The organism is Streptomyces sp. NPDC007264, from assembly GCF_042869095.1.
GTDB lineage: Bacteria > Actinomycetota > Actinomycetes > Streptomycetales > Streptomycetaceae > Streptomyces.
This window is the reverse complement of sequence record NZ_JBIAFD010000028.1, coordinates 1-56,296: the sequence shown is the minus strand read 5'-3', so window position 1 is coordinate 56,296 and position 56,296 is coordinate 1. Positions and strand designations below refer to the sequence as shown.

Genomic DNA, 56,296 nt, shown 5'->3' with positions numbered 1-56,296 from the left:
GGGGTGAGCGGGACCTCGCTGGCCAGGACGGCGACGCTGTCGGCCACCGCGTGGAATCGGCTCGACCCGAGCGCCTGCAGGGCCGCGGAGTGGGCGCGCGTACGGGCCAGGGTCAGCTGGCGCTCCAGGAGCGCGCCGGCCTTGGCCGCTCCGACGGTCAGGCTGCCGCGGTCCGGGGCGGTGAGCTGGGCGCGCGGGCCCCCGCCGGCGGACTCCGCCGCGCCCGTCGACTGCGCGGGCAGGGCCGGGGCGCCCGACAGCCGGTGCAGCGCGAGGAGCAGCCGGTCGAGCCGGGCGGCGTAGGCGTGCTCGCCGGCCAGCGTGCCCGACAGCCAGGCGAGTTCCGGACGCATCCGCTCCGACCAGTCGGCGTCGAGCAGGGGGCGGAACGTGTGGAGCGTGCCGCTGATGCGGCGGGCCGAGCGGCGCAGCGCGCCCGCCGCGTCGCCGGGCTCCTCCGTGCCGCCGTCCCCCGGCCTCGTCCTCGCCCGTGCGGCGCCGGCCCCCTCGGCACCGTTCTCCCCGTGCTGTCGCAGCGACCGGAGGAATTCCGTGGCCTGGGCCCGCAGGTAGTCCGCGAGGGCGTCGGCGCTCACGGGGCCGGACGCGGGCCCGGTCGGGGGGTCAAGGTGTTGCTGTGCCACGCCGGCGCCTCCGGGCGTCTATGAGCATCTCCTGGATGTTCCGCAGGGGCTGGCCGTCGGCGTCGGTCGCGTGCCGGGTCCACTCGCCGTCCGCGCCCAGGTGCCAGGAGGCCGTCGCGTCGGACATGCCGGTCTCCAGGAGCCGGTTGAGGGCCGCCCGGTGGGCCGGGTCGGTGACCCTGACGAGTGCCTCGATACGGCGGTCGAGGTTGCGGTGCATCATGTCGGCGCTGCCGATCCACACCTCCGGCTCGCCGCCGTTGCCGAAGGCGAAGACGCGGGAGTGCTCGAGGAACCGCCCGAGCACGGACCGCACGCGCACGTGCTCGGACAGGCCGGGGACGCCCGGGCGCACCGCGCAGATGCCGCGCACCCACACGTCGACCGGGACGCCGGCCTGCGAGGCCCGGTAGAGGGCGTCGACGATCGCCTCGTCCACCATCGAGTTGGCCTTGATGCGCACGTAGGCGGGGCGGCCGGCGCGGTGGTGCTGGATCTCCTTGGTGATCCGCGAGACCAGACCGTCGCGCAGGGACTTGGGGGCGACGAGCAGCCGGCGGTAGGTCTCGCGGCGCGAGTAGCCGGACAGCCTGTTGAAGAGGTCGGACAGGTCCGCGCCGACCTGCGGATCGGCGGTCAGCAGCCCGAGATCCTCGTACAGGCGTGCGGTCTTCGGGTGGTAGTTGCCCGTGCCGACGTGGCTGTAGCGGCGGAGCATGTCCCCCTCCTGCCGTACCACCAGCGACAGCTTGCAGTGCGTCTTCAGCCCGACGAGCCCGTACACGACGTGGCAGCCCGCCTCCTCCAGCTTGCGGGCCCACTTGATGTTCGCCTGCTCGTCGAAGCGGGCCTTGATCTCGACCAGCACCAGGACCTGCTTGCCGGACTCGGCCGCGTCGATGAGCGCGTCGATGATCGGCGACGTCTCCGACGTCCGGTACAGCGTCTGCTTGATGGCGAGCACGTCCGGGTCGGCGGCCGCCTGCTCCAGGAACGCCTGCACGGAGGTCGAGAAGGAGTCGTACGGGTGGTGCAGCAGCACGTCCCGCTCCCGCAGCGCGGCGAATATGTCGGGCGCGGACGCGGACTCGACCTCCGCGAGGTCGCGGTGGGTGCCGGCGACGAACGCCGGGTACTTCAGCTCGGACCGGTCCAGTCCCGCTATGCCGAAGAGGCCGGTGAGGTCCAGGGGGCCCGGCAGCGGGTAGACCTCGGCCTCGGAGATCTTCAGCTCGCGGACGAGCAGGTCCAGGACGTACCGGTCGATGGACTCCTCGACCTCCAGGCGCACCGGCGGCCCGAAGCGGCGCCGCATCAGCTCCTTCTCCAGGGCCTGCAGCAGGTTCTCGGCGTCGTCCTCCTCGACCTCGAGGTCCTCGTTGCGGGTGATCCGGAAGGTGTGGTGCTCCAGGACCTCCATGCCCGGGAACAGCTCCTCCAGGTGCGCGGCGATGACGTCCTCGATGGGGACGTACCGCTGCGGGGACGCCTCCAGGAAGCGGGAGAGCAGCGGTGGCACCTTGACGCGCGCGAAGTGGCGGTGGCCGGAGACCGGGTTGCGCACCACGACCGCGAGATTGAGCGAGAGCCCCGAGATGTACGGGAAGGGGTGCGCGGGGTCGACGGCGAGCGGGGTGAGGACCGGGAAGATCTGGTGGCGGAAGAGCGTGAACAGCCGGGCCTGCTCCTTCTCCGTCAGCTCGTTCCAGCGGACCAGGTGGATGCCCTCTTCGGCGAGCGCGGGGGCGACGTCCTCGTGGAAGCAGGCCGCGTGCCGGGCCATGAGCTCGCGGGAGCGGGCCCAGATCATCTCCAGCACCTCGCGGGGCTGGAGGCCGGACGCGGACCGGGTGGCGACACCGGTGGCGATGCGGCGCTTGAGGCCGGCCACCCGGACCATGAAGAACTCGTCCAGGTTGCCGGCGAAGATCGCCAGGAACTTCGCCCGCTCCAGGAGGGGCGTGTCCGGGTCCTCGGCCAGTTCGAGCACGCGCTCGTTGAACTGGAGCCAGCTGCGCTCGCGGTCCAGGAACCGGCCCTGCGGGAGCCGGCCGCCCTCGGTCTCCTCGTACCCGTCGAGGTCCGCGTCGAGGTCGGGGTCCAGGTCGGAGACCGCCGGGCCCCTGGTGTGCGGGCGGTGCGCGGCGATGGACCCCACGGACGGCTGCTGGCTCTGCAGAGGCGCGTGACCCGTGGGCTCTGCGTCACGCGACGTGGCGGGGGACGGGTGGGCCTGTGCCTGGGCGTTCTGCTGGCTCATAAACCCATTCTTCCGCGCCGACCGGGTGACGGGCGCGTCGGAGTGAGCGGGCGGCAGCGCGTCGGAGAAACGCCCGCGCTGCGCGCCGGGCCCCTGGTCCGGGGGCGGCGAGGGCTCTGGCACGGCGGCATTCATTGACCGAGCGTCGCAAGCCCGTCTGAATCAATGGTTACGGTGACATGACGTGCGGGCCACCGGGAAGGGTCCCGCGGAGGTCGGCCCGGCGCCGCGGCCCCGGCGGGCCCGGAGGGGGAGTGTATGCGCCGCCCCGGGCCGCCCGGTGCCCGGGTCCCCGGTCCACGGCCCCGGTGACCCGGCCCACGGCCCCCGGGTCCCCAGTCCACGGCCCACGGTGCCCCGGCCCCGTGCAGGCTTCCGCTCGAGACTGCGCTCAGGTCTCCGTCCGGTACATCAGATCGGTCTCGTAGGTGGTGAAGCCCAGCCGCTCGTACACGCTGAGCGCCGCCTTGTTGTCCGCGTCGACGTACAGCATCGCGGTCGCCAGGCCCTGGGCGGCCAGGTGCCGCAGACCGATCGCGGTGAGCGCACGGCCCAGACCGCCGCCCTGGGCGCCGGGACGGACACCGAGGACGTAGACCTCGCCGAGCCCCTCCTCCGCGTGGACCTTGGTCCAGTGGAAGCCGATCAGCTCGGGGCCGTGCTCGCCCCGGCGCTCGGCGAGGAAGAAGCCGCGCGGGTCGAACCAGGGCTCGGCCATGCGGTCGTCGAGGTCGCGCTGGGTGAGGGAGCCCTGCTCGGGATGGTGGGCGAACGCCTCGGCGTTGACGGCGAGCCAGGCGGCGTCGTCCCGGCCGGGCTCGAAGGTGCGGACGGTGACCCCCTCGGGCAGGGTGGGCCCGGGCAGGTCGATGCCGGTCAACGGGCAGCGCATCTGGCGCAGTTCGCGGAACAGGGTGAGACCCAGGACCTGGGCGAGGTGCCGGGCCGCGGGGTGACCGCCGTGCGCCCACACCCGCAGCCGCTTGCCGGAGAGGGCCAGCAGCGCGGAGCCCAGGGCGCGGCCGTGCCCGTGGCCGCGGTGCGAGGGGTGCACGACCAGCTCGGCGGCGGGGGCCTCGACCGGGTCGGTGTCCTCCAGTTGCGCGTATCCGAGGAGGGTGTCGTCGACCGTCAGCAGCAGATGGGACACGCCCTCCCGCTCACCGCCGCGCAACTGCAGCCGCCCCTGCTCGGACACGGCCTGCTGCCCGTCCACCCGGGCGGCCTCCGCGAGCAGCGCGAGGACGTCCTCGGCCCGGCCGGGGGAGAGCGCGCCGACGGTCGTGATGGAGCGGGGCGATGCCGGGCGGGCGGTGTCGTCGCTGGTCATGGGTACGAGGGTACGGGGCGGACCCCGGAAACGGGAGGCAACGGCAACCTGCTCGTAACCCCTAACCCCCTGTTGCGCTACGCGCGTTGACCCTAGGCTGCGCGAACGACCGTCTCGGCACGCTCTTTACACGACACAGGGGGGCACATGCCGCCGACCTTCCGGCTCAGACCTCTTCACCGCATCCTCGGGGCCGCCGCGGCCCTCGCCACCGCGGGCGCCCTGATGACGGCGCTGCCGGCCGACGCCCACGGGGGCGGGCCGGGCCACGGGCACGGGTACCCGGGGCGCTACCAGGATGTGCAGCTGCTGTCCTTCAACGACCTGCACGGCAATCTGGAGCCGCCGGCCGGCTCCTCGGGACGGGTCACCGAGCACGAGGAGGACGGCACCACCAGGACCATCGACGCGGGCGGCGTCGAATACCTGGCCACGCATCTTCGGCAGGCGCGAGCCGGTCACCCGTACTCCATCACGGCCGGGGCCGGCGACATGGTCGGCGCCTCGCCGCTGATCTCCGGGCTGTTCCACGACGAGCCCACCATCGACGCGCTCAACAAGCTGGACCTGGACGTCACCAGCGTCGGCAACCACGAGTTCGACGAGGGCGCCGTGGAGCTGGCCCGGCTGCAGAACGGCGGCTGTCACCCGAAGGACGGCTGCTACGACGACGGCGAGACGTTCCAGGGGGCGAACTTCCCCTACCTCGCCGCGAACGTCACGGACGAGAAGACGGGCCGGCCCCTCCTCAGGCCCTACTGGGTGTGGAAGAAGCACGGGGTCAAGGTCGGTTTCATCGGCGTGACGCTGGAGGGCACCCCGAACATCGTCTCCGCCGAGGGCGTCAAGGGCCTGAAGTTCGGCGACGAGGTCGAGACCATCAACAAGTACGCCAAGGTGCTCCAGCGGCAGGGCGTGCAGTCGATCGTCGCGCTGATCCACGAGGGCGGGGCGCCCGCGTCGAGCGCCTACAACTACGACTGCGACAGCCCCGGCGCGGGCGACGGCATCTCCGGTCCGATCGTGGACATCGCCAAGCACGTCACCCCGGCGGTGGACGCGCTGGTCACCGGCCACACCCACCAGGCGTACGTGTGCACGATCGACGACCCGGCGGGCCGCCCCCGCATGGTGACCTCGGCGTCCTCGTTCGGCCGGCTGTACACGGACACGACGCTGACGTACGACCGCTGGACCGGCGACATCGCCCGCACGGCCGTCAGCTCCGCCAACCACGTGGTCACCCGGGACGTCGCCAAGGCCGCCGACATGACGGACCTGGTCACGAAGTGGAAGACGCGCGCCGCGCCCGTCGCCTCCCGGCCCATCGGCTACATCGCGGGAGAGATCGGCAACACCGGCACCGAGTCCCCGCTAGGCGACCTGATCGCGGACGCGCAGCTGGCGTACGCACAGTCGGTGGACCCCGGCGCGGACCTCGCGCTGATGAACCCGGGCGGCATCCGCGCACCGCTCACCTACCCGGCGACCGGCGGTGAGGGCGACGGCGTGGTGACCTACGGCGAGGCGTACACGGTCCAGCCGTTCTCCAACACCGTGAACCTGGTCGACCTCACCGGCACCCAGCTGATCACGGCGCTGCAGCAGCAGGTCAGCGGCGCCAACGAGGCGTCGCCGAAGATCCTTCAGGTGTCCGGGGGGCTGACCTACGGCCTGGATCTGACGAAGTCGGGCGCCGCGCGGGTGGTCGTGGACTCCGTGCGGCTGAACGGCTCGCCGATCGACCCGGCCGCCACCTACCGCGTCGCCCTCAACTCGTTCCTCGCGGGCGGCGGCGACGGCTTCGCGGAACTGGGCAAGGGCACGAACGTCCTGGTCGGCGGCGACGACCTCGCGGCCTTCGAGACCTATCTGACGGCCCACTCGTCGGCCGCGGCACCGTACCCGGTGCCGACCGCGGACCGGATCACGGTGGTGCGGTGACCGCCCACGGCGACCGGAGCGCGGCGACCGCCGCGCGATGAACCGGACGGCCCGCCCCGGTCCTCGGACCGGGGCGGGCCGTCCGCTCACGGAAGGGGCTCCGGCGTCCCCTCCGGCGGCGGTGTCGGCGCCCCCGGCAGGCGGACCGTCGCCACCGTGCCGCCGCCCTCCGCCGGCGTCAGGGACACCTCGCCGCCCGCCCGTTGGACGGTGCGCGCGACGATGGACAGGCCGAGGCCGGAGCCCGGCAGCGCACGGGCCGACGGGGAACGCCAGAAGCGGTCGAAGACGTGCGGGAGTTCCTCGGCCGCGATGCCGGGGCCGTGGTCGCGGACCGTCAGGACACCGTCCGCCAGCGCGACGTCGATGGCGCCGCCGTCGGGGCTGAACTTGACGGCGTTGTCCAGGATGTTCACGACCGCCCGCTCCAGCGCGGACGGCTCGGCCCGCACGTACCAGGGCCGCAGGTCCGCCGTGATCGTCAGCTCCGGGCCGCGCAGCCGGGCGCGGCGCAGGGCGGATTCCACGATGCCCTGCCACGCCAGCACCTGCACCCTGCCGGTGTGCTGGCCGTTCTCCGGACGCGACAGCTCCTGCAAGTCGCCGATCAGCGACGCCAGTTCCGTCATCTGGGCCGTCACGGAGGCGAGCAGCGCCTTGCGGTCCTCGGCGGGCAGGGGGCGGCCCGTCTCCTCGCTGCGGGTGAGGAGTTCGATGTTGGTGCGCAGCGAGGTGAGCGGGGTGCGCAGTTCGTGGCCGGCGTCCGCGATCAGCTGCTGCTGAAGGTCGCGGGAGCTCGCCAGGGCGGAGGTCATCGAGTTGAAGGAGCGGGAGAGCCGGGCGATCTCGTCCTCGCTGTCCTCGTCCACGGGGATGCGCGTCGTGAGGTCCTCGGTGCGGGCGATGTGCTCGACGGCCTCCGTGAGCTTGTCGACGGGGCGCAGGCCGGCACGGGCCACGGCCAGGCCGGCGGCCCCCGCGCCCACGACCCCCACCCCGGAGACGACGAGCAGCAGCAGGGCCAGGTCGTCGAGGGTCCGGTCGGTGTCCCTGAGCGGATACGCCACCAGCAGGGCGTAGTCGGAGTACAGCTGCAGGCCCTCCGGACCCTGGCTGGTCAGGGGCGACGTCAGCACCCGCACCGGGTTGCCCCCGCTGTCGGTGCCGTTGTGGAAGGTCTGCACGTCCCGGTCGGGGTTCCTGGCGATGTCGGTGTCGTCGTCGGTGACCCGGACGAGGCCCGCCGAGTTCGGGAAGACGCAGGCCTTGCCCTGGGTGCCGACCACCTGGATGTAGTAGGTGGTGGGCTGTGGGCCCCGGTCGTCCGGCGGTGCGGGATGGGTCGTGCAGTTGCTCAGGACGCTGATGAGGCCCACCTGACGGACCGGGCCGCTGGCGTTCTTCAGATCCCTGTCCACCTGCTCGTACAGCTTCCCCTGCACGATGAACCAGCAGCTCAGCGAGACCGCCGCCACACCGAACGCCACCGCCGCCGCCACCAGCAGGGCCAGCCGGGAGCGCAGCGGGAGGGAGCGGAACCGCTTGATCACCCCGCGCCGCCCTCTCGCAGGACGTAGCCCACGCCGCGCACCGTGTGCACGAGCCGCGGCTCGCCGTCCGCCTCGGTCTTGCGGCGCAGGTACATGACGTACACGTCGAGGGAGTTGGACGACGGCTCGAAGTCGAAGCCCCAGACCGCCTTCAGGATCTGCTCGCGCGTCAGCACCTGCCGCGGATGTGCCATGAACATCTCCAGGAGCGTGAACTCGGTCCGGGTCAGCTCCACCGCCCGCCCGCCCCGCGTGACCTCGCGCGTCGCCAGGTCCATGCGCAGGTCGGCGAACGTCAGGGCCTCGTCCTCCTGCGCGCCGACCGCCGCGGCCGCGTAGGAGCTGCGGCGCAGGAGGGCCCGGATACGGGCGAACAGCTCGTCCAGTTCGAACGGCTTGACCAGGTAGTCGTCCGCCCCGGCATCGAGTCCGGTGACGCGGTCGCCGACCGTGTCGCGGGCCGTGAGCATGAGGATGGGGGTGGTGGTGCCCGCCCCGCGCATCCGGCGGGCGGCGGTGAGGCCGTCCATGCGCGGCATCTGGATGTCGAGGACGACCAGGTCGGGCTGGTACGCCGTGGCCTTCTCCAGCGCGTCCGCGCCGTCGACGGCGACCTCGGTGCCGTAGCCCTCGAAGGCGAGGCTGCGCTGGAGTGCTTCGCGCACCGCCGGTTCGTCGTCGACGATCAGGATGCGCTGGGGTTCACGGTCGCCTTCGGCGGGGCTCATGGGTGTGGAGTTCCTCGAGGTGCGGTGGGCGGGGCTGAACGTCTTCAGCCTCGCATGTTTCCCGGCGGGGGCGGACGGGGCGGGGCGGGGGCCGTCGCCGTGGATCCGCCCCGGACGGACCGACGTGTGGGCGTCGCCGGGAGGCCCCCGAGGGGCGGGCGGCTCAGCCCAGCGCCGCGGTGAGCCGGTGCAGCGGCACCTTGCGGCGGCGAGGGCGCGTGGCGGGGGTCCGCAGGCCCATCAGCTGAGGGACCGCGACCGGGGCCGCGACCGGGACCGCGACCTCCGGCGTGCGGGGGACGGGCGCGCGCAGTTCGTGCGGTTCCGGCGCGCGGAGGACCGGTGTGTGGAGTTCGTAGGTGACGGCGAGGGCCAGGGAGACCCCGGCGGGGCCGACGGGAGCGGTCGACTCGTGCAGCACCTGCTTGATCATGGCGTCCTCCTTTACCAGTGGCCCGACGGGCGCCCCTTCAGCTCTGGGAGCCGGAGCGCAGCTTCGCCAGGTCGGCCTTGACGGTGTTGATCGGGATGGCGAAGCCGAGGCCGACGCTGCCGGCGCTCGACGAGGTCGAGTCCGAGGCGGCCGAGTACATCGCCGAGTTGATGCCGATGATGTTGCCGTTCATGTCGATCAGGGCGCCGCCGGAGTTGCCCGGGTTCAGGGACGCGTCCGTCTGGATCGCCTTGTAGGTCGTCGTGGACGAGCCCGTGTCGCCGTTGAACTGCCGGCCGCGGAACTCGAAGGGCCACCGGCCGTCCGGGCCCTGCCCCTGGCTCTCGTCGGCCGAGACGGTGACGTCGCGGTCGAGGGCGGAGACGATGCCGCTGGTCACGGTGCCGGTCAGCCCCTCGGGGGAGCCGATGGCGACGACCTGGTCGCCGACCCGGATGCCGTCGGAGTTGCCGAGCGTGGCGGTCTTCAGGCCGGAGGCGTTCTCCAGCTTGATCAGCGCCAGGTCCTTCCTGCTGTCGGTGCCGACGACCTGTGCGGTGTAGGACCTGCCGTCGCTCGTCCTCACCTTGACCGAGGAGGCACCGGAGACGACGTGGTTGTTCGTGACGATCTCGCCGTCGCTCGTGATGATCACGCCGGAGCCGGTCGAGTCGCCGGCGCCGGAGGAGGCGCTGACCTCCACGATGCTCGGGGTGACCGCCGTGGCGACACCGGCCACGGTGCCTTTCAGGCCGGCGGGCACCACGGCGGTGCTGGTGGAGCTGGAGGCGACCGTGTCCTTGCCGGTCAGCTCCTGGATGCCGTAGGCGGTGCCGCCGCCTATGGCGGCGGCGACGATCGCCACGGCGGCCAGGAGGGCGAGCGGGCCCTTGGCGCGCTTCGCCGGGACGGGAGCCGTCGACCCGGCGGGCGCGGCCGGCGGAGCCGCGACGGCGCCGGCACCGTCGCCGTCCCCGCGGTCGCCCGGCTGGTGGGCCGGCGGGGCCGGCCACTCCGGGTTCACGGGGGAGGAGGCGTACGGCTGCCGGGGGTACGCCGGCCGCAGGGGGGAATCCGCCTGCTGTCCGTCACCCTGGGGGTTCTCGTACTCGCCGCTGCGGCGGAAGCTCTCGGTCATGCATAGAGAGTGTCCCGTGATCATGAGAGCTTCCTGAGTCGCCCCTGAGAAGCCCGACAGAACCGCGTATGCCCGACATAAGGTCGCCCCCGGGGCCGTACCGGCCGGGGGCGACGAGGACGACGGTCCGGGTCAGCCCGTGCAGCCGCAGGACTGGCGCACCACGAGCCGCGACGGGAGCAACTTCACCCGTTCGCGGCGTGATCCCGCCACCCGCAGGCCGTCGTCCAGGACGAGGTCGACGGCCGCGCGGGCCATGGCCGGGCGGTCGGAGGCGACCGTGGTGAGCGGCGGGTCGGTGAGCGCCGCCTCCTTGACGTCGTCGAAGCCGGCCACGGCCAGCTCGCCCGGCACGTCGAGGCGCAGCTCGCGGGCGGCGCGCAGCACGCCGATGGCCTGGTCGTCCGTGGAGCAGAAGATGGCCGGCGGGCGGTCCGGGCCGGACAGCAGGTCCAGGCCCACGCGGTAGGCGTCGTAGCGGTTGTACGGCGCCTCGAAGAGCCGGCCCTCCGTGGAGATCCCGGCCTCCCGCAGGGCGCGCCGCCAGCCCTCGACGTGGTCGGAGACGGGGTCGCCCACCGCCGGGGTCTGGGCGGTGCCGCCCATGCAGGCGACGTACGGGTAGCCGTGCTCCAGGAGGTGGCGGACGGCGATCTCGGCGCCCCCGAGGTCGTCCGTGACGACCGCGACGTCGTCGATGGCCTCCGGCCGCTCGTGCAGCAGCACCACCCGGGCGTCCCACGCCTCGATCTCGGCGGCGGCGTGGTCGTTGAGCGCGTGACTGACCAGGATCAGCCCGGCGACGCGCATGCCGAGGAAGGCCCGCAGGTAGTGGACCTCGCGCTCGGCCACGTAGTCGGTGTTGCCGACGAGCACCATTTTCCCGCGCTCCGCGGCGGCCTGCTCGACCGCGTGCGTCATCTCCCCGAAGAAGGGCTGGCGCGCGTCCGGCACGATCATGCCTATGAGGTCCGTGCGCCGCGACGCCATGGCCTGGGCGACCCGGTCGGGCCGGTACCCCAGCTCCTTGATCGCGGCGAGGACGCGCTCGCGCGTGGCCGGGGCGACCGGCCGGGGTCCGTTGTTGATGACGTAGCTGACGACCGCGGTGGAAGTCCCCGCGAGTCGCGCCACATCGTCCCGAGTCACCTTGGCCACGCGGCGGAGTCTACGCGGATGGATCGCCTCTGGGCAGGGCGTACGGCGTTCTATGCCTCAGCCGTGACCTCGGACGCGGACACCGGTGCCGTCACCGGTGCCGTCGCACCCGCGTCCTCCGCCCTCGGCCGGGCCGCCTTGGCCTTGGCGTCGTCGGCCGCCCGCTCCACCTTCTCGGGGGTGACGAACCGGTAGCCGACGTTCCGCACAGTGCCGATCAACGACTCGTGCTCGGGCCCGAGTTTGGCGCGCAGCCGTCGTACGTGGACGTCGACCGTGCGGGTGCCGCCGAAGTAGTCGTAGCCCCAGACCTCCTGCAGCAGCTGGGCGCGGGTGAAGACGCGGCCCGGGTGCTGCGCGAGGTACTTCAGGAGCTCGAACTCCTTGAAGGTGAGATCGAGCACACGCCCCTTGAGCTTGGCGCTGTAGGTCGCCTCGTCGACCGACAGATCGCCGTTGCGGATCTCCATGGGGGAGTCGTCGTTCACGATCTGCTGGCGGCCCATGGCGAGGCGCAGACGGGCCTCCACCTCGGCCGGACCCGCGGTGTCCAGCAGGACGTCGTCGATGCCCCAGTCGGCGGTGACGGCCGCGAGACCGCCCTCGGTGACGACCAGGACGAGCGGGCAGCCGGGCCCGGTGGAGCGCAGCAGCTGGCACAGGCTGCGCACCTGGGGGAGATCCCGCCGTCCGTCGATGAGGATGACGTCGGCGCCGGGGGTGTCGACGAGGGCCGGGCCCTCCGCCGGAGCCACCCGCACGCTGTGCAGGAGCAGGCCGAGGGCGGGAAGCACCTCCGTCGACGGCTGAAGGGCGTTGGTCAGGAGCAGCAGAGAGCTCATCGCGCTCCACCTGCCTTGGTCGTCTTACGTCCGTGCACGGTTCGCTCGCCCATAACGTCTGGTTCCTCCTCGGTCCCTGCGAGGACGTTTGCGGCACTGCTTCGTACGGTGCGAATCCCGCCCCCAGCGGACCCGCCGCGCGCTCGAATGCCCGTACACCTGCGGTTTCCCGCTTCGTATACAACGCCTCCGAAAGCACAAAAGGACCCGGGGGCTACGCTGCCCGAGTCCTCATACACAGGAGAATAGCCCACATGAGCACTGGTCCGGCAGGTCGTGTGGCACGATCCACGCTTCGTCCGCACTGCGAGACGGCCGGTCGGGAGCCCGCGCGGACCTTTCTGCGCACCGCCGACGGCGTCCGCATCGACGCTGCATACGATCCGGGGTCCGCCGTATACGACACCTCCTGTGCACCGTCCGGCCGTCCGAAGGATCTTGCGATCGTCGTCGCGCACGGCTTCACGGGCGATCTGGAGCGGCCCCATGTCCGCCGGGTGGCGGGCGTCCTCGCGCGCCACGGGGCGGTGGTCACGTTCTCCTTCCGCGGGCACGGGGCGTCGGGGGGACGGTCGACGGTCGGCGACCGGGAGGTGTACGACCTGGCGGCCGCCGTGCGCTGGGCGCGTGAGCTGGGGCACGCCCGCGTGGCCACGGTCGGCTTCTCCATGGGCGGCTCCGTGGTCCTGCGGCACGCCGCGCTGTACGGGGCGTCCGCCCGGCCGCCCGTGTTCGGCGCGCCGGCGCACGTGGAGCGCTCGGGGGCGGGTACGGACGCCGTCGTGTCGGTGAGCGCGCCGGCCCGCTGGTTCTACCGCGGCACGGCCCCCATGCGACGGCTGCACTGGCTGGTGACCCGGCCCGAGGGCCGCCTGGTGGGCCGCTACGGGCTGCGCACCCGGATCCACCACCGCGACTGGGATCCCGTACCGGTGTCCCCCGTGGAGTCGGTTCCCCTGATCGCCCCCGTCCCGCTGCTGATCGTGCACGGCGACCGGGACGGCTACTTCCCCCTGGACCACCCCCGGATGCTGGCGGACGCCGCCCCCGGCCACGCCGAGCTCTGGCTGGAGCCGGGCATGGGCCACGCCGAGCACGCCAGCGACGGTGATCTGGTGGCACGGATCGGACGGTGGCTGGCCGCGGCAGTGGTGGGCCGGGCCCCCGGGGACGATCGCCGTGACCCGCCGTGACCGTGCCTCCCCGCCGCGCCCGGGAGGCTAGCCTGGCGGTGTTCACGACGACGGAGTTGAGGAAGCAGATGGCAAAGGGCACGGTGCGCTACTGGGCCGCCGCCAAGGCGGCCGCCGGGATCGCCGAGGAGCCGTACGACGCGAGCACGCTGGCCGAGGCGCTCGCGACGGCCCGCGAGCGGCACCCCGGCGAGCTCGTCCGCGTCCTGCGGCGCTGCTCCTTCCTCGTCGACGGGGACCCCGTCGGGACCCGCGAGCACGAGACGGTACGGCTGGCCGACGGTGGCACGGTCGAGGTGCTCCCGCCGTTCGCAGGAGGATGAGCGATGAGCGACCAGCCGTACGAGGGCTACGACGCGGCCCCCGGCCCCTACCAGCAGCAGCCGCAGCAACAGCAGGGGTGGTACGACCCGAACGCCGCGTACCCGCGGCAGGACGCGTACCCGTATCCGTACCAGCAGCCGTACCAGCACCGGCATCAGCAGTACGACCAGCCGCAGCAGCACCAGCAGCCGTATCCCCAGCAGCAGTGGGACGGACAGGCGCCGCCGGCCGGGTACGGGCAGCCGCCGCCCCCGGAGGTCTCCGGCTACGAACCCCACGGCCACGCGGCCCCCGGCGTCGCCCAGGGCGGCACCGGCACGCGGACCGCGGTCCCGCCCGCGGCCCCCGCCGTCGACGTCTCCCGGCTCCCCGCCAACCAGCGGGCCCGGCTGGAGGGCCGTTCACCCGTCATCGAGCCGGGGCTGCAGCCGGCCGCGCTCACCGCGGTGCTCGGGGCGCTGCTCGCCGGGGCCGCGGCCGTCGGGTCGTACGCCCTGGTGGTACCGCTCGTGGTGCTGCAGGCGGTGACGGCCGCCGGATGGTTCCGGCTGAACGGCATGTGGCCCGCCCGCCAGGGCATCGCGCTGGCCTTCCTGGGCGCGCTCACCGCGGACGTCGCGCTGCTCGCGGCGGGCCGGGAGCACGCGCCCGCGGCGATCCTGGGCACCCTGGGCGTGTGGGTGCTGCTGTCGCTCATGCTGCAACTGCGCTCGCACGCCGATCCGGACGAGCGGATGTACGGCCTGATGGCGACCGTGGCCTCGGCCGCGCTGTCGATCCTGGCGGCCGGGCACCTCGCGGCCGCGCCCCACGCGGTCACGGTGGGCGCCGCCGCGGCCGCCGCGGCGGTCCTGGCGCGGGCGCTGCCCCTGCCGACCGCGGTCTCCGTGGTCGTGGCGCTGCTGGCGGCGGCGGGCGCGGGCATCGCGCTGGGCAACAGCACGGGCATGGGCGCCTCCGGGGCCTTCCTCGGCCTGGGCGCGGGCGCCTGCGCCCTGATCGGCCACCGGGTCGCCTCGTACGACTATCCGTCCCGTTTCGTCCACTTCACCGCCGGCGTGGCCCTGCCGCTGGCGGCGGCCGCGCCCGCGGTCTATCTGCTGGGGCGTGCCCTCGGCGCGTGACCGCGGCGTGTCACAGGTGATCGACAATCCGGTCGGCGCTCCGCCGTGCGGGGTTACAGTCGCGCTCGACGGCCACCCGGTCGTCGCCGATGACGCCGAGGTGGGGGAACACCGAGCATGCGCGCGCTGCGAATACTTCTGATCGTCGCCGTCGTCCTGGGCGTCCTCTTCGTGGTCGTGGACCGGGTCGCCGTCCACTTCGCGGAGAACGAGGCGGCCGACAAGCTGAAGGCGACCGAGAACCTGGCCGCCACCCCGGACGTGTCCATCAAGGGCTTCCCCTTCCTCACCCAGGTCGCCGGCGGTGAGCTGGACGACGTCGAGGTGGGCATCAAGAACTACGAGGCGGCCACCGGCAACGGCGCCGAGAAGGTCAGGATCGACGACCTGAACGCGCAGATGAAGGGCGTCAGTTTCTCCGGGGACTACAGCTCCGCCACCGCGTCCACCGCCACCGGCACCGCGCTCATCGCGTACGACGAGCTGCTCAAGACGGCCAGGTCCGAGCCCGCCCGGGTCGCGCCCGGTGTCACCGCCCGGGTGATCGGCCTCTCCGACGGCGGCAACGGCAAGATCAAGGTCACGGTCGAGGCGAAGGTCTTCGGCGCGACGCTGCCGAACCCCGTCCATGTGCTCAGCTCGGTCACGGTCCAGGGCGACACCGTCCGGGTGCACGCGGACGCCCTGCCCACGTTCGACGGGGTCGCGGTCGCCGAGTCGAGGATCCGGGCGATCACCGACTTCCAGCAGAAGATCGACGAACTGCCCGGCGGGATCCGGCTCGACAAGGTCGAGGCGGCGAAGGACGGGGTGGAGATCACCGTGAAGGGTTCGCACGTCCGGCTGGCGGGGTAGGGCCACCGCGGCGGACGACGGGGGCGTCCACGAAGCGAGACGCCCATGTCCGCACCGCAGATGCGACGACCGGCCCGGGGGGCCGCGAGCCGTGCGGGGAGGGCGGCCATCGGCTCGCTGTCTCGTATCCCGGACAATACTGTCTCGGCATGCGACATGCCGGTGGCATGACGGGCCGTCCGTCCCTACGATCGACGCCATGCAGTGCCAGGCGAGCGTCCTCCGGTCGAGAGGACAGGCGGATCTCACGAAGCGGCGGGCAGTAGACCTGTGCCGCGTCGCCGCCATGCTCTGTCGCACTTTCTGAGCGGGAGAACGCACTCCCGTATCGACGGCCCCTTTCCGTTCTGACACAGGGCCACCCGTGTGCCGTACGCCGCCCGTTCGCGTACGCGCACCCTTCTGACTCGCACGCCCCGCCGCACCTGCCCCGGAGGAGAGACAACATGAGCCGCAGCGACGTCCTGGTAGACGCCGACTGGCTGCAGGAGCACCTGGACGACCCGACCATCGCGGTCGTCGAGGTCGACGAGGACACCTCGGCCTACGAGAAGAACCACATCCGGAACGCGATCCGGATCGACTGGACGAAGGACCTCCAGGACCCGGTCCGCCGCGACTTCATCGACCAGGAGGGCTTCGAGAAGCTCCTGTCGGCCAAGGGAATCGCCAACGACACCCTGGTGGTCCTCTACGGCGGCAACAACAACTGGTTCGCGTCGTACGCCTACTGGTACTTCAAGCTCTACGGCCACGAGAACGTCAAGCTGCTCGACGGCGGCCGCAAGAAGTGGGAGCTGGACGCCCGCGAGCTGGTCGAGGAGGTGCCCGAGCGCCCCGCGACCGACTACAAGGCCCAGCCGCAGGACGCGTCCATCCGCGCCTTCCGTGACGACGTGGTCGCCGCGATCGGTGCGCAGAACCTGGTGGACGTGCGCTCGCCCGACGAGTTCTCCGGCAAGCTGCTCGCCCCCGCGCACCTGCCGCAGGAGCAGTCGCAGCGTCCGGGCCACGTCCCGACCGCCCGCAACATCCCGTGGTCGAAGAACGCCAACGACGACGGAACCTTCAAGTCGGACGAGGAGCTCAAGGAGCTCTACGCCGCCGAGGACGTCGACCTCGCCAAGGACACCATCGCGTACTGCCGCATCGGTGAGCGCTCCGCGCTGACCTGGTTCGTGCTGCACGAGCTGCTCGGCGTCCAGAACGTCAAGAACTACGACGGCTCCTGGACCGAGTACGGCTCCCTCGTCGGCGTCCCGATCGAGCTCGGCGCCGCCAAGTAATCCCGGATCCCCGGACCTACCCCGAAGGAAGAACCATGTGTGGAGCGAAGGCCGGCGGCCCCGACGCCTCGACGATCAAGCCCGGTGAGACCACGATCCAGGGCCAGGTGACCCGCGACGGCGAGCCCGTCACCGGGTACGTGCGCCTGCTGGACTCGACCGGCGAGTTCACCGCCGAGGTCCCGACCTCGGCGACCGGACAGTTCCGCTTCTACGCGGCCGAGGGCACCTGGACCGTGCGCGCCCTGGTGCCGGGCGGCACCGCGGACCGTACGGTCGTCGCCCAGAAGGGCGGTCTCGCGGAGGTCGCGATCGCCGTCTGACGGCGCACTCCATGACGGTCCGAGGACCGTACGCGCGGCCGGGGGCCGCACCCGCCGGAGGGTTGGACGCTTGCCGGCGAGGTGCGGCCCTTCGGCATGTCCCGGCATAGCCTGGAGACATGTACGCGCGACGGCGCCATCTGTACTTCGCCATGATGGGCACCTGCATCGGGCTGTTCGTCCTGGCGTGGGGGGTCGTACGCATCTGGTCGGTCCCCGCGGCCGTGGCGATGTGCCTGGTCGCGATGGTGATCCCGCCGCTGGCCGCGATGGTGGCGAACCGGCGCGGCCCCGAGGACCGCTGGTGGGACGACCCGTCGGGGGACCCGAAGTCCGACGAGTGGTGGGACGAGCTGGACGGCAAGAGGCGCCGGTGACCGGCATCGGCCGACCGCCGCGGCCCGTCCGGCGTCCGTGGGCGTCCACGGGGCCGTCCGTCGTCTAGGGGCCGTCCGTCGTCTAGTAGACGAGCGCCTGCGTGTCGTCCGCCACCGCTTCCTGGACGAACACCTGTGCGCCCGCGATCCGTACGCCCTCGATGACGTCCTTCTCCGTGATGTCGCGCCGGGCCGCGCACTGGGTGCACAGGGTGATGCGGCCGGCCGCCAGGATCGACTCGATCAGGTCGGGCAGCGGCGCCGCGTGCGGGAGCTCGAACTCGGCGGCCCGGCCCGGCAGCGCGAACCAGGAGGACTCCCCGGTCAGCCAGAGCGACACGTCCACCCCGCTGGCCACGGCCACGGCCGCCACGGTGAACGCCTGCGAGCAGCGCTCCGCGGCGTCCGCCCCGGCCGTCACCTTGATCACGAGCTTCTTCGCCATGGCTCGCATGGTAGTCCGTACCGCGGACAACTCCCTGGGCAACCCTGTGCGCCTCCCGTCAGTCATGGGTGGAGCACGGATAGGGAATCCGTGCTTCATGTCTTGTGGGGGACGTCTTGGAAGTCTCGGAAGCCGCGGACGCAGGCGGACCGGCATCTGATCCGGTTCCGTCCGAACCGTCCGGCGCATCCGCCGCGGCTGCGCCCGCCGCGGCTGCGCCCGCCGTGCGCCGGAGGGGGCGTACGGCACTGCTGATCACGGCGGCCGCCGTGCTCGGCGTGGTCGCCGGCACCTGCGTGGGCTATGTCGTCCAGGCCGACCGCGCGCCGACCGCCCTGCCGCCGCTCTCCCAGCCGGAACTCGCCCAGCGCGGGGGCAGCGCCCCCGAACCGCTGGCGGCGGCGCAGGACCGCCGGGTGCGGACCGACGGCGATCTGCGCAGGCTGCTGCTGGAGCGGCCGAGCGGAGCCCGGGACGCCCTGGCTCCGGTGGGCCACGACGGCTGGCTGAGCCTCGCGGAGTACGCGGAGGACTTCACCAAGCCGGACGGCGCGTTCAGCGACGCGATCGCCGACGAGTTCCGCCGGGCAGCGGTCGCCGGCTGGCGGGTGGGCAGCACGTACAGCGTCGAGATCCGCCTCGTGCAGTACCGGCAGGAGGAAGGGCTCGCCGCCGCCGACCACGCCGCCGACGAGCAGTACTGGGCCGAACGCGGAGGCGGCACCCGCAGCTGGGCCGTCCCCGGCACGGGGGACGGCAGGGCGTACGTCCACACCGAGCCGGAAACCACCTTCGGCGTGCCGGTGTACAGCGCCGAGGCCCATGCCTGGCGTGGCGACCTCGTCATGGAGATCTGGGTGTACGACACGAAGCCCATCCCCAAGGAGAAGATCATGGATCTGGCGAAGCGGCAGATGGGGCGGCTGTGAGCGACACCGGCGGAAACAGAGAGAACTCCGAGAGTTCCGAGAGTTCCGAGAGCTCCCAGAGTTCCGAGAACGTCGAGAGTGGTGTCGGTCCCGTAGAGCCCGTGGGGGCGACCGTCGCCCTTTCCGACCGGACGCAGGCCGTCAGGCCCGTGCGCTGCGGCCGGGCGGCCGCCGTCGCCGGCGGCGTCCTGCTGGCCGCGGCCCTGGTCGCCGGTGTCGGCTTCACCGTGGTGACCGTCCAGGGGGCCGACCGGGACGCGGGGGCGCCCACCTGGAAGTTCCCGGCCGCCAAGAAGGAAGCCGAGGTGAGGAAGCCGTCCGCGGCCGGGCTCGCCGGGATGCTCGTGCCGTACGGCACCGACGGCTTCACCCGGGGCCCCGACATCGGCCGGTACGGCGCCGACGCCGACCTGAGCGGCCGGGAGGCCGCCGCCCTGCGCAAGGAGGCCCTGCGCGACCTGCCGCGTTCCAAGCGGCTGAGCCTGGAGCGGCAGATCGACAAGGAACACATCAAGGGAATGGCGCTGCGGAGCTACCTCAGCACGTCCGAGGCGGGCAACTCGACGGCCTACGCGGACAGGGCGTTCACCATGGAGGTCGCACTGACGCGGCTGGAGAGCCGTGCGGCCGTGCGGGACATCGCGACCTTCCAGAGCGCCTTCCTGGACGCCGTGGGCGTCTTCCGCAAAGGCCCCTCGATCCAGGGCCACAAGAACGCGCGCTGCTTCCTGACGCCGAGGGCGGCGGGGGAGAAGCTCGACATCATGGTCTGCTCCGCCTACGAGGGCGACGTGCTCGTCACGGCGACCGCGTCCGCCGCCAGACCGCTCGACACCAAGGGCGCCGCGCTGTTGCTGCGTACCCAGCTCGACCGCATCACGGACCCGGGGGAGGCGGTATGACCGAGCAGCCGGAGCAGCCGGAGCAGCCGGAGCAGCCGGAGCAGCCGGAGCAGCCGGAGCAGCCGGAGCAGCCGGAGCAGCCGGAGCAGGCCGGGCAGGAGCACCCCGGGACGCCGTCGGCGCCCGTGGCGCCGCCCCCGGCCCCCGCGGCGCCGCCCCTGCCGCCACCTCCCGTGGCGAAGGACCGCCGCGTCCTGCGCGCCCTCCTCCGCTGGACCGCCGCCGTCGCCGTCTTCGCGGCGGCCGGGGGCGCGGTCGCCTACGGGATCACGCGGATGGAGCGCACCGACGTCCCGGGGCTCGCCACCGCCTCGGACGGGCGCTGGGAGTACCCGGAGCTGACCACGCCACCGCTGCCGTCGGGCAGCCCGGGTCCGTTCGCCGAGGGGAACAAGGCCGGGGCGCACTACGCCGACCTGCGGGCCCTGGTCCTGCCCGCGCCCCGGGGCGCCGAGGCGGACGCCGCGCTGCGCGGCAAGGACGGCTGGCTGCCCTTGGGGACGTTCCTGGCGGAGTTCGCGGACAAGGGCGACCACGACGCGGTCGGCCGGCTGCTGACCGACCGCGGCCTGCGGCACGTCGCCGCCCGCGGCTGGTCCACGCAGGACGGCACGCGCACACGGATCTACCTGCTTCAGTTCGACACCGCGGCCGTCGTCGACGACCTGGTGTCCGAGGAGCTGACGTACTACGAGTCCCCGCGGTACCCCGTGCGCGGTGCCGCGGAGGTGGCGCGGGACCAGGAGTTCCCGGACGCCGCCGAGGTCGAGCACGTCACCCGGAACGTGTACGCGGAGGCCAGGCCCTACGGCGGCGAGCAGGTCCGCGAGGCGTATCTGTCCGCGGGCGACACCCTCGCGGTGATCGTGCAGTCGCGCAGGGGCGACGCGCGGGCCGTGCCGTTCCAGCAGACGGTCGTGCTGCAGAGCCAGCTGCTCGGCTGAGCCGGGCTCCGCCGAGGACGGCGACCTCTGAGCGAGGGCCGGGACCCCGCCGCGTAAGCTGGGGCCCGGCCCTTGTACCGCAACAACCTGCTCAACCCGAGGAGCACCCCGTGGAGATCTTCTTCGAAGCCCTGCTGATCCTGGTCTGCGTCGGTGTCCTCGCGTTCGCCGGACTGACCGTGAAGAAGCTCTACCAGGGCCAGCGCTGACCTTCGTACGTACCTCCGACGTCCCCGACGAGAAACCACTCATGATCGAGATCCCGTCCGACCTCCACAAGGACCTCGTCCCGCTCGCCTTCCTGCTCGGCACCTGGGCGGGCGTCGGCGTGCACGACTTCCCCGGTTCGGAGAAGTGCAACTTCGGGCAGGAGGTCTCCTTCACCCACGACGGGCGGGACTTCCTGGAGTACCACTCCCACACCTGGGCGCTGGACGGCGAGGGCAACAAGGTCAGCCCCCTGGAGTCCGAGTCCGGCTACTGGCGGATCGACGCGGACCGCAAGGTCGAGGTCACCATGGTCCGCAGCGACGGGGTCGTCGAGGTCTGGTACGGCGAGCTGGCCGACAAGAAGCCGCAGATCGACCTGGCGACGGACGCCGTGGCCCGGACAGGGGCCTCCGGCCCGTACAGCGGCGGCAAGCGGCTGTACGGCTACGTCAACAGCGACCTGATGTGGGTGGGCGAGAAGCAGACCCCCGAGGTCCCGCTGCGCCCCTACATGTCGGCCCATCTGAAGAAGGTCGTCACCCCGGAGGACGTCGAGCGCTGGGCCAGGGCGCTCCCCGACGACCTGCCCGACGACGGGATCGCCTTCTTCAAGTAGTTCTAGACTCTCCAGTGTGGTGAGCACCGACTGGAAGAGCGATCTGCGGCAGCGCGGCTACCGGCTGACCCCGCAGCGGCAACTCGTGCTCGAAGCCGTGGACGCCCTGGAGCATGCGACCCCCGACGACATCCTCGTGGAAGTGAGGAAGACGGCGTCGGGGGTCAACATTTCCACCGTCTACCGGACCCTGGAGCTCCTGGAGGAGCTCGGGCTGGTCAGCCACGCCCACCTGGGGCACGGTGCCCCGACCTACCACCTCGCGGACCGGCACCAGCACATCCACCTGGTGTGCCGCGACTGCACCGACGTCATCGAGGCCGACCTCTCGGTGGCCACCGAGTTCACCGCCAAGCTCCGCGAGACCTTCGGCTTCGACACGGACATGAAGCACTTCGCGATCTTCGGCCGTTGCAGGGACTGTTCCCTCAAGGGTTCAAGTACCGGGTCGTAGGCTTGGACCATGAAGAGTCCCCTGCTGTCCCTGCCCGGCGCCGTTCCCGCCGAAGGCGTGGACGAAGGCGTCGCCGCCCACTACGGCGACTTGTTCCGTGAGCAGCGCGCCCTCGCCGACGGCTCCGGATTCGTGGATCTCTCGCACCGCGGCGTCGTCACCGTCAGCGGCGAGGACCGGCTGAGCTGGCTGCACCTGCTGCTCACCCAGCACGTCAGCGATCTGCCCCCGCACCAGGCCACCGAGGCACTCGTCCTCTCCGCGCACGGCCACATCGAGCACGCGCTGTACCTGGTCGACGACGGTGACACGGTCTGGGCGCACGTCGAGCCGGGCACCCAGGGCGCGCTGATCGCGTACCTGGAGTCCATGAAGTTCTTCTACCGCGTGGACGTCGCCGACCGCACCGACGAGTTCGCGGTCGTGCACCTGCCGGCCGGTTCGATCGCCGAGCCCCCCGAGGGCGTCCTGGTCCGCGAGACGCCGTACGGCCGTGATCTCTTCCTGCCGCGCGCCGACCTGGAGGCGTACGCGGAGCGGAACGGCCCCCCGGCCGGGATCCTCGCCCACGAGGCGCTGCGTGTCGAACAGCACCGCCCGCGGCTCGGCTTCGAGACCGACCACCGCACCATCCCCCACGAAGTGGGCTGGATCGGCACGGCCGTCCACCTCCAGAAGGGCTGCTACCGCGGGCAGGAGACGGTGGCCCGGGTGCAGAACCTGGGCAAGCCGCCGCGCCGCCTGGTCTTCCTCCACCTCGACGGCAGCGAGGTCCACCTGCCGCCGCACGGCACGGAGCTGCGCCTGGTGGACGAGGCCCCGGACGGCCGCAAGGTCGGCTTCGTGACGACCTCGGTGCGCCACCACGAACTGGGCCCCGTCGCCCTCGCCCTGATCAAGCGGAACGTCCCGGTGGACGCCCGGCTGATGGCGGACTCGACGGCGGCGGCACAGGAAACGGTCGTCGAGCCGTAGGCCCTGTCGTTCGGATCGTCCCGGCGTCGCGGGGCCCGGCCCGGCGGGGCGGCGCCGGACGATCCCACGTCAGATCTCCAGCAGCACGGTGAACGGACCGTCGTTCGTCAGGGACACGCGCATCCGTGCACCGAACCGGCCCGTGGCCACCGTCGCGCCCAGCACCCTCAGTTGGGCGACCACCTCGTCGACGAGGGGCTCGGCGACATCGCCCGGGGCCGCCGCGTTCCAGGTGGGGCGGCGGCCCTTGCGGGCGTCACCGTAGAGCGTGAACTGGCTGATGACCAGCAGCGGCGCGTCGATGTCCGAGCACGACCTCTCGTCGTGCAGCATGCGGATCGACCACAGCTTGCGGGCCAGTTGGGCCGCCTTCTCCTTGGTGTCCTCGTGCGTGACCCCGACGAGCACGCACAGTCCCTCGCCGCTGATCTCGCCGACCGTCTCGCCGTCCACGACGACGCTCGCGCCGTCCACTCTCTGCACCACCGCACGCATGGGGACCATCATGCCGCGCGTCGGCGGTGATCTCTTAAGAGGGGATTCTTATCAACCCTTAACCCCCCCATCCGGGGCCGATCGGGAGCACTCGGTCACACGGCGACCCCGCGCGGTGGCACGATGCGTCTGTCGCGGGGCATCCGTGGGGGCGCCGCGCCGGTCGAGGGGACGGTAGAAGGTACATGAACACATCGAGTGTCGGGCGGCCGCGCGGGGCCGTGGCGTCCGCCCGTACGGCAGGCATGGGGGAGTGCCGGCCGCCCTTGCAGCGCACGGACAGTCCCGTGCCAGCGGGCCCTCCTCCAGGCTCGTCGAGCCGGGGGTGCCCCCAGTCGCACGACCTGTCCGCGCTGCGGCTGCCCGAACTGCGCGCCCTGCGCCGGGACGCCCAGCGGGACGAGGCCGACCTCAGCTACGTACGGCGGCTGCTGCAGGGCCGCATCGACATTCTGCGGGCGGAACTGGCGCGGCGCGGGGGCCGGGCGCCCGAGGGGGTCGTGGAGCGGCTCGCCGAGATCCTGCGGGACGGCCCCGCCCGCCAGCGCTCCTCGGCGCGCCACGTGACGCTCGGTACACCGCACGGCGAGGAGTACCGGCGGCTGGCGGCCGAGATGCTCGCCGAGGTCGGGCTGTCGGACCTCCGGGCGCGCACGGACGAGGAACTGGGGGCCGGCATGCTCCGGCTCGTCCGGTACGAGGAGCGGGTCTCCCGGCGACGGCAGCGGTTGCAGCGCACCGCGGACGACTGCAGCGCCGAGATCGCCCGCAGGTACCGCGAGGGCGAGGCCCAGGTCGACGACCTGCTCGTCTGACGGCCCCGTCCCGGCGAACCGGCCCCGGCACACGCCCGTCACCCCGGCCCCGGCCCCGGCCCCGACGCGGCCCGGCGCCGACGCGGCCCGGCGCCCCGGCGGCCCGGAGTGCCCGGCGCACCGACGCCCGGGCGCACCGACGCCCGGGCGCACCGACGCCCGGGCGCGAGGACGCGCGGGCGCGGGGGCGCGGGGTGCGGAGACGCGGAGGGCGCGGAGGCGCGGGGTGCGGAGACGCGGGGGCGCTGGGGCGCGGGGAGGCGGGCGCGCCGGGGGCGCCCCGGCCCCGCTCCCGCCCCCGCCCGTTCCCGAGACCCAGGGCACCGAAATCCGCGCGACACCCCCGTCGCCGCACCCCTAGCGTGGTTCCATGAGCCGCCTCGACGACCTCGACGTACGCGCCATCACGGAATCGGAGATACCGGACTGGATCCGGGCCCTCAACGCCGGGTTCCTCCGCTCCCCGCACGTGTCCGACGACGAGGTCGCCGACCGCAGCACGTACATGGTCCCGTCCCGCACCCTGGCCGCCTTCGACAACGGCCGCTGCATCGCCACCTTCCGCTCCTTCCCCCAGGAGCTCACCGCCGTCGGCGGGCAGGCCGTCCCCGCCGACGCGATCACCAACGTCACGGTGACCGCCACCCACCGCCGTCGCGGCCTCCTCACCCGGATGATGGCGCTGGACCTCGCCGCCGCGAAGGAGCGCGGCGACGTCGTCGCCACACTCACCGCCGCCGAGTACCCCATCTACGGCCGCTACGGCTTCGGCCCCGCCACCCACACCGCGGAGTGGACCATCGACGTCCCCCGCACGGGTCTCGACCGGCGCCGCCCCGCCCCGGACCCCGGCGGGGGCCGCGTCGACCTCGTCGACGGTGCCGACGTCCGCAAGTTCGGCCCGGAACTGCACGAGCGCTTCCGCCGCACCCTGCCCGGTGCGGTGTCCCGCAGCGACCGCTGGTGGCAGGTCGCCACGGGCGCGGTGCGCCCCGCCCGCGAGCCCTGGACGGAACCCTTCTACGCCGTCCACCGCTCCGCGTCCGGCGAGATCGACGGCCTCGCCGTCTATGTGTGCGACGACCACTGGGGCGACGACAAGCGGCCCGGGAACACGGCGACCGTGAAGAGCCTGATCACCACGAGCCCGGCCGCCGAGCGGGCCCTGTGGCACTACCTCTGCTCGATCGACTGGATCACCACGGTGAAGACGGGCGACCGCGCCCCCGACGACCTGCTGCCGCACCTCCTGCCCGACCCGCGCGCGGCACACCTGACCACGTACGCGGACTTGCTGTGGGTGCGGATCCTGGACGTCGTACGGGCTCTGGAGGCGCGGACCTACGGGGCCTTCGGCGCGCTCGTCCTGGAGGTCGTGGACGAGACGGGACCGGCCGGCGGCCGCTACCGACTGGAGGCGGGCCCGGACGGCGCGGTGTGTGCGCGCACCGGTCTGGAGCCCCATCTGACCCTCACCGCAGGGGACTTGGCGACCCTGTGGCTGGGCGACGAGTCCGCCGTGCGGCTCACCGCGCTCGGACGCGTGCGAGAACAGCAAGAGGGCGCCGCCTCCGTCGCCGACGCCCTGCTGCGTACGTCCAGGCGACCGTGGTGCCCGGACAACTTCTGAGCCGTCGCCGGCTCCTGGTGGCGCTCCTTCCGTGCGGGTGGGCTGTGCGTGCTGTGCATCCGTAGCGATTCAGTTGTGGTTGTTCGTCCCGTGATGCGGTGGCGGTGGTGCGGGACGGTGCGGACCGACCGTGCTCCCGGCTCCCCTCCGGAGGGGAGCCCGGCCGGCCGAACTGCCAGGGTCCACCGTGTTTGGGTGAAGTTGGTGACCAACTTCAGCTTACTTATCTCCGTTTGGAGTCGTCTCATAACCACCTTCCTCTGAAGTGCCGCAAGATGGCGTGAAGTTGTAGTGTTTGGTCGTGGAGCCGGAACACGCTGCCGTCAATGGGCGGAAGAAGTCACCACGGCCACAGAGGTCACACCACGAGGTGGCCGACGAACTGCGCAGCCGGATCAGGTCCGGAGTGCTGCGGCCGGGCCAGCGCATGCCCACGCAGGCCGAGCTGGCCGACGAGTTCGGCGTGGAGCGGGGAGCCGTACGCCAGGCGCTGCGCATCCTGCAGTCGGAGCACTTGCTCACCAATGTGTCCAAGGGAAGCCCGGCGACCGTCGCACGGCACGTGGGCGGGACGCTGGCGGCCGGGCCCGAGGTCCCGCCGCAGCCCACGACGGTGGCTCTCGCCCCCCGCATATCCGCCGCGTTCGCGGCCCCGCACGTGGAGATCGACGCCCTGTGCCTGACCGCGGTCTCGCTGACGCTGGCGATGGGCGAGCCGCTGCGCGAGATCCATGCGGGGCGCCTGAAACCGGCCAAGGTCGACGTGCGCGTGCTGCTGCCGAGCGGCCGGATCGACCTGGCGTTCCCCACGCCGGTGGAGGGCAGGGACGGCGAGCGGCTGCGCCGGCGCTGGCTGGCCCAGCGCGACGCGCAGGGCCGGGTGCTCAGGCACAACCTGCTGGCGCTGCGCAGCACCCACGGCATCGACGTCCATGTCTCCTTCCGTGCGCTTCCCTTCACCCCGCCGGTGAAGCTGTACCTGCTCAACGGGGCGGAGGCGCTGTTCGCGTACTACACGCTGACGCGGCGCGGCGAGGAGGTCGACCACGAATACCTGGAGATGTACGACGCGGAAGGCACGCAGTCCATGCTGTTCCCCTTCGGGCAGGGGGCCGGTCTGCGGGACACGACCTTCGTGGAGCAGTCGCATCTGTGGTTCAACGCGCTGTGGGAGACGATCAGTTCGGAACTGGAGTTCGGGAACTAGCCGGTCAGAGGGCGGGCTGGGCGACCAGCACGGCGATGACGGCGGCCCCGAGCGTGCTGCAGGCGGGGCTCTTGGCCTTGACGCCCACGCTGATCAGCAGCAGGCCGACGATGCCCATGGGGCCGTACTGCCACTGGACGAACTGCTCGAAGCCGACGACGAGGACGGCGGAGAGGAGGGCTATGGCGGGCACGGTGGAACCTCTTTCCGAAGGGTCGGCTCCCGGGAGGCCGGGTGGTGGGGCGGGGGAGAACGCGACATCTGCATGAGGTGACTGCCTGCGGATGGTGTGCAAGAGGAGGTAAACTCTCCGCCAACTCTGCCGAGTTGGCAACCAACTCCATTTGAGTTATCCCCAGTTGGTCTCTACTTATAAACAACCCTTAAACAACTCCCCATAGATGGGTGGGGGTTGTAGCGTTTGGTCGTGACACAGGAGAACGTTGCAGTGAACGGCAGCAGAAGGCTCTCGCCGCAGGAGATCGCCGACACCTTGCGGAACCGCATCCGCACCGGCGACCTGAAGGCGGGCGAGCGCCTGCCGACCCAGGCCGAACTGGCCGAGGAGTTCGGCGTGGAGCGGGGCACGGTCCGCCAGGCCCTGCGCGTCCTCCAGGAGGACGGTCTGCTCAGCAACGTCAGCAAGGGCAGCCCGCCCAGGATCGCCGAACCCCAGCCGGTCAGGGACGAGCCGCAGCCGACGATGGTGGGACTGGCGCCGAGGCTCACGGAGGCGTTCGCGGCGCCGCACGTCCGCATCGACGCGGCCTGCCTGACCGCCGAGACCCTGATGCTGGCGCTGGGCGAACCGGTCCGGCTGATCCACGAGGGCCGCATCCGGCCCCGGTCGATCGACGCGCGGATCCTGCTGCCCTCCCGGGAGATCAACCTGGCGTTCCCGATCTCCGTCGACCACCCCGGCGACGAGGACCCCGTCCACCGGCGCTGGCTCGGCCAGCGCAACGCCCAGGGCCACGTCCTGCGTCACAACCTGCTGGCCCTGCGCTCGTCCCACGACATCGACGTCCGGGTGACGTTCCGCGCACTGCCCTTCACCCCTCCGGTGAAGCTGTACCTCCTCAACGGGGTCGAGGCCCTGATCGCGTACTACATGCTCACCAAACGGGAGGAGGAGGTGGAGAGCCGGACGCTCGAGATGTACGACACCCTCGGGTCCAAGTCCCTGCTGTTCTCCTTCGAGCGGCGGGCGGGCCAGCGCGACGCCGCGTTCGTGGACCAGTCCCAGAAGTGGTTCGACGCCCTCTGGGAAACCATCACGACGGACCTGACACTCTCCTAGTGACTCCTGACACGACGCAGACCGATCCGGTGGCGGCACAGACACCACCGACGGAGGAGCTGCGGGCGCTGATCGCGGGCGCGCGCCACGTCCTCTTCGACTTCGACGGGCCGATCTGCCGGCTGTTCGCGGGCTACTCGGCGGCGGGGGTCGCGCGGCAACTGGTGCAGTGGCTGGCGCGGCAGGGGCTGCTCAGGCTGCTGACCGAGGAGGAGACGGGCCAGCCGGATCCGCAGGCCGTCCTGCTCGCGGTCCATCAGCGGCACCAGGGCAGCGACCTCGTGGCCGAGTTGGAGGAACTGCTCACCCAGCAGGAGCTGCGAGCCGTCCCCTCGGCCCGGCCCACCGCGTACGCGGACCCGCTGATACGCACCTGGACCGCCCTCGGCGCACGGCTCGCGGTCACCACCAACAACTCGGCGCGCACGGTCGCCGAGTACCTGGCCGGCCGCGGACTCGCCGACTGCTTCACCCCGCACCTCTACGGCCGCACCCGCGAACTCCACCAGCAGAAGCCGGACCCGTACCACCTCAACCGCGCCCTGCAGGCGATGGGGGCGGCCACCGACACCGCCCTCATGATCGGCGACACGCCCTCGGACCTCCGGGCCGCCGAGCAGGCGGGTGTGCGGTTCCTGGGCTACGCGAACAACGACCGCAAGGAGAAACTCCTGCGCGACGCGGGCGCCGAGGTGACCGTGAGGTCGCTGGACGCGGTGCTGCAGGTCCTGCGGGAGCAGATCTCGCGCTGACGGACACGCGCGCCGCGGAGCAGTCCGGGCACGAGAAGTCGATCTCTCTGGCAGCATGCTCACCCGTGGGGGAGTACCGTGCTTCACTTCCGCACCGCAGGTGCGCTCTCATGCCAGGGAACGAACGATGCCAGCCGAACGTGTCTCTTCTCCCGCGCGGGACCGCGCCGCCGAGATGAGCGGCGATCCGAGCGCGGTCGAAGGGCCGCTCGAGGGCTACCACCACGAGACGTATGTGATCCCGCTGCCCACCGCGGTCGCCGGCGCGCGCCCGGGCCGGGGCAAGTGCCGGGAGCCGCGGAGCAATCTGCTCTGGTTCGACCGCCGGTGCTTCGCCTCGGAGGAGACGCTGCTGAGCGCTCTGCAGGGCCGTGTCACAGGTATTCCCGAGCTCATCGAGGTCGCGGACGGCGTGCGCCTGCAGCGGTTCGTCGAAGGGCGGACGCTGGGCTCGCTGCACCGGTCCGGCCAGGAGGTGCCCGACTCCATCGCCGCCCAGATCCTCGGCCTGTTCCGCCAACTGGCCCGGGTGGGGACGGGATCCCTCGAGGTGGAACGCGAGTGCAGGCCCGAGGACAGGTCCGCCGAAGGGGACACCGCGGGATTCCTGGAACGCCTCGTCTGTTTCGCCGAGGAGCGGGTGTACCGGGAGAACCTGGAGAGGTTCCCCGGCCTGTTCGCCTCGCTGGGGCTGGACGCCGACTGCTTCACCCGCCTCAGACAGCACGTGACCGGCCTGCGAAGGCGTCCGTTCTGCCTGCTCCACGCGGATCTGCACCGGGAGAACTTCGTCGTCGACGACGAGGGCCGGCTGTGGACCATCGACTGGGAGCTGGCGATGGTCGGTGACCCCCTCTACGACCTGGCCACCCACCTCTACCTGATGCGCTATCCGCCGGCACAGCACCGTCTGATGGCGAAGCGGTGGTGCGAGGTGATGGAGGAGGAGCGCCGCGGGAGCACGAACGGCTGGGAGGAGGACCTGCCGAGACTGCTCGACTTCAAGCGGGCCCAGTCCGTGTTCACCGACGTCGTCCGTGCCACCCAGGTCCTCGACACCCGGCCGGAGTCCGCCGGGCCCGCACTGGAGCAGGAGGCCGTGAGGGTGCGGCAGGTGCTGACCGCCGCCGCACGCCCGCTGGGCCTGGACACCGTCCCGACCGCGAGCGAGATCATGTCGTCGCTCGCCCGCTGGAGACGAACGGGCGCACGGGGCGTGGTGCGGCCCGGCGGTGCCCCGTAGGGGCTGCCGAGCGGGATCGCCGAGTCGGCAGCAGCGGTTCGGTTCGGTTCGGCGTCCGGAGTCCTCTGCGCGGGGTGACTGAGGCCGACGGCATGAGGGTGCCGACCGGCGACCGTTGTCAGTGGCCGGCTCGCTCCCCCGTCGGCGGCCACTTGTCGGCGAGCTGTCCGGCCGGCCCCGTGGCCACGCGTGCACCGGGCGCGGAGCCCTCTTCGGCCGGGAGTGTCGTCTGTCACCGCAGTCGGTCGAACGCCTGGTCGGCATCGGCCACGGCCTCGGGGTGGACGTCGTGGGCGCTTCGACCGTCGGCGATCCTCTGCCAGTTGGCCCGGGCGAGCACCCGTTGGACCGCGAGTGCCTGGGCGGCTTGCAGGCGTGCCTGGATACCTTCGCCGAGGGCGTCCGCCAGTGCCTCCTCGTCCTCGAGCTGGTACCGCGTGAGCCGTCCCGCCAGGCTCGGTGTGGTGAACACCAGCCGATGGAACGCCACCACCTCGGGGTGATCGTTGAGGCCGGTGACGGGGTCGTACCGATCGAGGCCGGCCCGGAAGTGCCGATGCAGCGCCGTCACCGGCTTGATGCCGGGCCTGCGGTCACGTACGACGCGTGCCGCCTCGCCCTGGTGGTCCGCGAACCGGTGCAGCACCAGGTCTTCCTTGGTGGGGAAGTACCGGAAGAGGGTCGGCTTGGAGATCTCGGCCGCCGCAGCGATGTCATTGACCGAGACGCGGTCGAAGCCGCGCTCCAGGAACAGCGAGACGGCCGCGTCGCCGATGGCGTCGCGCGTCTGCTCCTTCTTGCGGGCCCGCAGTCCCGTCGGCTCGCCCATCGGACCACTGTAACATTCGTAACCGGGTTGCTTTTTTAACCGAGTAACGTTTCCATGAGCGGCGTGAATCAAAGAGACATTCCTCCCGTGCTCGTGACCGGGGCGACGGGCCGGGTCGGTCGCGTCGTCATCGACGAACTCCTCGACGCGGCCGTGCCGGTCCGCGCCCTCACCCGTCGCTCCGAGGCGGCGGCAACGCTGCCGGCGGCGGTCGAGGTCTTCACCGGCGACCTCACCGTGCCCGAGTCGCTCGACCCGGCATTGAACGGTGCCGGTGCGGTCTTCCTCGTCTGGACCGCCCCGCCCGAGGCCGCCGCGGCAGTGGTCGAGCGGCTGGCGGCCCACGTGCGGCGGGTCGTCTTCCTCTCCTCCCCGCACCGGACGCCGCACCCCTTCTTCCAGCAGCCCAATCCCATGGCGGCGCTGCACGCCGGCCTCGAGCGGCTCCTCGCGGTCGCCGGACTCGAGTCGACGGTCATCCGGCCGGGGATGCTCGCGTCGAACTCACTGGCCTGGTGGGCGCCCGCGATCCGGGCCGGCGAGGCCGTCCGGTGGCCTTACGGCGCTGCCGAGACGGCACCGGTCGACGACCGCGACGTCGCAGCCGTCGCGGCGCGGACGCTCTTTCAGGACGGATACGCCGGAGGCGACTACGTCCTCACGGGGCCCGAATCGCTGACCCAAGCCGCGCAGGTGGACGTCATCGGTGACGCCTTGGGGCGCCGGATCGTATTCGAGGAGATGGCGCCGGAGGAGTTCCGGAGCCTGTCGGAGGGTACGGCGCCCAGCTCGGTCGTCGACATGCTGCTCGCCGCGTGGAGCGCGGCGGTCGGGCAGCCCGCGTACGTCACCACTGCGGTGGCCGACATCCTGGGGAGGGCGCCGCGAACGTTTCGCCGGTGGGCCGCCGACCACGCCATCGCGTTCACGGAGGGTTCGGGGGGTTCGGAGGGTTCGTGACCTCGTCGACCGCGCCCTGCGCCCCCGGCACTGTTCGCAGGTCTCGCCGCCGTCGAGCCGGCCGCGATCGCGGAGGCGGAGGCCCGCGGGCTGCACCGGCTGTATGTCGTCCTGACCCGGGCTGTGTCACGGCTGGACGTGGTGCACATGCGCCCGCTGCCCTGGTGATCCGCCGTGCCCGGAGCCCGTGTTACGGAAAGGCGACCGAGTCATGACCGCGCCCGCACCTGGTCAGGGGCCCGCGCGGTTAGCGTGAGCGGGCCGGTGAGGGCGGAGCTCACGCGAGCCCTCATTCCCCTCCCCCCAGGGCTCGTTCACCCCTCACCGGCGCCTCGACCGCGAACGGCCGGCCGCACTTCCCCTCGGCCGGCCGCCCCGCCCGGGCGGGACCACTCCAGCGGCGGCACCGACTGCTCCCCTGCGTGGGCGAGCTGCGCCTCCGGCTCGGCGGTGGGCCGTTCCACCCCGGGCAGGACGCGGGGTCGGCGTCCTGCGGCGACACGACCCGGCGCGGACCGTCGAGGAGCCGTGAACTCCGCCGGCGTCGAAGGGGCTGGGCGGGGTACGCGAAGCGGCGGCGACGGCGGGCTCGTCGTCCACCGTCGCCGTCGGTCACCCGTCTGCGCGGCGGCGCCTCCCGGCGTTCCGCGTGCCGCCGGTATGGGATGTACGCCGGCGGTGCGGCACCCGGCGGTGCGGCACCCGGCGTGGCGCAGCACACTATTGCAAGCATGTGCTTGCAATAGTTAGCAGTCTTGGGGCACAGTGGAGGCATGGCATCGCTCAACGTCGGCAATCTCGGTGAGTACCTGCGCGAGCAGCGGCGCAACGCCCAGCTGTCGCTCAGGCAGCTCGCCGACGCCGCCGGCGTGTCCAACCCGTATCTGAGCCAGATCGAGCGCGGGCTGCGCAAGCCGAGCGCGGAGGTGCTGCAGCAGGTCGCCAAGGCGCTGCGGATCTCCGCCGAGACGCTGTACGTGCGGGCCGGCATCCTCGACGCCGAGCGGGACCGGGAGGAGTGGCAGCGTGAGGGTGCGACGCGCGCCGCCCTCCTCGCCGACACCACGCTCACCGAGCGGCAGAAGCAGGTGCTGCTCCAGATCTACGAGTCCTTCCGCAAGGAGAACGGCTTCGGGATCGCCCGGGCGGGCACGGCGGACGAGGACGGCCCGGTGGTTCAGGAGGCCCAGGACACGGACGACGCCCAGGACACCGCAGCCCCCGGCCCCCGCACGGCCGACGGCAGCGATGCCGGTCCGCGACGGACCGCCGGGTGACGGGACGACCGAGATGACCGCCACAACCGGGATCGACGGGACGACCGCCAGGCGCCCCGCGGACCACCCGAAACCCTCAGCCGAAAGCCGAACCGGGAGGACCATCGCCATGGCCATCACCGACGATCTGCGCAAGACCCTCAGCGACCCGACCCCGCTCTACTTCGCCGCCGGCACCGCCGACCTGGCCATCAAGCAGGCCAAGAAGGTGCCCGGCCTCGTCGAGCAGCTGCGCGCCGAGGCACCGGCCCGCATCGAGGCCGTGCGCAACACCGACCCCAAGGCCGTGCAGGAGAAGGCGGCCGAGCGCGCCAAGAGGGCCACCGCCCGCGCCAAGGAGACCCAGGAGAGCATCCAGTCGAAGGTCAACGAGTTCTTCGGCTCGCTGGACGCGGACTTCAAGAAGCTCGGCAGCACCCTCGACGCCGACCTGAAGAAGCTGGGCGAGACCGCCCAGGACCTGGCCCTGCGCGGCGTCGGCGTGGCCGCCGAGTACGCGGTCAAGGCCCGTGAGACCTACGAGAAGGTCGCCGAGCACGGCGAGCAGGCCGTGAAGACCTGGCGCGGCGAGGCGGCCGAGGAGATCGAGGAGCTCGCCGTCGCCGTCGAGGGCAGGCCGGAGCCCGTCGAGGTCAAGGACGAGCGGAAGCCGGCCGAGGCCGGGGCCGAGCCCGCCGCGGCGAAGAAGACCCCGCCGAAGAAGGCTCCCGCGGCCCGCAAGCCGGTGGCGAAGAAGACCACGCCGCCGGCGAAGTAGGAACCCCGGGGACGGGCCGGGCACCCTTGGGGGTGTCCGGCCCGTTCTTACGGGTACGGTGGCGGCGTAGGAGTGAGCGGGAACGGGCGGTGGACACCATGCTGATGCTGGGCTTCGCAGGGTTCTTGGGGCTGTTGAAGATCGTCCTGATGGCCCTGGCGGCGTTCGGGCTGTTCGACGCCGCGTTCCGGCGGGAGGACGCCTTCCGCGCCGCCGACAAGCAGAACAAGGTGTTCTGGCTGCTCATCCTGGGGCTCGCCCTCGTGGTGAGCTACCTCTTCTCGCTCCTCTCGTTCCTGCCGATCATCGGCGTCATCGCGAGCATCGTCTACATCGTGGACGTACGGCCCGCGCTGAAGCAGGTCTCCGGCGGCGGCCGCCGCGGCGGAAGCAGCAGTGACGGTCCGTACGGCCCCTACAACGGCGGACGGTAGCCGAGCGGGCGGTGCGGCGGCGCGAGGCTACGGCGCGCGGTCGAGCAGGACGACCGCCACGTCGTCGGTCAGCTCTCCACCGTTGAGGTCGCGGACCTCGCCGACCGTCGTGCGCAGCAGCTCCTCGCCGTTCAGGCCCTCGGCCAGCCGACGACGGACCAGTGCCACCAGGCCGTCCTGGCCGAGGCGTTCGCGACCCTGGCCGACGCGGCCCTCGATCAGGCCGTCGGTGTAGAGCATCAGGCTCCAGGACGGGCCCAGTTCGACCTGCGTGCGCGGCCAGCGGGCGTGCGTCAGCAGTCCCAGCGCGGGGCCGTTGCCGTCGTACGGCAGCAACTCGGCCGGCCGGTCCCGGCGGGCGATCAGCGGGGGCGGATGACCGGCCAGGCACAGTCCCGCGCGACGGCCGTCCGGCGCGATGTCCACCGTGCACAGCGTCGCGAAGATCTCGTCGTTCTCACGCTCGTGCTCCAGGACCTGCTGGAGCGTGGAGAGCAGCTGGTCGCCGCACAGGCCCGCCAGGGTCAGGGCGCGCCAGGCGATGCGCAGTTCCACGCCCAGCGCCGCCTCGTCCGGGCCGTGCCCGCAGACGTCGCCGATCATCGCGTGCACCGTGCCGTCCGGGGTGCGCACCGTGTCGTAGAAGTCGCCGCCGAGCAGCGCGCGGGAGCGTCCGGGGCGGTAGCGGGCGGCGAAGCGCAGCGAGGACCCCTCCAGCAGCGGGGTGGGCAGCAGCCCACGCTCCAGCCGGGCGTTCTCCTGGGCCCGCAGTTTGGACTCGGTCAGCCGGCGCTCGGCCGTGTCGGAACGTTTCCGCTCGACCGCGTACCGGATCGCCCGGCTCAGCAGCCGTCCGTCCAGCTCGTCGCGGAACAGGTAGTCCTGGGCCCCGACGCGCACCGCCTCCGCGCCGCGCTCGGCGTCACCGGACGTGGTGAGCGCGAGCACCGCGTGGCGGGGTGCGAGGTGGAGCACGTGCCGCAGCACGGCCAGCTCGTCGTTCTCCCCGGCGGCGCGGCCGGGGGCGGGCAGCGCGAGGTCCAGCAGGATGCACTGGACGTCGTCGGTGAGCAGCCGCTCGGCCTCGGTGAGGTTGCGCGCGGTGCGCAGCCGGATGGGGCGGCCCGCCGCGTCCAGCATCTCGGGCACGATCGGCGAACCGGCCGGGTCGTCCTCGATCACCAGCAGGGTGAGTGTGCCGGCCTGGGGCTTGGTACGGACAGGCCCCTGTCCGGCCGGCGTCCCGGACGCGGCTCGAGCCTGACCACTCTCCACGGCCGCTCTCTGCCGCGGTACGGGTACGGGCATCGTCTTGGGTTCCTTCCCTCCCCCCGAGGGCGCGGTGGGTGAGGGACCTCGACCCACCGACGGGGACCTTAGCGGTAGCCGAGGCCGCAACGGAATGCCCGACCGGATGGCGTTGGGCAACCGGCCACAGGCATATGCCGCATCCCCTACCTCACTTGGACACCGTGCGTCCCGCCGGGGAATGACGAATGTCACGCCGGCGGGGAATCGCCCCAGGGAGTCACGTGCGCCGGGGCACGTGGGCGAGGTCACAGGGGTGCGGTGGGTGCTGTGGGCCGGATCACGGTGATGCTGTGGGCCGGACCACGGTCATGCCGGCTTCGGCCGGCCGGCCCGGGTGGCGCCCGGCGACGTCCCGGGCGACGTGACAGGGCGGCGCCCTTCGGGCTCGCAGGCGGGGACGCCGGCGGGTCCGCGTCCCTCTCACGCGTCGGGACGCACGACCCCCAGGATCGGCATCGAGCCCGCACCGGCGATCGTCACCGTGCGTCCCGGACGCGGGGCGTGGACGATGGCGCCGTCGCCGATGTACATCGCCACATGGCTGGCGTCGCCGAAGTAGATGATCAGGTCGCCGGGGCGCATGTCCTTGATGTCGACGTGGCGGAGCTGTTTCCACTGCTCCTGCGAGGTCCGCGGAATGGCGGTGCCGGCCGCCGCCCACGCCTGGGACGTCAGTCCCGAGCAGTCGTACGATGCCGGGCCCTCGGCGCCCCACACGTACGGTTTGCCGATCTGGTCGGCCGCGAACTTCACGGCCTTCTGGCCCTGTGCCGACGTCTTGCCGCGGTTCTCCTTGAGCACGCCGGAGTCGAGCCAGGCGGTCTGCGCCTTGTACGCGGCCTCGTCCTCCAGCTTCCGCAGCCGCTCGAGCTCCTGCTTCTTCAGCCGGGACTCCAGCTTCTCCGCCGCGGCGATCTGCTTCTCGATCTTCTTCTTGGCCTCTTCCTTCGCCTTGCGGTTGGCCTCGAGCCGCGTCCACTGCTCGGAGGCGTCGCGCGCGTACTGCTGCAAGTCCTCCTGGGTGCGCGTCATCTCGGCGAGCAGCCCCTTGGTGGCGCGCTCGCCCTGGCGGACGGTGCCCGCGTCGTCGAGGAACTCCTGCGGGTTGTTGCTCAGCCAGAGCTGGACCTCGGGCGGCAGGCCACCGCCGCGGTACTGCGCCCGGGCCGCGGCGCCCGCGCGGTCCTTCAACTCGGCGAGCCTCTCCTGGCCCTTGACGATCTCCTGGGCCAGCCGGACGATCTCCGCCGACTGCTTCTCGGTCTTCTCCTGGGCCGCGTTGTACACATCGGTCGCGACCGCGGCGTCGTGGTACAGATCGTCCAGCTTCTTGCGGACCGCCTCGAGGTCCTTGCCGGGCGCCGGGGTCGTGCCGCCGGACGGGACGGGCGTCGGGTCCGGCCGGCCGGGGCTCGCGTACGCGGCGCCGGGCGCGGCCAGCACGGTGACTGCACAGACCACGGCGATCGCCGCCAGGGTCATGGTCCGCTTCCCGGATCTCATACTTCGCCCCCAAACCTGATTTACCGTCAGTAACTTACAGTCGTCACGGGATCGTGCCACGCCGGCGCGCAAAGCGACAGAGGCAGGACTCGGCCGCGCGGAAAACTCCCTCTCCTGTCGCACCCCGTACGACGATCTCCCTCCCCAGCCGGGCGCCCCGTCAGGGCGATCTTCCGCGAATGTGACGAACGACTCAGGGAGATCGTTCCCCGCAGGTCGGCGGGGGTTCAGCGACGAGGCGACAACGCCCGCCAGGCCACGGTGACTTCCCCCTGGCGCCAGCGTGCCGGGCCGTCGGTCACCGGCCAGTCCGCCGCGAGGTCGCGGACGGTGCGTACCCAGCGCTGGCGCGCGCCGTACGCGGCGAAGGGCGCGGCAGCGGCCCAGGCGCGGTCGAAGTCGCGCAGAAAGGCGTGGACGGGCTCGCCCGGGACGTTGCGGTGTATGAGCGCCTTCGGCAGCCGCTCGGCCAGGTCGGACGGCCGCCCCAGGGAGCCGAGCCGGGTGGCGAAGGTGACCGTGCGCGGGCCCTCGGGGCCCAGGGCGACCCACACATGACGGCGGCCGATCTCGTCGCACGTGCCCTCGACCAGCAGCCCGCCGCGCGATCCGGTCACCGGGTCGGCGGGGGCGAGCCGGGCGCACAGCCGCTCCCAGACGGCGGTGACCTCGCCCTCCTCGTACTGCCGCAGGACATTCGCGGCGCGTATGAGGGAGGGGCGGCCCGGCACGGGCACCTCGAAACCACCGTGCCGGAACAGCAGGCCCTCGCGGGTGTACGGCTGCGCGGCCGCGACCCGGGCGGGCTCTATCTCGACGCCCACCACGCGGGTGCGGGGCGCGGTGGACCGCAGCCGGTGCAGCAGCTCGACCGCGGTCCACGGCGCGGCGCCGTAACCGAGGTCGACGGCCACCGGGTCCGCCGTACGGCGGAGCTCCGCGCCGTGGACCGCGCTGATCCAGCGGTCCATCCGGCGCAGCCGGTTCGGGTTGGTGGTCCCGCGCGTCACCGTACCCACGGGGCGGGACGGAGCGCGGGTTGGCATGGATACGAGAGTAAGCGGCCTCGGAACGGAAGGGGCCGGCCTGTGGACGACGGGCAACCTGTGGACGACGGGCAGTCCGTGGCCGCCGGGCGGCCGGTGAGCGACGGTCCGGCGTCCGGGCGACGGTGCCCCGGCGCCCGGCCGAGGGACGGTGCGGCCCTCAACACCGCGCGGTGAGTGCCCGATCGACGCGTCGACGCCGTTCCGGGTCGCCCGGGCCCGGCGCCGCTTCGAAGCAGGTGTGCCGGGCCGCCCGGAATGCTCCCGCTTCCCGTCCTTTCGTCTGTGATCCGTGTCACCGTCCTCCGCGGCGGCGGTGATGTCCACCGGCCCGCGCGCGCTGGGGAGATGGGCCGCCCTGTGACGGGTGTGCCGCACGTGACTTTCTTCGGTGGCCTTTCCCGGCCTTCTAGTGGGGTGGAAAACGTCGTGAGTCGTCGTACGTCGCATGCGTACAGACCGCTGAGCCTGAAAAGGCGGGCATGGCTGACACTCGGTGCGGTGGTGCTCGGAGGCGGAGGAGTGGTGACCTACGCCGTCGCCAACCCCTCCGGCGACCCGGGCGCGGCGGGCCGGGCCAAGCGCCCGGTGAAGGTGTACGACCTCGCCCTGCAAGGCGCCTCGGCCGACAAGCGGGAACTGCCGCGCACGGACACCCGGCAGTTCTCCCTGCTCGGCGTCTCCTGGACCGGTGCCGCCAAGCGGCTCGACGGCACGGCGCAGGTGCGTACGCGCAGCGTCGAGACCGGCAAGTGGAGCGCCTGGCACGACCTCGGCCTGGACGTCGATCCGCTGGAGAAGCCCGATGCGCGCGTGCGCGGCGCGTCGGAGCCGCTGTGGGTCGGCTCCTCCGACGGCGTCCAGGTGCAGGTCGTCCGCAAGAACGGCACCACCGGCTCGCTGCCCAGGGGGCTCGAGGTCAACCTGGTCGACCCCGGCGTGGTGACCGCCGCCGAGGCCAAGGCCACCGCCGCTCCCGGCGAACCGGCCGGCTTCGTCGCCGCGGCGAGCACCGACGGTGCGAGCGCCGCGCCCACCGACTCCGCCGCGCCCACCGACAGCACCGGCGCCACGCCGACCGACACGGCGCCGGCCCCGACCGACACCACGTCGCCCGCGCCGACCGACACGACGACTCCGGCCCCGACGGACACCACATCGCCGACCCCGACCGACCCGGGATCCGCCTCTCCCTCGACGAGCCCGACCCCCACCGTGCCGCCCGCGCCGCCGTCCACCGCCCCCGAACCGCCGATCACCTCGCGCGCCGACTGGGGCGCGGACGAGTCGATCAGCCCCGAAGCGCCCGAGTACAACGCGGACGTGAAGGCCGTCTTCGTCCACCACACCGACGGCGCCAACGACTACTCCTGCGCCGACTCGGCGTCCGTCGTGCGGGGCATCTACGCGTATCACGTGCAGGTCAGCGGCTGGAAGGACATCGGCTACAACTTCCTCGTCGACAAGTGCGGCACCCTCTTCGAGGGCCGCAAGGGCGGTGTCGACCTGCCCGTGCTCGGCGCCCACACCTACGGCTGGAACCGGGAGTCCGCGGGCATCGCGGTGCTCGGTGACTACACCTCGACCAGCGCCTCCGACGCCGCGCTGACCTCGATCGCCCGCCTGGCGGCCTGGAAGCTCGGCCAGTACGGCGCCGACCCGGCCGGCACCACCCAGCTCACCGCGGGTGCCACCCAGACGAACTACTTCGGCACCACCTTCACCGCGGGCAGCACGTACACCTTCCAACGGATCTCCGGCCACCGAAACGGCTACAACACCCAGTGCCCCGGCAGCTCCCTCTACGCCCAGCTGCCGACCGTCCGCGCCTGGGCGTCCGGGCCGGTCCAGGGGCTGAAGGTCGCCTCGGTCGGTGGGGCGGGCCTTTCGGGCTCGACGTACTACACCAAGGGCGCCATCACCGTGAAGTGGACGTCCACCACGCCGTCCTCGCTCATCTCGAGCCACCAGCTCCTCGTCGACGGCCAGACGGCCGCCACCGTCACCGCCACCGCCTCCGGCACCGCCACCTCCGCCGGCACCACGCTGGCGCCGGGCAGCCACACCGTCGCCGTGCGGGCCGTGCACCAGTCCGGCAAGACGGCGACCAGCGCCGCCGTGAACGTCGTCGCGGAGACGACCGCGCCGACCTTCACCACCACACCGAAGCTCTCCCTGCGCACCGGCACCGTCAACACCAGCGCCGTCCCGGTCACCCTCGGCTGGAAGGCCACCGACAACGCCGCCCTGCGCTACGTGAAGCTGCTGACCCCGACCACGGCCACCTTCGGCCCGACCACCACCAGCTCCGGTCGCACCGCCGCCTCCGGCACCGCCACCACCTGGTCGATGCGCGCCTACGACTACGCCGGCAACTACAGCACGTCCTCCCCCGCGTACACGCCCGTGATCCTCCAGGAGAGCGCCGCCGCCAAGTACGGCAGCTGGACCACCCGTTCCTCCACCAGCTACCTCGGCGGCCAGTCCTACTCCAGCGGCTCCAAGGGTGCGAGCCTCACCTGGACCTTCACCGGCCGCTCGGCGGCGTGGGTGGTCTCCCGCGCCTCCAGCTCCGGCCAGGCGTACGTCTACGTCGACGGCACCAAGGTCGCCACGGTCGACCTGCAGTCCTCGACCACCCTGTACCGGCAGGCGATCTGGACCAGGACCTGGTCCGGCAGCGCGAAGCACACCGTGAAGATCGTCGTGGTCGGTACCACCGGCCGTCCCACCGTCACCACCGACGGCCTCGTCTACATCAAGTGACCCCGGTCCCCCTGACCCCGGCCCCCTGACCCCGGCCCCACGCCGCCTTCCGGCGACCGACCGGCCCCCTGCCCGCGCGGACGATCCGTGGGCAGGGGGCCGGTCCTGTGTGTGGGGGAGAGGCGGCATGGGGGAACGGCCCGCACCCAGCGCGACAGGTCGTCGATGCAGTCGTCGTCCGTCGCGAAGCCCACCCGGACGGCGCGCCCGCCGGCCCGGCGCCCCGCGGTCGACGGCCGGACGACGATGACGTCGGGCTGGTCGCAGGGGCCCAGACAGCCGGACGTACGGACCCGGAAGCCATGGCGCGCCGCCTCGGGCGCGCAGCCGGTCCGGTCGCCGGGCGTGGTCGGTGCCGGCGGAGGTTTCCTCGGCCGGGTGAAGCCGGGACCGGGGGAGCTCGCGCGGGTTGCCGCAGCAGCAGCCCCGGCACACGACGAGGGTGCAGGGCCGGGGAGCGGCCGCCCCGATCACGGCCCGTTCACAGCGAGGTCCGGGACGGCACGCCGTACGTCCGTGTCCGGCCGTCCCGCCGTGCGACGACCAGCAGGTGCGGGCCCGCCCAGGCCAGCGCCGTGACCGCCTCGCCGGTGCCCTCCTGCTCGCGCACCGGCCGCAGGCGCCCCTGCGGCCGTCCGGCCGTGGCGTGCCACAGGGCTACGGTCCCGTCGTCACCGCCGCTGACCAGGTGCCCGGCGGCACCCGGTCGCCAGGCGAGCGCCGTGACCGTCTCGTGGCAGCGCAGCGAACGCGGTGCCCTGCCCTCGGGGCCCTGGCCGGAGAAATCCCACACGGTCACATCGGGCGCGCCGTCGGCGGCCAGCCAGAAGCCGGTGTCGTCGAAGGCCAGGCGGGACACCTTCTCCGGGTAGCCGGACATGGTCAGTTCGCTGCCGTCACGGGTCCGCCAGATGTGGATGGAGGCGTCCTGGTTGCCACTGCAGATCCACTGTCCGGTGGGTGCGACGGCGAGCGCGAGGTGCGAACCCAGGTACGGATAGGTGGCGACCGGCTTCTCGGTGTGCCGTTCGTGGCAGCGCACGGCGCCGTACGCCGCCACGGCCAGACGTCGGCCCCGGCGCATCCAGGCGAGGTCCGTGACGGTGGACGCGGCGGGCTCCGTACGCCACAACTCGTGCCCCTCGGCGTCCAGTACGAGCGCGCGACGACCCGAGGCGACCGCGACCTTCCCCCGGCCCTGCCCCTGCTCGGCCGCGGAGACCCCCATGCCGTCGGCCCAGACGGCGGCGGCCGACCAGGCGCCGGACTCCCGCACCGTCGTCCGTCCGTCGGAGCGGCGCCACAGTGCGTACCCCAGGGGGCCGGTCGCCACCAGGTGCCCGGCATCCGGGGAGAGCGCGATGCTGAGCGCGCCCCCGGGAAGAGCGAACGACCCGGTCTCGGCGCCCGTCGCCGCGTCGAGGACCTTCACGGTTCCCTCGGCCCCGGCGAGGGCGACCAGACCGGCGCGTGCACTGAGCGCGACGGGCGCGTCGTCGACGACAGTCTCCCAGGCGAGAGGGGACTCCACCGTCGTACTCACGCGGCCGCTCCCGCCGTGGCCAGGCAGTCGGCGAAGCCGCGTTCGAGGGCCTCGCGGTCGAGGTGGCGGCCGATGAACACCAGCTTGCTGGTGCGGGGTTCGTCCTCGCGCCAGTCACGCGCGAAGGTGCCGTCGATCAGCATGTGCACGCCCTGGAAGACGTACTGCTTGGGCGCTCCGGCGATGGCGAGGATGCCCTTGGACCGGAACAGGTCGACGCCCTTGGTGCGCAGCAGGGTGCCGAGCCAGTCGTTGAGCCGGTCCTCGTCGAGTTCGCCGTCCAGTTCGATGCCGACGGAGGTGACGGTGGTGTCGTGCTGATGCTCGGTCTCGGTGAGGAAGGAGGGATCGTCGGCGAGCACCCGCTCCAGGTCGAACGCGCCCACGTCCAGGACCTGGTGGAGATCGACCGCGGCGTGCCGGGCGCGCAGGATCTGGACCAAGGCGTTGATCGACCGCACACGCGCCTCGACCTCGGCGATCGTCTCCTCGCCGGTCAGGTCGGTCTTGTTGAGCACGACCCGGTCGGCGAAGGCGATCTGCTCGACGGCCTCGTTCTCCACGCCCTCCGGCTTGATCTCGTCCAGGTGCTGGAGCGCGTGGGCGGCGTCGACGAGGGTGACGATGGCGTCCAGCCGCAGCTGGGCGGCGATCTCGTCGTCCATGAAGAACGTCTGGGCGACCGGCGCCGGATCGGCGAGCCCGGTGGTCTCGATGAGGATGTGGTCGAACTTCTCGCGCCGGCGCATCAAGGCGCCGAGGATGCGGATGAGATCGCCGCGCACGGTGCAGCAGATGCAGCCGTTGTTCATCTCGAAGATCTCTTCCTCGGCGTCCAGAACGAGCGCGTCGTCGATGCCGACCTCGCCGAACTCGTTCTCGATGACGGCGATCCTCAGGCCGTGGTTCTCCGTGAGGATGCGATTGAGCAGGGTGGTCTTGCCCGAGCCGAGGAAGCCGGTCAGGACGGTGACGGGGACCCGCTCGTCGCGTGCGTCGTGTGCTTCGGGGGCGGTCAAGTCGTCCTCCTGGTCGTGGTGTTCGGGGGTGAGCAGGCCGGCTCGCAGGTCGTCCTCGGTGATCTCGTCGGCGGGGCGGTGCAGGGGCCGGCGGCGGGTCTCGCCGTCCGCAGGCAGCACGGGCGGCGACCGTCTCCAGCGGCGGGCAGCCCGGCTGGTACGGGCGAGCCGACGGACCATGACCGCCGTGTCGTCGTCGAGACCGGGCAGAGCGCGCGCAGGCGGCTCGTGCGGAGGCGGCGCCCTCCGCACCTTAGATGAAAATGAAATCCATGTCCATATAGGTGGCGGGTCATGTGCCACCAGGCCGGAGCAAGGGGGCCTTGGTCCGGCTGCATCCCCCACGGCGGAGGCGCCGTCGGAGCGGCCGGACGCCCACGGCCCCGCCGCAGCGGTGCGGGTGCGGCGGGGACCGTGGGCGCAACGGGTCAGCGGGGGCCCTCCGTGCGGGCGGAGCGGGGCACTGCGCGCGGGCGGTCAGCGGGGCTTTGTGGACGGGCGGTCGGCGGCGGCTCTCCGCGCGGGCGGTCAGCGGCGGCTCTCCGTGTGGGCCCGGGTCCAGGCCGCCTCGCGCAGCAGCCGCAGGCCGTTGAGGCCGACGATGACGGTCGAGCCCTCGTGGCCGAGGACGCCGAGCGGCAGCGGCAGGGTGCCGGCCAGGTCCCAGACCACCAGGCCGGAGATGAACACCGCGGCGACGACCAGGTTCTGCGCCACCAGGCGGCGGGCCCGGCGGGAGAGGGCCACCACGGCGGGGACCGTGGCCAGTTCGTCGCGGACGATCACCACGTCGGCGGCCTCCAGCGCCAGATCGGAGCCTGCCCGGCCCATCGCGATGCCGACGTGGGCGGCGGCCAGGGCGGGAGCGTCGTTGACTCCGTCGCCGACGGCCAGCACCCTGTGGCCCGCCCGCTCCAGCTCCCTGACCGCGGCCACCTTGTCCTGCGGGAGCAGTCCGGCGCGGACGTCGGTGATGCCGACCTCGGCCGCCAGGCGGGCGGCGGCGCGGGGACGGTCACCGGTGACCAGCATCGGTGCGGGACCGGTGAGCCCGGCGAGGGAGGCGACGGTGGCGGCGGCGTCCGGCCGCAGCCGGTCGGCGATGCCCAGGACTCCGGCCGGTGCGCCGTCGGCCAGCACCAGGACCACGGTGCGCCCGCCGTCCTCGAGTTCGGCGGTGACGGCGGCGGGTGCGTCCTCGGCGCCGGACAGCAGCCGGGCGGGAGCGCCGACCGCGATCTTGCGGCCGTCCACGGTGGCGGTGACTCCGGCGCCCGGGGTGGAGGTGAAGTCCTCCGCGACCGGCAGCGCGAGACCGCGCGCCCGGGCGGCCTCCACGACGGCGCGGGCCAGCGGATGCTCGCTGCGGTGTTCGGCCGCCGCCGCGAGGATCAGCAACTCCTCCTCGTCCATGCCGGAGTCGGGCAACGGCCGGACGTCGGTGACGTGCGGGGTGCCCTCCGTGAGCGTGCCGGTCTTGTCCAGGGCGACCGAGTCCACCTGGCCCAGGCGTTCCATCACCACGGCGGACTTCACCAGCACGCCGTGCCGGCCGGCGTTGGCGATGGCCGACAGCAGCGGCGGCATGGTCGCCAGCACCACCGCGCACGGCGAGGCCACGATCATGAAGGTCATGGCCCGCAGCAGCGACCCGGTCAGTGCGGCGCCGAACGCGAGTGGCACCGCGAACACGGCGAGGGTCGACGCCACCATGCCGATGGAGTAGCGCTGTTCGACCTTCTCGATGAACAACTGGGTCGGAGCCTTGGTCCCGGAGGCCTCCTCGACCATCCGCACGATGCGGGCGATCACCGAGTCGGAGGCGTCCCGCCCGACCTCGACGCGCAGTGCGCCCGTGCCGTTGAGGGTGCCGGCGAACACCTCGTCGCCCGGCTCCTTCACGACGGGCAGCGGTTCGCCGGTGATGGTGGCCTGGTCGACCTCGCTGGTCCCGTCCAGTACCCGGCCGTCGGCGCCGATCCGCTCGCCGGGCCGCACCAGGACGATGTCGCCGACGACGAGGTCGGCGGTGGGCACGGTCTCCTCGGTGCCCTCGGTGCCCTCGGTGCCCCCGGCGCGCAGCCGGGTCGCGGTGGCGGGCGCCAGGTCGAGCAGGCTGCGCACCGAGTCGGCGGTGCGCGCGGCGGCCAGCGCCTCCAGGGCGCCGGAGGTGGCGAAGATGACGATCAGCAGTGCGCCGTCGCCCGCCTGGCCGACGGCCGCCGCACCCAGTGCCGCCGCGATCATCAGCAGGTCGACGTCGAGGCTCTTCTCACGCAGTGCCTCCAGTCCGGCGAGCGCGGGCTCCCAGCCGCCGGCGGCGTAGGCGAGCCCGTAGAGCGTGCCCCAGCTCCAGAGAGGCGCGCCGGCCGACTGCAGCGGAAGCGCGAGCAGGAACAGCAGCGTGGCCGCTGCGGCCCAACGGGCCTCCGGCAGCGCGAAGACCCGGGTCCGCCGCCCGAGGGCGGCGCCCGGGCGCGTGGGCGCGGCGGGCGCGGGCGCGATGGGCGTCGGCGCGGCGGGTGCGGGCCGCTCGGTCAGGGGGGACGGCATGACGAAGAACCCTTCGGGAGGGCTGAACGGATCGACCCGCCCACCATACAGGTACATATGAAGAGGTCTTCAAGTATCGCTTGTATGATGGCCGTCATGGGCCATGGAGCAGCTCCCCCCGACAACCCCGTCCCGCGCACCCGCCTGGACGCGGACAGCGCCGCCCGGGTGGCCACCACCCTCCAGGCTCTGGCCACCCCCTCCCGGTTGCTGATCCTGTCGCGCCTGCGCGAAGGCCCGTGCCCCGCCACCGAACTCGCCGCCGAGGCGGGCATGGAGCAGTCCGCCTGCTCCCACCAGCTGCGCCTGCTGCGCAACCTCGGCCTGGTCGTCGGCCGCCGCCAGGGCCGCTCGGTGATCTACGCCCTCTACGACGACCACGTCGCCGAACTCCTCGACCAGGCCGTCTACCACATCGAGCACCTGCGCCTCGGGCTCAGCGACGCCGCGAACGCGGACCGCGCGGACGAGACCACGGACCGTACGGAGGACGCCGCACTCGGCGTGAGCCGCTGACCGTACGTACGCAGGACGCCACGTTCGGCGTCAGCCGCCGATCGAGGGCGCGGCAGGCCCTTTCGGTGGCGGACCCCGCCGTCGCGCGCGCGATCGCATCTTCACCGAACGGGCCGCGCGGACCGCCGTCGCGAACCGGTTCGAACGACAACAGCCCTGGTCGCGGCCCCGGGGCTGTTGCGGAGCGGGTGACGAGGCACGGCCTCGGGCCCCGCAGGCGTCACGCGGCGCGCGGCAGCGCGAGCCAGTCCTGCCAGGTGATGTCGCGGCCCAGACAACGGGGCTGCTTGAAAGGCCAGTCGGCGGCGATCCACTGCGGCACCAGCGCGTCGAGCGCGCGTTCCGCCTCCCCGCCGACGAGGTCGTCCACCACCCACCAGGAGATCTCCGCGTCGGAGCCGACGCGTTCCGGCGGGTCGACGTAGACGCAGCCGAGGACCGCCGACTCCTCCTCGTCCAGCAGCGCGTAGTTGAACGACTGGTGCGCGGCTATCTCCTTCTCGTGCCGCAGCAGGTCGATGCGGTCCTCTTCATAGGTCATCGTTTCCTTGGGCCAGCCCCAGGCCGGGCCGAAGATCGCCCACAGGCGCTCGCGGGAGCCCATCACGGCGGGGTAGTCGATAGCGGTGTCCGCCTCCCGGATCGGCCGCAGGTGCAGCGCGGTGCCGGGCACGGGCACATGGACGGGGTGGACGAAGTCGTCGGGCAGCCAGCTCATGAGGGGTGAGGCTACAACCGGTAGGCCCGGGTGGATCCAGGCGGCGCGCGCACCACGGCGGACGACCACCGGGCTTCGCCAGGACCGCCCGCGCCGGCCGGCCGCCCTCCGCATCGCAACAACCTTCCGCTGCAGACCGACAGATGACGTCGGCCGCCGGACACGGCACACCCGAGTACCGACCGGCGGTGAGCCGCGAGGAGCCGACTGGTTCGATGGGACGGCTTCGTCGCCGCTGCCCGGAAGGATCCTGCCCTGAACGCCTCGCTCGCGGAGGTCTTGTCCGTCGCCCTGCTCGTGCTGGTGCTGGCGTGCGCCGTGGTGCGCCCGTTCGGCTGGCCGGAGGCGGTGGTCGCGGTACCGGCCGCCGCGCTGGTGATCGCCACCGGGGCGGTGTCGCTGGGTGCCGCGTGGGCCGAGGCGGAGCGGCTGGGCCCGGTGATCGGGTTCCTGGCGGCGGTGTTGGTGCTGGCCCAGTTGTGCGACGACGAGGGATTGTTCCACGCCTGCGGGGCCTGGATGGCCCGCGCCGGCGCGGGACGGCCGCGCAGGCTGCTGGCACAGGTCTTCGTGGTCGCGTCGGTGATCACGGCGGTGCTGAGCCTCGACGCCACCGTGGTACTGCTCACCCCGGTGGTGTTCGCCACCGCCGCCCGCCTCGGCGCCCGGCCCAAGCCCCACGTGTACGCCTGCACCCACCTCTCGAACACGGCCTCGCTGCTGCTGCCGGTGTCCAACCTGACGAACCTGCTGGCGTTCGCGGCCAGCGGGCTGAGCTTCACCCGCTTCGCCGCGCTGATGGCCCTGCCGTGGCTGGTCGCGGTCGGCGTCGAGTACGTCGCCTTCCGTCGTTTCTTCGCCACCGACCTGGACGCCGGGGCGCGGGCCCCGCTCACCGCCGAGCCGCCGCAGCTGCCGGTGTTCGCCCTCGTGGTGGTGGTCTGCACGCTGGCCGGGTTCGTGGTGACCTCGGCGGTCGGGGTGAACCCGGTGTGGGCGGCGTGCGCCGGTGCGCTGGTGCTGGCCACCCGGGCGCTGGCCCAGCGACGTACCACGGCGTCCGCCGTCGTGCGGGCAGCCGCCGTTCCCTTCCTCGCCTTCGTCCTCGCCCTCGGGATCGTGGTGCGCGCGGTGGTCGACAACGGGCTCGCCGACGCCCTCGGCCACGTGGTCCCCGACGGCAGCGGTCTGCCCGCCCTGCTCGGCATCGCCGCGCTGGCCGCCGTACTGGCGAACCTGATCAACAACCTGCCCGCGGTCCTGGTCCTGCTGCCGCTCACCGCCCATGCCGGTCCCGCCCCGGTCCTGGCCGTGCTGCTCGGCGTCAACATCGGCCCCAACCTCACCTATGCCGGGTCCCTGGCGACGCTGCTGTGGCGGCGTATCGTGCGTGAGCACGACACCGACGTGCAGCTGGGCGAGTTCACCCGGCTCGGCCTGTACACGGTGCCCGCCGCCCTCGCCTGCTCGGTGGCGGCGCTGTGGGCGTCCCTGCATCTGATCGGAACCTGACCACGACGGAGCCGGAGTCGGAGGGTGAGCGGATGGCCGTCATCGTCTGGATCGTCGAAGGCACCTGGCCCGCCTGTGTGGACGCCGCCCGCACCCATGCGCCCGAGGGCGCCGGGATCGTCCTGCTGCACGTGACCGGCCACGAGATCCCGGGCGCCGCGCACGGCGCCTACGCGGGACTGCTCGGCCGCGGCCATCCCGAACGCGACCCCGGCACCCGCCTGGAGCAACTCGCCTCCGTCTCGGCCGCGCAGCTGCTGCAGCAGGCCGCCGACCGGCTGGGCCGCCGCTGCACCCGGGTCGAACGCACCGGCCGTATCGAACGGGAAGTCGTCGCCGCGGCTGATGGCGCCGACCTGCTCATCCTGGCCCGTGACGGCGACCGCAGCCACCTCGGACCCAAGAGCCTGGGCCCGGCCGGCCGTTTCGTCGTCGACCATGCCCCCTGCCCCGTGCTGCTGGTGTGGCCGGAAACCGCACCCGGCCTCGCCGGCCTCCCGTCCCCACCCTCGCACCGGTAGCCGAAGGGCGCGGCAGGCATCTCCGTGAGTTCTCGAGCCGGTCACGCCGAAAGGCAGCAGCCCGAGGGCCCGCGACGGCAGCGGCAGCGGCCGGATCGCCGCATCCGCGCCGACCGGAGCCGCGCCCGGGCCCGCACGGCCGCCCTGCAGCACCGCCCCCGCCTCTGGCCACCGCTGCTCGACGTCTACGCCGATCACTTCAAGAGCCGACGGGCACCCACTGACGCACACCGTCGCCGTTCGTGCCGTACCAGTAGTGGGGCAGGCCCTTGATGCCGCTGGTACGGAACGGGCGGCCGTGGTCGTCGATGCGAACCGTACCGGTGCGTCCCTGGGAGGACCAGTCGAGTTCCAGGTACCAGGTGCAGTCGTACGCCTCGGTCGTCGCGGTGACCAGCAGCACCTCCGGGTCCTCTGCGGAGACGCGGTAGGGAAACGTCACCGCGGGGACGCGCCTTCCGCTGTCGTCGCCGGGGCGGGCGTGGGCGATCGGGCGGTTGACGTCCAGGTCCACGGCGAAGTTGCGGGGCGGCAGGTCGCTGCCGCAGCCCTGACCCATGGCGTACGCGTTGCCGGTGACCGGGGTGCCGCGGCTGACGACGCGGACCCGGAGGGCCTCCAGGACCACGGCCGTGGACGACTTACCCTGCACCGAGATCTGCACCGAGGTCTGCCGCCCGTGCACCACCCCCTGCGTTGCCGCCCACGCCTCGGCGTCCTGCTCCACCGGCGGCGGCGGCACCTGGGCCGGCTCCTTCCCGATGACGTAGTCGTGCCCGCAACCGCCCTGCCAGACCTGCGAGTCAGCGGTCCAGACAAGCGGCACGCCGGCGTCGCCCTTCGTGCCCGTCGACGGTTCACCCTTCGACTCCGGGTTCCCCGAAGCCCGTTGTCCTGCGGAGGGCGAGGCCGGCGAACGACCGGAGGAGGAGCCGGACGCGGTGGCCGAGGGATGGTGTGACGTGCCGGTTCCTGCCGTACGGGACTGATCGGGGGCCCCGGCGGAGTGGTCGTGGGACCGACCGGCCGACAGCGCCGACAGACTGCCCAGCGTCACCAGCAACACGGTTGCCGCGGCGGCGCCGACGGCGATGCGGCGACGGCGGTACCAGGGCCGTCCGGCCGAGCGGGTCGCGTCCGCCTGGGCCGTCGCCTCGGGACCATCCGGCTCGGGACCATCCGGCTCGGGAGCGCCCGGGCCGGGACCACCGGGGCCGGGACCACCGGGTCCGGGAGCGTCCGGGCCGGGACCACCGGCGCCGGGACCACCCGGGCCGGGACCACCCGGGCCGGGACCACCGGGTCCGGGAGCGCCCGGCCCCACGCCTTGCGCCGTCCGGCTGTCCGGACCCGAAGCCCCCTCGCCCCCTGTCGGTTCCGGCGCCCCCTCGGCCTCTGCCGTCTCCGCTGCCTCCTCGCCTCTTGCCGACCCCGACGTCTCCGCCGCCGCTGCTGCCGTCTCCGCACCCGCCCTCGACTGCTGCCGTGCCGCCACCGCGAGCAGCCACAGGCGGTGCAGTGCGAGGCGCTCCTCCGGCGACGCCCCGCAGAAGGCGGCCAGGCGGTCGACCGCGGCGTAGTCCTGAGGGACCGCCTCGCCGGCGCAGTAGCGGTGCAGCGTGGAGGTGTTCATGTTGAGGCGCCGGGCCAGGGAGCCGTAGCTCCGGGCCGTGCGCTCCTTCAGCCGACGCAGCAGCGCCGCGAACTGCTCGACGTCGTCCCGGGTCGACACCGTTCCCCGCCCTCCCCCGCGTCTCCGTATCCCAGGTGGCTCATATACCTGCACGTCAGATGGGATGGGACGGTTCCACCCCGGCCGGACGGGCGTCCGGCGTTGCGCCGGGCCGCCGTAACGGCTGATGCTCTTGGTGTCGCACCGACCAGGGCCGGACCGACCAGCCGGCGGCGGGCGACACACGACACCCATGCACTCATCCACGGGGGACACCCATGTCCAGACGCACCTGAGCAGGCACCCTCCCGCACTCACCGACACGGGCCCCGCCCTCGGCACGACGCTCGCCACACCGGCGCACCCCGCCGCCGAGGCTCCCGACCTGCTCGCGGCGGCCGATCTCCCGCCGCACCTGGGCTCGTTGCGAACGAGCCCACCGAACCGCATGGCGAGGGCCGTCCTCCCCCACCGGGGTGGGGAGGGCGCCCATCGACCAACCACCGCGCCACTCAGCGTGGTTCACGACCACTCGGAAAACGGAGAACACCCATGAACACCAAGACGCGTACGGTTCTGACGGCCGGCGTCCTCGCCGTCGCTCTCGGACTCGGCGCCGCCGCCCAGGCCTCCGCCGGCGCCTCGCGCAGCGTCAGCGGCATGCCGTCCGACGACATCACGCGCATCGCCGACTTCTACGGCACCTACATCGACGCGGTGGTCGACGAGGACCGCGGCAACCTCGGACAGGCCCTGCGCAGCCACTACCTCACCCCCGCCTTCCAGGAGGAACTGGCGTCCTGGGAGGACCGGGAGCACGCCGACGGCGTCCTGGAGGCCCAGAACGTCCCGGTCGCGTGGAAGGTCACCGGCAGCGGCTCCGCCGGCACCTACACGGAGGCCGTCGTCACCCTCACCTGGGGCGGCGGCACCACAACCAAGCTGGTCGTCGACATGAGCCGAGACAGTCACAAGATCTTCCACATCGGCGAGAAGGGCGTGGGACGCAAGTAGCCACTCCGGTCGCAGCCGCAGTGTGAGGACCTGGAACGGTCGCAGCACGAAGGGCGAGTTGCCTTCCTGCTGCGGCCGTTCCGGCAGGTCCGCCACCGCGTCCCGGCCCGCCGGGAACCCGGACGTGCGGGACCCGTTCTGGCGCGGTCGTGTCGTCTCGGACAAGCTGCGGCCCATGGACTGGATGCCGCTGCTCTCGACGCTGACCGGTGCTGTGATCGGCATCGCCGCCACGCTGATCGCTGATCGCAATCGATGGCGGCGCGAGGAAGCCCGGCATGCCTTGGAAGCGCGACGCGAGGTGTACACCGAGTACGTCTCCGCGCTCAAAGCTGCGGGTGAGGAGATACGGGCCGTTGCGTTGGGCGACCACCTGTCCGAGTCGGCGCGGGATGCGGCGGTGCGGGAAGCTTTTCGCCGCACCGGGCTGTATACGGCGAGTGAACGCCTCTGGCTCATGGGCGCACCGCACGTGGTGGCCGCCGGCAATGAGGCGTTCCACAGCTTGCGCCGGCTCCGCGATGCCTATGCCCGGGGGCTGTCCGTCGGTTCCGATGACGACGCGCCCCTGATCGCACAGCGGCGCGCGGCCATGGCCAGGATGCGCCGCCTCATGCGGGAGGATCTGGGCGTGGGACCGCTTGATTTCGAATGAGGGTCGAACCGAATGGTTCCGCTCCTCCCGCCGGATCGCTACGGTCGGGGTCGGGCGATCCACCTGCCACCGCCGTTGGCGGTGTTCCGTCCCGGGCGGTCCTCACATGGGGCTCTCAGCCTGGGAAGCTCGGGTCTTCTTGTGGCAGTTGCTCCACCGACCTGCGGTGGTCCGGCGTTGGAGCCCTGGTTGTGCCCGTGGCAGGCGTTAGGCCCTCACCGTTGGCGAGTCTTATGACGATCAGGTGACTTTTTCCGGATCGAGGCAACCTCACAGTTCCTTCACCTGTCACGCAGGCGCTTCACTACCGAGGAAGGTCGGTGTTGAGAACGGCTCAACCGCCCCACCACACATGGCACATCAAGGAACGGACTGTCTGTGAGCGTTGCCGGCTCCGGCGGACGGGTGCAGCCTGCCCGACCCGGTGATCCTTCCCGCGTCGGTCCGTACCGGATCATCGGCCGTCTCGGTTCCGGCGGCATGGGCGTCGTCCACGCCGGCCTCACGACGGACGGGCTTCGGGTCGCGGTCAAAGTGATCCATCCCGCGCAGGCGGAGGACCCGGAGTTCCGGGCGCGGTTCCGCCGGGAAGTGCAACTCTCCGCCCGCGTACAGGGTCCGTGCCTCGTGCCGCTCCTCGCCGCGGACGCCGAAGCCGCGGAGCCGTGGTTGGCAACGGCCTACGCCCCCGGCCCCACCCTCAACCAGCATCTGTCCGACCGCGGTCCGCTCGCCGACGGCACCCTGTACGCCTTCGCGACCGGTACCGCTCAAGCCTTGGCCGCCATCCACCAGGCCGGCGTCGTCCACCGCGACGTGAAGCCGCAGAACGTCATCCTCACTCCCGCCGGGCCCCGCGTGCTGGACTTCGGGATCGCCCGCGCCTCCGACGGCACCAGCGTCACGCGCACCGGCATCATGACCGGCACCCCGGGCTGGATCAGTCCGGAGTACTACCGCTCCAGTACGGCCGGGCCCGAGGGCGACATGTTCGCCTGGGGCGCACTCGTCGCCTACGCCGCCACCGGTCGCCTTCCGTTCGGTACCGGCGCGCCGGACGCGGTCGCCTTCCGCGTCATGTCGGGAGACCCGGACCTCGTGGGGGTCCCCGAGCAGCTGCGGGAGATTCTGGAAAGAGCCCTCGCGAAGGACCCGTCCGAGCGGATGACCGCGCTCGAGGCGGCGGAGGAGTGCTCGAGGCTCCTGGCCTCACAGGCCACCCGGGTCCTCGGCGGCGACGGAGGACTGGAGCCCACCCTGGTGGGCGGACTGATCACGACCGAGTGGCACATGCCCACGCTGGACGACCAGACTTGGCATGCGCCGTCCTCGTCCACCCGCCGACGCACCATCGCGACTGTCCTCGTCGCCGCAGCCGTGGCCGGGGGTATCGCCGGCGCCGCCCTTGCTTTCCCCACCAACGGTGACAGCGATGCCCTGGGTGACACCAGCGTGGCCCAGAGCCCCACGGGCCGCTCCACCGTACGCACGGAAACGCGCGCGCACGCCCCCGTCCCGACCACCCGGGCCGGCGGGGCGGGTGACGCGAGTGAATCGTCGGCCGATCCGCGCAGTGCCGTCGTCCCCTCAGATCCGCTGGCGGGGGTGCCCGACCCGGCGTTCACGCGTGCCGGCGATGTGGCCGAACCGATGGCCGAGGAGTGGAGGGCGAGCACCGTCGCGAGCACCTCGGAGGAGAAGGACGTCGAGAAGGCGATCCGGGACCGGATGGCGGCCATGCTCGCCACCAAGGACATGGACTTCATGACGCCCACGGTCACGTTCAACAAGCGGGCGCAAACCGTGATGGTGACCGGCGGTCCGATCTCCCAGATTCCCGAGGACCACCAGGAGGTGTTCCGCCGGGCCGGGGACATGGCCGCCTGTACCGCCCTCGCATACCGGCTCATGGACCATCCCACCACCTGGTCCTACGGGCGCTTCGTCATCTCCTGGAAGAACTTCGACGGCGACCTCGAACCGAGCGTCCTCGGCTTCGGCGAGGCCACCGACGGGTGCTACAACGTGATCGCCGGGCAGTGGCAAGGCGATGAGTTCGGCATCGCGACCGCCGGGATACCGAGCAGCGACAAGGCCGAGATCCGCGTCGCCGACGCCACCGACAAGGCCATCACCGCCGCCTGGGATGCCAGGATCGCCGAGGGGCAGGGCCTGGAGCCCTTTGCCGCGAGCGACGCGATCGACCTCGGTTTCGACCCGGTCGAAAGGGCCGCATACGTGTGGGCCCGGGACACCGACGGAGCACTCATCGGCCGAGCCCAACGGGCCGACTTCCAAGACGCCGTCTCCACGACCCTCTGCCGGAAGCTGACAGCCGAATACAACAGCAACCAGAACTGGAATTACACCCGCTGGTCTGTTGCCGTCTATGAGGGAAACAGCCGTGTACCCGAACTGATCGGCTCGGGCGAGTGCACCCGTTGAACCGACCTCAAGGGCTTCGGCGACCGCGCCGACGGTGAAGAAACCTGGCTGGATCGCTCCCTCGCTCTCCAGAGGTGCGAGCGCCCTGACGTTGCTCTACTGCACGGCACTGACGCCGCACACCATGGCAACGAGAGGGTCTGTACGGTGAGCGGTGTAACTCCCGAGCTGGAAGCGACAGTTGCTGACTGACGTGACGAGTGACACCGAGGCCGGGAAGGCCCCTGTGAGTGGGACGAGCGCCGTGGATGACGGGCTGGTCGCCGAGTTGGTTGCCCGGGCTCAGGCCGGTGGCGTGAAGCTCACCGGGGAGGGTGGCCTCCTGCAGCAGCTGACCAAGCGGGTGCTGGAGTCCGCCCTGGAGGGCGAACTCACTGATCATCTGGGGCACCAGCCTGGCGAGCGGGCCGAGGGCGGTCGGGACAACTACCGCAACGGGCACCGGTCCAAGACCGTGATCACCGAGTCGGGGCCGGTCGAGATCGCGGTGCCGCGGGATAGGACCGGGTCCTTCGAGCCCCAGCTGGTCAAGAAACGGCAGCGGCGTCTGGGCGGGGTGGACGAGATGGTCCTGTCGCTGTCGGCGAAAGGGCTGACGCACGGGGAGATCTCCGCGCATCTCGCCGAGGTGTATGGCACGGAAATCTCCAAGTCCACGATCTCCACGATCACCGACAGCGTGATGGCCGGCATGACGGAATGGCAGAACCGCCCGCTGGACAGCGGGCGGTTTCCAGCAGTGGTCGCGAATCAGCTGATCAATGGGCCTGCGAGGCATTCTCTCATGGCCTCGGCGGGGGTCTTGTCGCCGAGGACGAG

Annotated in this window: 53 protein-coding genes (1 of these 53 cut by a window edge); 32 read left to right on the top strand and 21 right to left on the bottom strand. The window is 72.3% G+C overall.

The window, feature by feature from the left end:
• The 3 genes from ACFYMU_RS32090 to mshD all read right to left on the bottom strand — a co-directional run.
• Positions 1–644, bottom strand: partial view of a CHAD domain-containing protein gene (locus ACFYMU_RS32090; protein ID WP_388380928.1) — the 5' portion only. It extends 466 nt beyond the left edge of the window; the window shows 644 of its 1,110 coding nt (coding positions 1–644); the start codon lies at positions 642–644; its stop codon lies off the left edge, out of view.
• Positions 625–3,039, bottom strand: a complete 2,415-nt coding sequence (locus tag ACFYMU_RS32085) for an RNA degradosome polyphosphate kinase (RefSeq protein ID WP_388380925.1) — start codon at positions 3,037–3,039, stop codon at positions 625–627. The genes ACFYMU_RS32090 and ACFYMU_RS32085 overlap by 20 nt, the downstream gene beginning before the upstream one ends.
• A 256-nt stretch (positions 3,040–3,295) precedes the next feature.
• Positions 3,296–4,234 (bottom strand): mycothiol synthase, encoded by a 939-nt coding sequence (gene mshD / locus ACFYMU_RS32080; RefSeq protein ID WP_388380922.1) that lies wholly within the window; start codon positions 4,232–4,234, stop codon positions 3,296–3,298.
• Between the two features lie 147 nt (positions 4,235–4,381).
• On the opposite strand from mshD, the gene ACFYMU_RS32075 reads away from it, so the two are divergent.
• Positions 4,382–6,178: a bifunctional metallophosphatase/5'-nucleotidase gene (locus tag ACFYMU_RS32075; protein ID WP_388380918.1), complete on the top strand. Its 1,797-nt coding sequence runs from the start codon at positions 4,382–4,384 to the stop codon at positions 6,176–6,178.
• Between the two features lie 86 nt (positions 6,179–6,264).
• Here ACFYMU_RS32075 and ACFYMU_RS32070 read toward each other — a convergent pair whose 3' ends face one another.
• The 6 genes from ACFYMU_RS32070 to ACFYMU_RS32045 all read right to left on the bottom strand — a co-directional run bounded on the left by ACFYMU_RS32070 (position 6,265) and on the right by ACFYMU_RS32045 (position 12,027).
• Positions 6,265–7,728, bottom strand: coding sequence for a sensor histidine kinase (locus ACFYMU_RS32070; RefSeq protein WP_388380915.1), 1,464 nt, complete (start codon positions 7,726–7,728; stop codon positions 6,265–6,267).
• Positions 7,725–8,456 carry a response regulator transcription factor gene (locus ACFYMU_RS32065; protein ID WP_388380912.1) on the bottom strand — a complete coding sequence of 244 codons (732 nt, stop codon included), beginning with the start codon at positions 8,454–8,456 and terminating at the stop codon, positions 7,725–7,727. The genes ACFYMU_RS32070 and ACFYMU_RS32065 overlap by 4 nt, the downstream gene beginning before the upstream one ends.
• A 163-nt stretch (positions 8,457–8,619) precedes the next feature.
• Positions 8,620–8,889 (bottom strand): hypothetical protein, encoded by a 270-nt coding sequence (locus ACFYMU_RS32060; protein ID WP_388380909.1) that lies wholly within the window; start codon positions 8,887–8,889, stop codon positions 8,620–8,622.
• 37 nt (positions 8,890–8,926) lie between these two features.
• The gene (locus tag ACFYMU_RS32055) at positions 8,927–10,027 is read right to left on the bottom strand and encodes a S1C family serine protease (RefSeq protein ID WP_388380906.1); all 1,101 of its coding nucleotides are present in this window, start codon (positions 10,025–10,027) and stop codon (positions 8,927–8,929) included.
• A 132-nt stretch (positions 10,028–10,159) separates the two neighbouring features.
• Entirely contained in the window at positions 10,160–11,185 is a 1,026-nt protein-coding gene (locus tag ACFYMU_RS32050; protein WP_388380903.1) for a LacI family DNA-binding transcriptional regulator, read from the bottom strand.
• A gap of 50 nt (positions 11,186–11,235) precedes the next feature.
• A complete protein-coding gene (locus tag ACFYMU_RS32045; RefSeq protein ID WP_388380900.1) occupies positions 11,236–12,027 on the bottom strand; it encodes a winged-helix domain-containing protein in 792 nt (263 codons plus the stop codon).
• Positions 12,028–12,281: 254 nt separating this feature from the next.
• Between ACFYMU_RS32045 and ACFYMU_RS32040 the strand changes: the two genes are divergently transcribed.
• The 7 genes from ACFYMU_RS32040 (at position 12,282) to ACFYMU_RS32010 (ending at position 17,509) form a co-directional block, all read left to right on the top strand.
• Entirely contained in the window at positions 12,282–13,220 is a 939-nt protein-coding gene (locus tag ACFYMU_RS32040) for an alpha/beta hydrolase (protein ID WP_388380898.1), read from the top strand.
• A gap of 68 nt (positions 13,221–13,288) precedes the next feature.
• Positions 13,289–13,543, top strand: a complete 255-nt coding sequence (locus ACFYMU_RS32035; protein WP_388381005.1) for a MoaD/ThiS family protein — start codon at positions 13,289–13,291, stop codon at positions 13,541–13,543.
• 3 nt (positions 13,544–13,546) lie between these two features.
• Positions 13,547–14,668: a hypothetical protein gene (locus ACFYMU_RS32030; RefSeq protein ID WP_388380895.1), complete on the top strand. Its 1,122-nt coding sequence runs from the start codon at positions 13,547–13,549 to the stop codon at positions 14,666–14,668.
• A 117-nt stretch (positions 14,669–14,785) separates the two neighbouring features.
• Positions 14,786–15,523, top strand: coding sequence for a DUF2993 domain-containing protein (locus ACFYMU_RS32025; RefSeq protein ID WP_388380892.1), 738 nt, complete (start codon positions 14,786–14,788; stop codon positions 15,521–15,523).
• 446 nt (positions 15,524–15,969) lie between these two features.
• On the top strand, positions 15,970–16,809 hold the full coding sequence (locus ACFYMU_RS32020; protein ID WP_388380889.1) for a sulfurtransferase: 840 nt from the start codon (positions 15,970–15,972) through the stop codon (positions 16,807–16,809).
• A gap of 35 nt (positions 16,810–16,844) precedes the next feature.
• Positions 16,845–17,132 carry a DUF1416 domain-containing protein gene (locus tag ACFYMU_RS32015; protein WP_009189358.1) on the top strand — a complete coding sequence of 96 codons (288 nt, stop codon included), beginning with the start codon at positions 16,845–16,847 and terminating at the stop codon, positions 17,130–17,132.
• 119 nt (positions 17,133–17,251) lie between these two features.
• Complete coding sequence (locus ACFYMU_RS32010) at positions 17,252–17,509, top strand: DUF3099 domain-containing protein (RefSeq protein WP_388380886.1); 258 nt, start codon at positions 17,252–17,254, stop codon at positions 17,507–17,509.
• A gap of 82 nt (positions 17,510–17,591) precedes the next feature.
• On the opposite strand, the gene ACFYMU_RS32005 is transcribed toward ACFYMU_RS32010, so the two are convergent.
• Positions 17,592–17,954, bottom strand: coding sequence for a DsrE family protein (locus ACFYMU_RS32005; protein ID WP_388380883.1), 363 nt, complete (start codon positions 17,952–17,954; stop codon positions 17,592–17,594).
• Between the two features lie 224 nt (positions 17,955–18,178).
• Between ACFYMU_RS32005 and ACFYMU_RS32000 the strand changes: the two genes are divergently transcribed.
• The 6 genes from ACFYMU_RS32000 (at position 18,179) to ACFYMU_RS31975 (ending at position 22,984) form a co-directional block, all read left to right on the top strand.
• Positions 18,179–18,883 (top strand): hypothetical protein, encoded by a 705-nt coding sequence (locus tag ACFYMU_RS32000; RefSeq protein ID WP_388380880.1) that lies wholly within the window; start codon positions 18,179–18,181, stop codon positions 18,881–18,883.
• Positions 18,884–18,984: 101 nt separating this feature from the next.
• Positions 18,985–19,785 carry a hypothetical protein gene (locus ACFYMU_RS31995; RefSeq protein WP_388380878.1) on the top strand — a complete coding sequence of 267 codons (801 nt, stop codon included), beginning with the start codon at positions 18,985–18,987 and terminating at the stop codon, positions 19,783–19,785.
• Positions 19,782–20,729 carry a hypothetical protein gene (locus ACFYMU_RS31990; RefSeq protein ID WP_388380875.1) on the top strand — a complete coding sequence of 316 codons (948 nt, stop codon included), beginning with the start codon at positions 19,782–19,784 and terminating at the stop codon, positions 20,727–20,729. Before ACFYMU_RS31995 ends, ACFYMU_RS31990 begins: the two co-directional genes overlap by 4 nt.
• Positions 20,730–20,979: 250 nt before the next feature.
• Positions 20,980–21,555 (top strand): FABP family protein, encoded by a 576-nt coding sequence (locus tag ACFYMU_RS31985; protein ID WP_388380873.1) that lies wholly within the window; start codon positions 20,980–20,982, stop codon positions 21,553–21,555.
• A 16-nt stretch (positions 21,556–21,571) separates the two neighbouring features.
• A complete protein-coding gene (locus ACFYMU_RS31980) occupies positions 21,572–22,009 on the top strand; it encodes a Fur family transcriptional regulator (protein WP_388380870.1) in 438 nt (145 codons plus the stop codon).
• Between the two features lie 9 nt (positions 22,010–22,018).
• Positions 22,019–22,984, top strand: a complete 966-nt coding sequence (locus tag ACFYMU_RS31975) for a YgfZ/GcvT domain-containing protein (protein ID WP_388380867.1) — start codon at positions 22,019–22,021, stop codon at positions 22,982–22,984.
• Between the two features lie 69 nt (positions 22,985–23,053).
• Here ACFYMU_RS31975 and dtd read toward each other — a convergent pair whose 3' ends face one another.
• Positions 23,054–23,479 (bottom strand): D-aminoacyl-tRNA deacylase, encoded by a 426-nt coding sequence (dtd, locus tag ACFYMU_RS31970; RefSeq protein ID WP_388380865.1) that lies wholly within the window; start codon positions 23,477–23,479, stop codon positions 23,054–23,056.
• Positions 23,480–23,664: 185 nt separating this feature from the next.
• Here dtd and ACFYMU_RS31965 point away from each other — a divergent pair, with 185 nt between their 5' ends.
• The 3 genes from ACFYMU_RS31965 to ACFYMU_RS31955 all read left to right on the top strand — a co-directional run bounded on the left by ACFYMU_RS31965 (position 23,665) and on the right by ACFYMU_RS31955 (position 27,131).
• The gene (locus tag ACFYMU_RS31965; RefSeq protein WP_388380862.1) at positions 23,665–24,294 is read left to right on the top strand and encodes an AmfC protein; all 630 of its coding nucleotides are present in this window, start codon (positions 23,665–23,667) and stop codon (positions 24,292–24,294) included.
• A gap of 370 nt (positions 24,295–24,664) precedes the next feature.
• Positions 24,665–25,924: a GNAT family N-acetyltransferase gene (locus tag ACFYMU_RS31960; RefSeq protein ID WP_388380859.1), complete on the top strand. Its 1,260-nt coding sequence runs from the start codon at positions 24,665–24,667 to the stop codon at positions 25,922–25,924.
• Between the two features lie 295 nt (positions 25,925–26,219).
• Entirely contained in the window at positions 26,220–27,131 is a 912-nt protein-coding gene (locus ACFYMU_RS31955) for a GntR family transcriptional regulator (protein ID WP_388380856.1), read from the top strand.
• 4 nt (positions 27,132–27,135) lie between these two features.
• Here ACFYMU_RS31955 and ACFYMU_RS31950 read toward each other — a convergent pair whose 3' ends face one another.
• The gene (locus ACFYMU_RS31950; RefSeq protein WP_388380853.1) at positions 27,136–27,324 is read right to left on the bottom strand and encodes a hypothetical protein; all 189 of its coding nucleotides are present in this window, start codon (positions 27,322–27,324) and stop codon (positions 27,136–27,138) included.
• A gap of 228 nt (positions 27,325–27,552) precedes the next feature.
• On the opposite strand from ACFYMU_RS31950, the gene ACFYMU_RS31945 reads away from it, so the two are divergent.
• The 3 genes from ACFYMU_RS31945 to ACFYMU_RS31935 all read left to right on the top strand — a co-directional run bounded on the left by ACFYMU_RS31945 (position 27,553) and on the right by ACFYMU_RS31935 (position 30,426).
• Positions 27,553–28,431 (top strand): GntR family transcriptional regulator, encoded by an 879-nt coding sequence (locus ACFYMU_RS31945; RefSeq protein ID WP_388380850.1) that lies wholly within the window; start codon positions 27,553–27,555, stop codon positions 28,429–28,431.
• Positions 28,431–29,183 (top strand): HAD family hydrolase, encoded by a 753-nt coding sequence (locus tag ACFYMU_RS31940; protein WP_388380847.1) that lies wholly within the window; start codon positions 28,431–28,433, stop codon positions 29,181–29,183. The genes ACFYMU_RS31945 and ACFYMU_RS31940 overlap by 1 nt, the downstream gene beginning before the upstream one ends.
• A 127-nt stretch (positions 29,184–29,310) precedes the next feature.
• Positions 29,311–30,426 carry a phosphotransferase gene (locus ACFYMU_RS31935; protein ID WP_388380844.1) on the top strand — a complete coding sequence of 372 codons (1,116 nt, stop codon included), beginning with the start codon at positions 29,311–29,313 and terminating at the stop codon, positions 30,424–30,426.
• A 232-nt stretch (positions 30,427–30,658) separates the two neighbouring features.
• Here ACFYMU_RS31935 and ACFYMU_RS31930 read toward each other — a convergent pair whose 3' ends face one another.
• Positions 30,659–31,255 (bottom strand): TetR/AcrR family transcriptional regulator, encoded by a 597-nt coding sequence (locus tag ACFYMU_RS31930; RefSeq protein WP_388380841.1) that lies wholly within the window; start codon positions 31,253–31,255, stop codon positions 30,659–30,661.
• Positions 31,256–31,342: 87 nt separating this feature from the next.
• Between ACFYMU_RS31930 and ACFYMU_RS31925 the strand changes: the two genes are divergently transcribed.
• The 4 genes from ACFYMU_RS31925 (at position 31,343) to ACFYMU_RS31910 (ending at position 34,683) form a co-directional block, all read left to right on the top strand.
• Positions 31,343–32,215, top strand: coding sequence for an NAD(P)H-binding protein (locus tag ACFYMU_RS31925; RefSeq protein ID WP_388380838.1), 873 nt, complete (start codon positions 31,343–31,345; stop codon positions 32,213–32,215).
• 773 nt (positions 32,216–32,988) lie between these two features.
• On the top strand, positions 32,989–33,492 hold the full coding sequence (locus ACFYMU_RS31920) for a helix-turn-helix domain-containing protein (protein WP_388380835.1): 504 nt from the start codon (positions 32,989–32,991) through the stop codon (positions 33,490–33,492).
• 109 nt (positions 33,493–33,601) lie between these two features.
• Positions 33,602–34,249: a hypothetical protein gene (locus ACFYMU_RS31915; protein WP_388380833.1), complete on the top strand. Its 648-nt coding sequence runs from the start codon at positions 33,602–33,604 to the stop codon at positions 34,247–34,249.
• Positions 34,250–34,347: 98 nt separating this feature from the next.
• Complete coding sequence (locus ACFYMU_RS31910; RefSeq protein WP_388381002.1) at positions 34,348–34,683, top strand: DUF2516 family protein; 336 nt, start codon at positions 34,348–34,350, stop codon at positions 34,681–34,683.
• 27 nt (positions 34,684–34,710) lie between these two features.
• Here the strand turns inward: ACFYMU_RS31910 and ACFYMU_RS31905 are convergent, their stop codons facing one another.
• The 3 genes from ACFYMU_RS31905 to ACFYMU_RS31895 form a co-directional block, all read right to left on the bottom strand.
• Entirely contained in the window at positions 34,711–35,991 is a 1,281-nt protein-coding gene (locus ACFYMU_RS31905) for a PP2C family protein-serine/threonine phosphatase (RefSeq protein ID WP_388380830.1), read from the bottom strand.
• Positions 35,992–36,414: 423 nt separating this feature from the next.
• Positions 36,415–37,497: an NlpC/P60 family protein gene (locus tag ACFYMU_RS31900; RefSeq protein ID WP_388380828.1), complete on the bottom strand. Its 1,083-nt coding sequence runs from the start codon at positions 37,495–37,497 to the stop codon at positions 36,415–36,417.
• A gap of 227 nt (positions 37,498–37,724) precedes the next feature.
• Positions 37,725–38,543: a class I SAM-dependent methyltransferase gene (locus ACFYMU_RS31895; protein WP_388380825.1), complete on the bottom strand. Its 819-nt coding sequence runs from the start codon at positions 38,541–38,543 to the stop codon at positions 37,725–37,727.
• 468 nt (positions 38,544–39,011) lie between these two features.
• Here ACFYMU_RS31895 and ACFYMU_RS31890 point away from each other — a divergent pair, with 468 nt between their 5' ends.
• Positions 39,012–41,309 (top strand): peptidoglycan recognition protein, encoded by a 2,298-nt coding sequence (locus ACFYMU_RS31890; protein ID WP_388381000.1) that lies wholly within the window; start codon positions 39,012–39,014, stop codon positions 41,307–41,309.
• Positions 41,310–41,790: 481 nt separating this feature from the next.
• Here ACFYMU_RS31890 and ACFYMU_RS31885 read toward each other — a convergent pair whose 3' ends face one another.
• The 3 genes from ACFYMU_RS31885 to ACFYMU_RS31875 all read right to left on the bottom strand — a co-directional run bounded on the left by ACFYMU_RS31885 (position 41,791) and on the right by ACFYMU_RS31875 (position 46,424).
• A complete protein-coding gene (locus ACFYMU_RS31885) occupies positions 41,791–42,852 on the bottom strand; it encodes a WD40 repeat domain-containing protein (RefSeq protein WP_388380822.1) in 1,062 nt (353 codons plus the stop codon).
• Complete coding sequence (locus ACFYMU_RS31880; protein ID WP_388380819.1) at positions 42,849–43,991, bottom strand: CobW family GTP-binding protein; 1,143 nt, start codon at positions 43,989–43,991, stop codon at positions 42,849–42,851. The genes ACFYMU_RS31885 and ACFYMU_RS31880 overlap by 4 nt, the downstream gene beginning before the upstream one ends.
• Before the next feature lie 408 nt (positions 43,992–44,399).
• Positions 44,400–46,424, bottom strand: a complete 2,025-nt coding sequence (locus ACFYMU_RS31875; protein ID WP_388380816.1) for a heavy metal translocating P-type ATPase — start codon at positions 46,422–46,424, stop codon at positions 44,400–44,402.
• A gap of 96 nt (positions 46,425–46,520) precedes the next feature.
• Here ACFYMU_RS31875 and ACFYMU_RS31870 point away from each other — a divergent pair, with 96 nt between their 5' ends.
• Positions 46,521–46,940, top strand: coding sequence for an ArsR/SmtB family transcription factor (locus ACFYMU_RS31870; RefSeq protein ID WP_388380813.1), 420 nt, complete (start codon positions 46,521–46,523; stop codon positions 46,938–46,940).
• A 220-nt stretch (positions 46,941–47,160) separates the two neighbouring features.
• On the opposite strand, the gene ACFYMU_RS31865 is transcribed toward ACFYMU_RS31870, so the two are convergent.
• Positions 47,161–47,658, bottom strand: a complete 498-nt coding sequence (locus ACFYMU_RS31865) for a GNAT family N-acetyltransferase (protein ID WP_388380811.1) — start codon at positions 47,656–47,658, stop codon at positions 47,161–47,163.
• 255 nt (positions 47,659–47,913) lie between these two features.
• Here ACFYMU_RS31865 and ACFYMU_RS31860 point away from each other — a divergent pair, with 255 nt between their 5' ends.
• A complete protein-coding gene (locus ACFYMU_RS31860) occupies positions 47,914–49,170 on the top strand; it encodes an SLC13 family permease (RefSeq protein ID WP_388380997.1) in 1,257 nt (418 codons plus the stop codon).
• Positions 49,171–49,202: 32 nt separating this feature from the next.
• Positions 49,203–49,691: a universal stress protein gene (locus ACFYMU_RS31855; protein ID WP_388380808.1), complete on the top strand. Its 489-nt coding sequence runs from the start codon at positions 49,203–49,205 to the stop codon at positions 49,689–49,691.
• Between the two features lie 199 nt (positions 49,692–49,890).
• On the opposite strand, the gene ACFYMU_RS31850 is transcribed toward ACFYMU_RS31855, so the two are convergent.
• Complete coding sequence (locus ACFYMU_RS31850; RefSeq protein ID WP_388380805.1) at positions 49,891–51,423, bottom strand: helix-turn-helix domain-containing protein; 1,533 nt, start codon at positions 51,421–51,423, stop codon at positions 49,891–49,893.
• A 492-nt stretch (positions 51,424–51,915) separates the two neighbouring features.
• Here ACFYMU_RS31850 and ACFYMU_RS31845 point away from each other — a divergent pair, with 492 nt between their 5' ends.
• The 4 genes from ACFYMU_RS31845 to ACFYMU_RS31830 all read left to right on the top strand — a co-directional run.
• Positions 51,916–52,377 carry a hypothetical protein gene (locus tag ACFYMU_RS31845; RefSeq protein WP_388380802.1) on the top strand — a complete coding sequence of 154 codons (462 nt, stop codon included), beginning with the start codon at positions 51,916–51,918 and terminating at the stop codon, positions 52,375–52,377.
• Between the two features lie 175 nt (positions 52,378–52,552).
• Positions 52,553–53,032, top strand: a complete 480-nt coding sequence (locus ACFYMU_RS31840) for a hypothetical protein (protein ID WP_388380799.1) — start codon at positions 52,553–52,555, stop codon at positions 53,030–53,032.
• 378 nt (positions 53,033–53,410) lie between these two features.
• Positions 53,411–55,477 (top strand): serine/threonine-protein kinase, encoded by a 2,067-nt coding sequence (locus ACFYMU_RS31835; RefSeq protein ID WP_388380796.1) that lies wholly within the window; start codon positions 53,411–53,413, stop codon positions 55,475–55,477.
• A gap of 226 nt (positions 55,478–55,703) precedes the next feature.
• A partial coding sequence (locus ACFYMU_RS31830; RefSeq protein WP_388380995.1) for a transposase occupies positions 55,704–56,296 on the top strand: 593 nt, incomplete at its 3' end.

Bases quoted from the DNA above. Each gene is read 5' to 3' on its own strand.
- ACFYMU_RS32085 (WP_388380925.1), bottom strand. From the start codon at position 3,039: ATGAATGCCGCCGTGCCAGAGCCCTCGCCGCCCCCGGACCAGGGGCCC.
- mshD (WP_388380922.1), bottom strand. From the start codon at position 4,234: ATGACCAGCGACGACACCGCCCGCCCGGCATCGCCCCGCTCCATCACG.
- ACFYMU_RS32075 (WP_388380918.1), top strand. From the start codon at position 4,382: ATGCCGCCGACCTTCCGGCTCAGACCTCTTCACCGCATCCTCGGGGCC.
- ACFYMU_RS32065 (WP_388380912.1), bottom strand. From the start codon at position 8,456: ATGAGCCCCGCCGAAGGCGACCGTGAACCCCAGCGCATCCTGATCGTC.
- ACFYMU_RS32060 (WP_388380909.1), bottom strand. From the start codon at position 8,889: ATGATCAAGCAGGTGCTGCACGAGTCGACCGCTCCCGTCGGCCCCGCC.
- ACFYMU_RS32055 (WP_388380906.1), bottom strand. From the start codon at position 10,027: ATGACCGAGAGCTTCCGCCGCAGCGGCGAGTACGAGAACCCCCAGGGT.
- ACFYMU_RS32045 (WP_388380900.1), bottom strand. From the start codon at position 12,027: ATGAGCTCTCTGCTGCTCCTGACCAACGCCCTTCAGCCGTCGACGGAG.
- ACFYMU_RS32040 (WP_388380898.1), top strand. From the start codon at position 12,282: ATGAGCACTGGTCCGGCAGGTCGTGTGGCACGATCCACGCTTCGTCCG.
- ACFYMU_RS32035 (WP_388381005.1), top strand. From the start codon at position 13,289: ATGGCAAAGGGCACGGTGCGCTACTGGGCCGCCGCCAAGGCGGCCGCC.
- ACFYMU_RS32030 (WP_388380895.1), top strand. From the start codon at position 13,547: ATGAGCGACCAGCCGTACGAGGGCTACGACGCGGCCCCCGGCCCCTAC.
- ACFYMU_RS32025 (WP_388380892.1), top strand. From the start codon at position 14,786: ATGCGCGCGCTGCGAATACTTCTGATCGTCGCCGTCGTCCTGGGCGTC.
- ACFYMU_RS32020 (WP_388380889.1), top strand. From the start codon at position 15,970: ATGAGCCGCAGCGACGTCCTGGTAGACGCCGACTGGCTGCAGGAGCAC.
- ACFYMU_RS32015 (WP_009189358.1), top strand. From the start codon at position 16,845: ATGTGTGGAGCGAAGGCCGGCGGCCCCGACGCCTCGACGATCAAGCCC.
- ACFYMU_RS32010 (WP_388380886.1), top strand. From the start codon at position 17,252: ATGTACGCGCGACGGCGCCATCTGTACTTCGCCATGATGGGCACCTGC.
- ACFYMU_RS32005 (WP_388380883.1), bottom strand. From the start codon at position 17,954: ATGGCGAAGAAGCTCGTGATCAAGGTGACGGCCGGGGCGGACGCCGCG.
- ACFYMU_RS31990 (WP_388380875.1), top strand. From the start codon at position 19,782: ATGACCGAGCAGCCGGAGCAGCCGGAGCAGCCGGAGCAGCCGGAGCAG.
- ACFYMU_RS31985 (WP_388380873.1), top strand. From the start codon at position 20,980: ATGATCGAGATCCCGTCCGACCTCCACAAGGACCTCGTCCCGCTCGCC.
- ACFYMU_RS31975 (WP_388380867.1), top strand. From the start codon at position 22,019: ATGAAGAGTCCCCTGCTGTCCCTGCCCGGCGCCGTTCCCGCCGAAGGC.
- dtd (WP_388380865.1), bottom strand. From the start codon at position 23,479: ATGCGTGCGGTGGTGCAGAGAGTGGACGGCGCGAGCGTCGTCGTGGAC.
- ACFYMU_RS31965 (WP_388380862.1), top strand. From the start codon at position 23,665: ATGAACACATCGAGTGTCGGGCGGCCGCGCGGGGCCGTGGCGTCCGCC.
- ACFYMU_RS31960 (WP_388380859.1), top strand. From the start codon at position 24,665: ATGAGCCGCCTCGACGACCTCGACGTACGCGCCATCACGGAATCGGAG.
- ACFYMU_RS31935 (WP_388380844.1), top strand. From the start codon at position 29,311: ATGCCAGCCGAACGTGTCTCTTCTCCCGCGCGGGACCGCGCCGCCGAG.
- ACFYMU_RS31930 (WP_388380841.1), bottom strand. From the start codon at position 31,255: ATGGGCGAGCCGACGGGACTGCGGGCCCGCAAGAAGGAGCAGACGCGC.
- ACFYMU_RS31920 (WP_388380835.1), top strand. From the start codon at position 32,989: ATGGCATCGCTCAACGTCGGCAATCTCGGTGAGTACCTGCGCGAGCAG.
- ACFYMU_RS31915 (WP_388380833.1), top strand. From the start codon at position 33,602: ATGGCCATCACCGACGATCTGCGCAAGACCCTCAGCGACCCGACCCCG.
- ACFYMU_RS31910 (WP_388381002.1), top strand. From the start codon at position 34,348: ATGCTGATGCTGGGCTTCGCAGGGTTCTTGGGGCTGTTGAAGATCGTC.
- ACFYMU_RS31905 (WP_388380830.1), bottom strand. From the start codon at position 35,991: ATGCCCGTACCCGTACCGCGGCAGAGAGCGGCCGTGGAGAGTGGTCAG.
- ACFYMU_RS31900 (WP_388380828.1), bottom strand. From the start codon at position 37,497: ATGAGATCCGGGAAGCGGACCATGACCCTGGCGGCGATCGCCGTGGTC.
- ACFYMU_RS31895 (WP_388380825.1), bottom strand. From the start codon at position 38,543: ATGCCAACCCGCGCTCCGTCCCGCCCCGTGGGTACGGTGACGCGCGGG.
- ACFYMU_RS31875 (WP_388380816.1), bottom strand. From the start codon at position 46,424: ATGCCGTCCCCCCTGACCGAGCGGCCCGCACCCGCCGCGCCGACGCCC.
- ACFYMU_RS31870 (WP_388380813.1), top strand. From the start codon at position 46,521: ATGGGCCATGGAGCAGCTCCCCCCGACAACCCCGTCCCGCGCACCCGC.
- ACFYMU_RS31865 (WP_388380811.1), bottom strand. From the start codon at position 47,658: ATGAGCTGGCTGCCCGACGACTTCGTCCACCCCGTCCATGTGCCCGTG.
- ACFYMU_RS31855 (WP_388380808.1), top strand. From the start codon at position 49,203: ATGGCCGTCATCGTCTGGATCGTCGAAGGCACCTGGCCCGCCTGTGTG.
- ACFYMU_RS31845 (WP_388380802.1), top strand. From the start codon at position 51,916: ATGAACACCAAGACGCGTACGGTTCTGACGGCCGGCGTCCTCGCCGTC.
- ACFYMU_RS31840 (WP_388380799.1), top strand. From the start codon at position 52,553: ATGGACTGGATGCCGCTGCTCTCGACGCTGACCGGTGCTGTGATCGGC.